The organism is Rhizobium sp. BK619, assembly GCF_014195245.1.
Lineage (GTDB): Bacteria > Pseudomonadota > Alphaproteobacteria > Rhizobiales > Rhizobiaceae > Rhizobium > Rhizobium acidisoli.
Genome location: NZ_JACIBH010000020.1, coordinates 1 through 57200 on the forward strand (window position 1 = coordinate 1; position 57200 = coordinate 57200).

The window sequence follows — 57200 nt, forward strand, 5'->3', positions numbered from 1 at the left end:
CGACGCCGGTAAACCGCCCAAGGTCGCCCTCGTCGCCGCCATGCGAAAACTCATCATCATGATCAACACTATCCTCAAAAGACACACACCCTGGAGCGAGCCGCAACAACACGGTTGCTGAGGTGCCTCGAAGGGGCCTCAAGGACGAGGCGGGCGCACCGACGCTCGAATGAAAATTCAAGGGGCAGCCCTGGAGCACACCATTCTAGGCTCCAGCCTTCGGCCGGGCGCGCCCCAAAATGATAGAAGATGCCGGACGGCGCTAGAAGCAAGCGAGGATCTGACATGCAAAGGGTGGTCGAGAACCGGAATTGATTACCGTTGTCCGCGGACAACAGGGACCACTCCAGAGCGGCGCGCAAGTTGTCCGCGGACAACCTCATGCAGAACCCGCGAGCACCCAACGGAAACCGCACCCATTTCGACGCTTGCCCGACGTCACCCGTCACGCCTCCCAACCGTCAAGCTTGAATTTGCCGCTTTGCAGCACTACCTCGTGACGGACCGAAGCGCTCACCCCTCCGAGCCGCTTCGGTTCGACGGACAGCATCTCTCCTCCCAGGCTGTCGGTCACTATCGAAGCCCGGCGCCCTCTCCCGCGCCGGGCTTTCGTTATCTCGGCAAACCGATGTCGTCGCCGGCGAGGACGTCTCCTCATTTGCCCACCACCGGAATGGATGCTTCAGGGATCGTCGTAGCAGAGCGCCCATTGATCGCCGATATACCAGCAGCGCCCGATCCGCGGGTCGGCCTTCCAGAGCAGGCTCTTGATGAACTCGATGCCGCCGCGCTTGAAGGCAGCCGTCAGTGCCTCGATCTCGTAATCGTCGATCGTCAATCCACCATCGGCACAGACGAAATAGGCTGTACTGATCCAGCGCGCTGCAAATCCACTCGCGCCGCGCTCGATGCGAAGTGCTGCGCCATGGGATGAATGACGGCCGCCACTCGACGGCCGGCCCTGGCGCGGTACACCAAGCGGCAACACCAGGCGCCCTCCGGGTCGCAACCTTTCGATCCAGGGCGCCGCCGGACGCCCGACGGCGAAGTTCACATAGATCGCATCCACCTCTTGCTGCGGCCATTGATTGCCGTCGGCGGCGATAACGGTGACATTGGCCCGATCGGCAAGCGCTGTTTGAGCGTGACCCGCTAGATCGGGATCCATCTCGACGGCATAGACATGACCCGCAGCACCCACCAACTCCGCGAGAATGGCGCTGTAATAGCCGGTGCCGGCCCCGATATGGGCGATGCGATCGCCGATTTGGACGTCCAGTTCATCCAGCAGCCGCGCATGCAGCGACGGGCTGCCATTGTTGACGCCCTTGTCGGGTTGCAAGGCGAACAACGCATCCTGATAGGCCAGAACCAAATCGGAGGAAAGCAGCGGGCGATATCCGCCACCCAGATTGGCGATCTGCCATGGCGGCGCACCGAGGAATTTTTCGCGCGGCACGACGGCAAAGGCGGCCTCGATCCGCGGGTTCGTCGTTCCGGCGGTTGCCGCCACCTGATGGGCGTAGGCCCGGCGGACCACCGCAAGGTCGTCGGTCGTGAACATCGCAATGGACATGATCAATCTCCGGACATGGCGCTGATCTGAAGTGTTGGCATTCGTGACGGAAGTTATGTGCTATTTTGCTTCCATTTCAAGAAGCTTCGTTGGTATTTCATATGCTTACTGGCGTCATGGCCCCGTCTCTTTGCCATACCCAGCCGGAATCACGATTGCCCTGTCTCAGGAATCTCCGGGCGAACCACCGACCGCCGATCAAGTACTTATGCGCACTTCTCTATGGCCCTAGACAACGGCCGCCAACCAATTATTCAACAGTCATGCTCGGGGCCAGAATGGTGTCAACTTCTTGAAATTCGCCTCCGGAGGCGAGGCGGGCAGCCGCAATGCGCGCAAGCGTCCCGGCGTGCCATTTGCAATTTCTTGTCCACGCCAGCCGAGGTTGGTTTCGAAATAGCGGGCTGCTGTTGCGATCCCTGGCCAGCAATGATCATCTAAAACAACGAGCCCACCAGGTCGTACGATCATCTGCAGATAATAGAGGTCGACGAATACATTGTGAAAAACGTGGCTGCCGTCGACGAAGGCCGCATCCGCCGAAAACTTCTCCGAAGCCATTCGCGGCAAGGCGATCTGGGATCGCTCCCTTACCAACGTCGCAATACTATCCAACCGGGCTGAGCAGATAATGTCCCAGCCTGCATCTTGAAATTCGCTTTCCTGGAAAGGATCGATAATCAAATGGTGACTTCCGCCGACTGAGACAAGCGCTTCGCCGATCGCCAGTGCCGAGCTCGCGTAAGCAAGGCCGATCTCGATGACCGTATTGGGACTTTCCGCTGCAATCACATCTCTAATTGCGTCGCAGTCGCGTTCCGGTAACGTGACCGTCCTGAAATCATCCGCCGCCCGCACCCACGCCGGTCCCTCATCAGCAAGTTTTCGACGTGTTTCTCGGATCAATTCGACATTTGTCATGGGCGCGGCTCTTCTTTCAATGTGGAGGTTCCGGTTGTCACTACGACCAAGGAATCTGCAGGCTTGTCTCCTAGCAATGTTGCAGAAGACGTCGTCCGCAGTCTTCTTTATCAAACCAGATCACTGCCCGAGTTCCAGGTTTCGAGTTGCGTCGCCGACGCCGCGTCGATGCCACCACCTTCCTGCAAGCTGCACCCTTTCAATTTTCAAAGGGCTACGAGATTTCGCTATCGCCAACAAATGTGCCCCTACGCCGCGCAGCGAATCTGATCTGCAAGCAGGCAGCATCGCCAGAGCCGGCCGAGCCTCGGGCATCAACAGCCTGCCAGAGCGCCAACGATGCAATCAGGCGCGAGGCGTCGCGCGACCCATGGCGTTTACGCTGAAACGCTTCTTGATCCTGTCGACGGGCGTCCCGTCCTGAAGCGGAACTTGGACCACCCTGTCATAGGTCTCAAAGCCCATCTTCGCGTAGTAGCCAAGTCCGCTGACATTGTCGGCGCGGATGGTCGCGTTGATGAAGTCGAGCCCGAATTCTTCCGCTGCCGCGCGGGTCGCCGGAAAAAGTGCGCTGCCGACGCCCGCGGTCTTTGGGTTCATGCGGGCAAAGGTCGCAATGTCGGCGACGCCTTTCGGCGGATCGCCGTATAAGCTCAATGATTGAAAGCCGACCAGCGCCTGATTGTGCTCGGCCACATGGCAGGCCAGCGGAAATTCGCCATCGATGAACCAGTCGGCGAATTCGGCAGCCGAAAGCGGGGTCTCGACCGCTGTCGTTCCGCCGGCCCGGATGATCTCGTTCAGGAGAGCGCTCAGTTCCTCGGCGTCGGAGGAGACGGCTTTTCTGATGTGCATGTCTTGGCTACCTCGTCATCCCGACAACCTATCGGCGAGATTTTGAGATGACAAGTCTGAGCTAACCAACACGATGCCGTGCGAATTTTGCCATGGAGGCGATGATGATGGCGGCCGATGCCGCACCGGGGTCGATATGGCCGATCACCCGATCTCCAAGCCGAGATGCCCGTCCCTTCGCCGCCAGCAAATCCCGGGTCGCTTCGCAGCCTTGGCGAGCTGCCCGCTCCGCAAGTTCGAAACATTCGGGCAGGGAGGTTCCCGAGGCCCAGGCATCGAGCACCGCGTTGGCCGCAGGCTTCCAGGCATCGACCATGGTCTTTTCGCCTGGCTCCGCCTTGCCGCGTTCCTGAATGCCCTGCGCCATCGCCGCGAAAACGCGCACGAACTCCTCGCCGCTCAGCTCCGGTCTGTCCTTGACGGCGGCTCCGGCGCGCATGAAAGCCGTCGCATAGAGCGGGCCCGATGACGCACCGACCGCATTCAGAAATGCCTTTGCCGCCGCGTTGAAGACGGCCGTCGGCGCAGTCTGCGCGGGGTCGAGTGCACCGGCGGCCTTGGCCGCGGCCTCACAGCCGGCGTCCATGGCAAGGCCATGATCTCCGTCGCCGATGGCGCCATCCAGCTCGCAGAGATGATCGCGCTGCGCCGCGATATCCCCAGCGATCAGGGCAAAGAGGCGCTGCAGGTCTTTCGTCGTAATTGCCATGGTCACCTCGCAAACATGGCGCAATCGCAGGGATGATCGATCAGGCGCTGCAGCTCGTCGTCGAGATGCATGACGGTGATCGACGCGCCTGCCATTTCCAGCGAAGTGCAGTAGTTGCCGACGAGCGAAGTGTGAATGACAAGCCCGGCTTCATCGAGCCGCGCCTTGACCCGCCGCATCATGATGTAGAGTTCCATCATCGGCGTCGATCCCAGCGAGTTGACGAGCAAGGCGACGCGATCGCCCCGCTCTGCCTTCATCTCCCGGAGGATGCTGTCCATCAGTTCGTCGGTCACCGCGTCGGCCGTCTTCAACGGCTGGCGGGCAACACCGGGTTCGCCGTGAATGCCCATGCCGATCTCCATCTCCTCCTCGCCGATCAGGAAGTTCGGCTTCAAAGTCTGCGGCAGCGAGCAGGGCGCGAGCGCCACGCCCATTGTATAGGTGCGCGCATTGGCGTGGCGCGCGGCGCGCTCGACCTCGTCGAAGGAATAGAGAAGATCGCAGGCAGCACCGGCGGCCTTGAAGATGAAGACGTTGCCGGCAACGCCGCGCCGCTTCTCTCTCTGATCGGCAGGGGCGGAGGCGACATCGTCGGTGGTCAGCACGGTGCGCACCTCGATCTCGTCGAGCGCCAGCATTTCCGCCGCCATGTCGAAATTCATCACGTCGCCGGCATAATTGCCGTACATGAAGAGCACGCCGGCGCCGCCGTCGACGGCCTTGGCGCAGGCGATGATCGGATCGGGCGGCGGCGAGGCGAAGACATTGCCGATCGCCGCGGCATCCGCCAGCCCCTTGCCGACATAGCCGAGAAATGTCGGTTCATGCCCGGATCCGCCGCCAATCACCAGCCCGACCTTGCCCTTGCGTCGCCCGTTTCTGGCAATGATCGCACGCGGCATATCCTCCACCGCATAGAGATGCCGGGGATGCGCCACGAGGACGCCTTGCAGCATTTCATCGACCGCATCTGCGCCTGCATTGATAAGCTTTTTCGTCTTCACGCCGATCCTCCCAGAACGAGCTCCGACTGCATAGATGCGGCTGGCGCGCGGGACGTCAATCCGCGAGCGGCAAGACCGCGGTGGCGAATGGTGCGAGCCGGACCTCTTTGGCCAATGCGTCGCCGCCAACCCGTCGCTCTTCGCCGGTCAGATTGACCACATAGATCCTCGCGCCGCCGGCATCCCGCGCCACGAAAGACAGCACCTGGGAGGGCGAAGACGAAACGCATTCCTGCCAGGACGCGCCGGCGAGTGCCGACAAAGTCTGCACCGTGTTGAAGAGCGGCCGCCGCCCGCCGCGTTCGGTCGGTTCATCAGGCCCGGCAATCAGGCCGAAAGGACCGGTCAGTGCCGAAAGCGTCAGGCATTCGAGACCGGCATCCAGCACCCGGATCGCGTAGCCGAGCGCAAAGGCCTCGGCGAAACACCCGTTGTGGCGCGGGTCGCGATTGGCCATCGGAATGCGCCCGCCGGACGGATTGTCCATGGTGCGGCTGCCGTAAGGGTTTTGTCGCATCGGGATCGTCGACGGGCCAATGCGATAGGGCTTGTCGCCGTAGATCGCGCGGACGGATCGCGTGATGAAGGGCAGCGCTTCCAATGTCTGCATGACGCTGAGATCGTCGGCCGCATGCACGATCGGGTTGGTGCAATGGCTGACGAAGTCGATCCCGCCTGCCGGTGCGCGTTTGCGGTTGAGTTCGGTGAAATAGCTCAGCATGCCGCCGCCGATGCGAATGCCCGGGAAGGCGGCGCGGGCCGCGGCATAGATCTCTTCGAGGGGAGGGCAGTCCGGCCATTTGCTGCCAGGCGGCGTCGACTGTCGATCGACGGAAGGCGAGATCAGGATCGAATCCGGCCGGAAGTCCGCGCGCTGCATCTGGCGGGCAATCTCGGCCGCTTCGCTCGATGGTGACGACTTGCAGGCAAGCGCGATCTCCAGCGTCGTGCGGCCGCTATGAGCGGCAGTGATCGCGGCAAATTTCTGCAGCGTTTCGGCGCCATGTCCGGCGTTCGGATCGAAATGGAAGAGAAGCTCGCGAGGCGCGATCTCCGACAGCAGCGACCGAGCCGAGAGCGTTGCATCGGCCTGCTCCGGCGTAACGACCACGCCGATACCGGGCATGCTGCCCGTTTGTGTTCCGAGTTCGAGTCTTATCACACTGCTCGACGTCGCGGCTGAAAGCGCTGCGGAACGGCTGGTGTCCCTGATCACGAGCGACGTCTTCTGCCGAACCGGTTGATTGGCGGGAATTTTGTAGGGCCAGGGCAGGGCAAGCGGCCTGACATAGGTCTTGTAGGAGGCGTCGGACCAGTTTCTCTGATCCTCCATTTCGAAGGTGTCGCCTTCCATCCGGCATTCCGCCGTCACATCAGGGACGACCTCATGGGAAATGGCGCGCATATCCTTGAACGGCTGCCAGGGCTCGATGACATCGGGAAAACGTGTCTCGACGATCCGGCCGTCGACATACTCGACCCTCGCCGCTGAACCGGCCACGCCGACGATCGGATGCAGGATGCAGAAGCCACAGCGATTGGTTTCGAAGCCGGTCTCGGAGACGGCTTCCGCCTCGAAATCGAGGCGGTCCGGATATCCCCGGATGCGGACGTCGATGACGAGCTTCGTTCCATCCGGTCCCTCGCAACGCGCCCGATAAGCGATGTCGAAACGGTCGTCGCCCTGCTCGATCCTGAGATCGGCGATCTCGGGGCTGTAGGTGCCCCAGTCCCGGTCGCGAACGAGGTAGGAAATCGCCCGCAGCACCTCGATCCCCTGGTAGCGGATCGTACGAAGGTTGCCATCGGCGAGATCGGCGGTCAGCTTTCCCGATGTCAGGCGAACCGGCGGCGTTTCCACAGCATGGGTGCCGTAAAGCTGGAAGGCATCGGCCGTCATCGCAGCATCGCCCCGACATCGATCGTCTGCCCCCTGGAAGCACTATCATAGGCGGCTTCGACGAGGGCGAAGGTCTTCAGATTGTCGGCCCCTGACGTCGAGTGCTCGGCGCCGCGCTTGAGCTGATCGACCCAATGCTGCTGGATCGCATAGACGCTCTCCTGGATATTGTGCCAGGGCCGCGAGGCCCAGGACAGCAGCTTCGGAGAGACATCCGTTCTGGTGGTGCCCTTGGCGTTGGTGATTTCGAGGCCATAACCCTGGCTCAGGCGGATCGTGCCCTCGGCGCCGTCGAGCTCGATCAGGGTCTCGGGGAACGGCTCTTTGGAAAGCTTGGTGGCGTAGCTCACGTCGACGACCGAGGTGGCGCCGTTCTCGTGATCGAGCAGAATGGTCGCGACATCCTCGCCCTTGATTTTTGGATTGACCCGCCTGGTGCGGGCGGTCAGCGAGCTGACGTCGCCGAGGATATAGCGGGCGATATCCAGCGTATGGATACCGAGATCTTCGATGATGAAGCGCTCGCCTTCGGCGAGATAGGGTTGACCGGAGAAGACGTCGTAGCCCGAGCGGAAGGAGAAGCGGCCCCAGAAGGGCGTGCCGATCGCGCCGGTGTCGAGCGCTGTGCGGACCGCCTGGATCGGCGTCTGCCAGCGAAAATTCTCGTGCACCATCAGGGCGACACCGGCCTCGCGACAGGCCGCGACCATCGCCTTCGCATCCGACAGCGTCTTGGCGAAGGGCTTCTGGCAGATGGCCGGCACCTTATTCCGGGCCGCCATTTCCACCAGCGCGCGGTGGCTCTGCACGGTGGTGGCGATATCGACGAAATCGAAGCCGCCATCGGCAAACAAGGCCTCGGCATCGCTGTAGCGGCGCTCGATGCCGAACTGGTCGCCGACGATGTCAAGCCGCTCCGGGTCGCGGTCGCAGATCGCGACGATCTCAGCACCTTCGACATCGTCCCAGGCATGCATCTGGTTGATCGCAAAGAAGCCGCAGCCGATCAACGCGCCTTTCAATTCGGTCATGTCAACCTGCCTTTGCCATCTGCATGAGGGTGACGCGCTGCTGCAGGCGGCGCTGCGCCTGGTCGACGACCACGGCGATGATGATGACGAGGCCCTTGATGACCATCTGCCAGAAGGAGGAGACTCCCATCATGACAAGCCCGTCGGAGAGGATGCCGATGACGAAGGCGCCGATGATCGTGCCGCCGATCGTGCCGCGGCCGCCCGACATCGAGGTGCCGCCGAGAACAGCTGCGGCGATCGCATTGAGCTCGAAGCTTTCGCCGGTGGCCGGATGGGCGGCCATCAGTTCCGAAGAGATGACGACCCCGACGATCGCCGCGCAAAGGCCGGAGAACATGTAGACGAATATCTTCACGACATCGACGCGGATACCGGACATGCGCGCTGCCCGCTCATTGCCGCCGACGGCAAAGATGTGGCGGCCGATCGGCGTCGAGCGGGCGACGTAGGCGGCCGCGAGCGCCAGCACGATCAGGATCCAGATCGAGACCGGCAGGCCGAGGATGCGGCCAGCGCCGAAGAAATCGAAGCCGGTCGTAGCATATTCCGGCCGGCCGACGAGGTTCGGAAAGGTCTGGCCATCAGACGACAGCAGCGCCAGGCCGCGGGCGACATAGAGCGTGCCGAGGGTGGCGATGAACGGCGCGACGTTGAGCTTGGTGATCAACAGGCCGTTGATCAGACCGATGATAAGGCCGATCGACAGCGTGATCAGCACGATCTCGAAGAGGTTGAAATAGATGGTGTAGCCGATCGGCAGTTCGATACCGTAGAGGATCAGGCCGCCGGCAACCATGCCGCACAGGCCGACGATCGAACCGACGGAGAGGTCGATACCGCCGGTGATGATGACGAAGGTCATGCCCATCGCCAGGAAGGCGTTCAGCGCCACATGTTTCGACATCAGGATCATGTTCGCCGTCGAGGTGAAGTTCGGCGCGAAGATCGCAAAGAAGATGATGACGGCGAAAAGCGCGATGAAGGTCCTGAGCTTCATCAGCGTCAGAAGCGCGGAGCCGTTGGCGCCCTTCGGCGCAAGAGTGGTAGAGGTAGCCGCCATCATGACGCGAGTTTCCCTTGATGTCCGTGTCCCTTGGCCGAAGCCGCGATGATCGCTTCCTCAGTCGCCTCGTCCCGGTCGAAGACAGCGACCAGCTGGCCGTTGCTCAACACCGCGATGCGATCGGATAGCGCCATGACCTCTTCGAGGTCGGAGGTCGAAAACAGAATGGCGAGCCCGTTTGCCGCCAGCCGCCGCATGGTGCGGAAGACGTCGGCCTTGGCGCCGACATCGATGCCGCGGCTCGGCTCGTCCATCAGCAGCACCTTCGGATTGGTCATCAGCGCCTTACCGATGACGACCTTCTGCTGGTTGCCGCCGGACATCGAGGTGACCTCGAAATCCGGATTGGGCGCCTTGATCGAGAGATCGCGGATCGCCTCCTGAATGGCGTTTTTCTCCGCGCCGCTGTCGATGTGGAAAAACCGGGTGAAACGCGAAAGGCTTGCGAGCGTCAAATTGGAAGCGATGGAAAGCACCTGCACCAGTCCTTCGCGCTGCCGGTCTTCCGGGATGAGCGCGAGGCCGCGGCGGATGCGCCGCGTCGTGTCGCGGGCCCGCACTTGCCTGCCGTCGATGAAAATCTTGCCGCTCGAATGCATATGACGCCCGATCACGCATTCGAAGAATTCGCTGCGCCCGGCGCCCATCAGGCCGTAAATGCCGAGGATTTCGCCTGCCTTGACCGACAGGGAGACATCGTTGACGGCAAGGCCGCCGGTCGGTCTGGGAAGGCTGATATTTTCGGCGCGGAACATCTCGCTGCCGATGGAATGGGTAACGGATTTCGCAAAATCCTTGGCATCCGAGCCGATCATCGAGCGCACGATCCAGCGCGTATCGATGTCGCGCACCATGGCATGGCCGGTGATCTGGCCATCGCGCAGCACTGTGATGTAGTCGCCGATCCGCATCAGCTCTTCCAGCCGGTGCGAGATATAGACGATCGCCACACCCTGCGCCTTCAGCTCGGCGATCACCTTGAACAGGATCTCGACTTCGGCCGCCGACAGCGCCGAGGTCGGCTCGTCCATGATCAGGATGCGGGCATTCAGAGACATCGCCTTGGCAATCTCGACGAGCTGCTGCTGGCCGATCGGCAGATCCTCGACCATCGTGTCGGCCTCGATGCCGGCATCGAGACGCCGCAGAAATTCATTGGCTTTCTCGACCTGCGCCTTGTGATCGATGCCGAGCAGGCCCCGGGTGATCTCGCGCCGGGCAAAAATGTTTTCGGCGACCGACATGTTGGCGAAGAGATTGAGCTCCTGGAAGATCATGCCGATGCCGTTGGCCTGCGCGTCGGCCGGACTGTCGAAGGAGACAGGCTTACCGTCGAGGATGATGCGGCCGAGCGTTGGGCGCTCGACGCCGGCGATGATCTTCATCAGCGTCGATTTGCCGGCGCCGTTTTCGCCGACCAGAACGTTCACCGCGCCGCGGCGCAGCTCCAGATTGGCGCGCTTGACGGCGACGATGCCCGAATAGACCTTCGACACATCGTCGAGGCGCAGGATGATATCGTCCTCTTGTGCCTCTGCCGCCGTCATGAGCCCACCTTCAGTTCAGAAGGGGTCACGAGCGGAAGCTCGCCGCTTTTCGGCAACGGAAAGGCGCCGATCACCGTCACCGTCTTGCCGGCGAGGCCGTCGCGCGGAACGGCGGCGAGAAAAGCGGTATTGGCCTTCTCGTTGAACGCCTTGCCGAACTGCGCCCATTCGATCTGGTTCTTGAATTCGTTGAAATTGACGAACTCCAGCGTGTCGCGCAGTGCGGTGCCGCGCAGCGCCGGTCCGATCTGCACCTTCGCATCGGCCTTGCCGTCGCCATCGGCGTCGACATCGAGCGTTGCCGCGCGCGAGGCCGTGTCGGCAGCAACGACCTTGCCGGTGATCTTCACCGCATAGGTCCAGGGCGAACTGCTCTGCTTGCGCGGATTGCCGTATTTCTCGCCGGCAGCATCCGGATTGGAGGCGGCAAGCTGCATGACGTCCTTCAGCTCGCCGGCGCGCTTTTCGAAATAGGGCACGACCTCAGGCTGCCAGATCGCCTCGACCTTGGCATTCGGGTCGAAAGCGGTCTTGGCCGCTGCCGCCGCCTTCTCCTCCGCGGTCGGCGTCTTGATGATCTTGCAACCGGGCAAGGCCGCCGCCACGACGGCGGCAAGCAGGGCGCCCTTCATTCTCAACATGCGGGTAAACCTCGACGTCTTGCAAAATGCATTGCGGAGGGCGCAACGCTGCACCCTCCGCAATTGGTGCTGATCAATTCGTCAGGGCGAAGGTCTCGAGCTTGCCCGAATTGTCGGCGTTGATGAGAACGCAATCCATCAACTGCTTCTCTTCCTTCGGCGTCGTCTTGTTCTTGATGTAGGCGTCGGCCTGTTCCACCGCCAACTGGGCCTGCGCATAGGCCGGCTGCAGCACGGTCGCTTTGATGCCGCCCGACTTGATCGAGTCGCGCACGTCATTGGAGCCGTCGAAGCCGACGACGATCACGTCCTTGCGGCCGGCGGCCTGAAGGGCTGCGATCGCGCCCATGGCCATGGTGTCGTTGCCGGAGATGACGCCCTTGATATCGGGGTTGGCCTGGAGGATGGTTTCCATCTTCGAATAGGCTTCCGTCTGGCTCCAGTTGGCCGACTGCTTGGCGACGGACTTCAGCTCCGGATAATCGTCGATGACGTCGTGATAACCCTGCGAGCGGATGCCGGCATTGGTGTCGGACTCCTTGCCCACCAGCTCGACGTAATTGCCCTTCTCGCCCATCAGCTTGACAAATTCCTGCGCTCCGAGCTGGGCGCCCTGATAGTTGTTCGAAACGATCTGGGCGACGGCAACGCCGGTCGCGTTGATTTCGCGGTCGATCAGGAAGGAGGGGATGCCGGCATCCTTCGCCTTCTTGACGGCGGCGACGGAAGCGTCCGCGCCGGCATTGTCGAGGATGATCGCTTTGGCGCCGCGCCCGATCGCCGTATCGATCATTTCCGACTGCTTGTTGGCGTCGTCGTCATGGGTCATGACGAGGGTCTCGTAGCCGAGTTCCTTCGCCTTGGCTTCGGCGCCGACGGCTTCGGCCTTGAAGAAGGGATTGTCATGCGCCGGCGTGATGATGGCGATGAGATCGGCCGCAAAGGCCGGCATGGCCGCTCCGAGCGCCAGCGCGCTGGCAAAGGCTGCAAGTGTTAGTCTGCGCGTCAGTTTCATTTTTTCCTCCCGTTGTGAATGAAGCCCCGTCTCCGGAGCGGTTACTCCGTCTCCCCGGAGCGGTTAAGGGGGAGGACTTGCCTCCCCGGGCCGGTTCAGGTGATGCGCCGGATGCTTTCGGCGATCTCCTGCGGTTCGAAGACTTTCTTCCAGTCGTCGCGCATCAGCGCCGGAATGCCGAACTCGATTGCCTTGTTGCAGGCATCCGAGAACACGCCGTCGACCTCCTTGAAGATGACCGCGCCGAGCACGTTCATATGGCCGAGCAGAAAGTCGCGGGCGGCCTCTGCCGGCACGCCGCGCGCCACGCATTCGTCCATGGCCTGGCGCATGACGACGAGCAGCGATGCGCAGACGGTTTCGGAAAGGCCGGGTTCGAGCATGGCGAGCTGATCGACCGTCACCCGGTGCGAGCGCATGACCGGCGCCCAGATGAGCTTGGCGATTTCCTCGCCGAGCTCATAGGCGCTGTCGGGCCCCTGCATCAGCGCCGAGACGATATGCTGTTTGGCGAACAGGCCACCGAAATGGTCTTTCTTGGCCTGCATATCCGTTTCGTCGTTGAAGATCGGCGGGTGGCAGGGATGGGTGACGAAATAGGTGAGGTCGTCACGCTTCGGCAGGTGGCCGGCGAATGGAGCGGCGGCATCGAGCGCCACCACCATCGTGCCTGATGTGAGCTTGTCGACGATGCCGGCCGCGACCTTGCCGATCGCCGTATCCGGCACGGCGAGGATGACCACGTCAGCGCCGTCGAGCGCGGCATCGACCGGGACGCAATCGAGGCCGAGATCATTCTTCAAACGCGCCTTGCCAGCGTCGCTCACCTCGACATGCCGCACTTCAAAGCGCGAGCCTTTGAGATTTTTGGCAAGCCGGTATCCCATTTTGCCGCCGGCGCCGAAGAGAGCAATCTTGGTCATGTTTTCCTCACCTTTTCAGTTCTGGATAGGATCATATACTGGTATGATGAGTCAATCACCATATCATTACTTTAGTCGTTTAAGACCCATGTTTTTCCGCGTCGAGCCGGTCGATCGCCTCGACGTTGCCGGCCGACGGGCCATCCGGGTCGAATTCGGAAGCGAGCCAGACGTCGACGATCGATTTCGCCAGTTCCGGCCCGATGACGCGCGCGCCCATCGTGATGATCTGGGCGTTGTTCGATTTCGCCGCGCGTTCCGCCGAATAGGTGTCATGGGTGAGTGCGGCGCGAATACCAGGCACCTTGTTTGCGGAAATGCACACACCGATGCCGGTGCCGCAAAACAGGATGCCGCGCTGATGTTCGCCGTCGACGATCGTCTGCGCCAGGCGCTGGGAGAGATCGGCGTAGAAGCCGGACTGGCTGAGATCGTGAACTTCGAGATCCGCCTTGCCGGCGAGATGGGCGGCAATGACATCGAGGAGCGGTTTGCCGGCGCTGTCGGCGCCAATTGCAATCTTCATAGCAGTTTCCTTTCATCGCCCGCAGGCATGGAAATCACCTTTCGATCGCCGCGCTGACGCGGCGAAGAATGTCGAGGTAACCGTCGACGCCCCAGGCGGAGCGGCCGATGAACAGGCCGTCGATATGCGCCTCGGTGATCAGTTCCTGACAATTTTCCGGATTGACGCTGCCGCCGTAGAGAACCGGCACCGCACGGCCAAGAATGGACGTCGCCACCTCGGCGATCTTGCCGTGCCGCTCCGACGCGTAGTCGGCGGTCGCCGGTATGCCCTTGGCGCCGATCGCCCAGACAGGCTCATAGGCAAGCAGGATCGCAGCCTTGTCGGCCTCGGTGTTGACGCCGCGCAGAGCCGCCTCGACCTGGCGCCGCAAAACCGCATCGGCCCGGCCCTCCTGGCGCTCCTGCAAGGTCTCGCCGATGCAGATCAGCGGCGTCAAGCCATGGCGGATGGCGGCGGAAACCTTGAGGCCGACGGTTTCGTCGTTCTCGCCGAAATGCTCGCGCCGCTCGGAATGGCCGAGCTCGACGATGTCGAGCTGGCAGTCCTTCAGCATCAGAGGAGAAATCTCGCCGGTCCAGGCGCCGGCATCCTCCCAGTGCATGTTCTGGGCGCCGACCTTCACCGAAGTCTCGGCCAGCAGACGCTTGACCTCGCGCACCGCGGTAAAGGCCGGAATGACGAAGCGCTGCACGCGGGTATCGCGTTCCGCATCCGTCGCTGCGAGGCGGTGCGCGAAAGCCAGCGCTTCCTCCACCGTCTTGTTCATCTTGAAGCTGGTGCCGACCCAGACGACCATCAGTTTTTCCTTCCGTCACGGATCTGCGCGAAATAGCCGTCCGTTCCGACCTGGCCGCCTTTCAGCGCGATCTGCAGGCCGTTGGTCGGCGGGTAATCGCCATGGGCGAGGCACAGCGGCGAACCCGGCGTCTGGGGCAGCGGCAGAAGCGTCGTCAGCGCGTCGATCTTCAATTGCCGGAGCGCATGGCTCGACGTGTCGCCGCCGGCAACGACGGCGCGCGACAGCCCTTCCGCTTCGATCAGCCGTCGCAGGATCGTGCCGAGGCAACTGCCGAGCCGGTGGCGGGCGCCCGGCAGCCGGTCGATATCGGCGCCGCGGTCCGCGGATGGGCCGAGCGCCGTATAGAGGATGACGCTCTTGCCTTCTTTCAGCTTGCCGACACCTGCCTGCACGGCCGCCTCCACGGCGGCTTCGCCACTGGAAACCAGTTCGAGCGGATCGAGCGCAATGCTCTCGAAACCGTTCTCGGCTGCCGTGCGGATCTGCCGCTCGGTCGTCGGCGAGACGCTGCCGGAGACGACGGCGAGACGATCGACCGGGCCGATATCGGGAAATTCGGCGCCGATCTCACCGATCAGGCCGGCCTGCCGCCAGGCGCTGAGCAGGGCATACTCGACACCTGAGGAGCCGGCGACGAAACCTCCCGAACGGCCGGTGACCAGCAGCAGCTGCCGGCCGGCCGCCGCCTGCGTTGCCTCGGAGTCGACATCGAGGAGCAAGATCCCCTCGCCATTCGATGTCAGTTGGTCGATCCGTTGGTCGGCGTCCGCCGCGGTGATCGCGACGAGATCGGCGAGCCGGACGGGCAGGGAGGTCTGCTTCGACAGGTGGAGTGCAAGATCCGCCTCGTCCATTGGCGTGACGGGATGGCGGCTCATGACGGGGTGGCGGTCGATGCGGAAGACGCGGCCCTGATAGGCGGCGAAGAGATTGCCGAAGGCCGTATAGCGCTTCAATTGCGGCGCGCCGACGATAACCGGCACGAAGGCTTGCCCGAAACGCCTGCGGCCGATTTCGATCGCCTTGCCGATATTGCCGATCCCCGGGCTGGAATCGAAGGTCGAGCAGACCTTGTAATGGCAGATCGAAGCACCGAGCGAGTTCAGCCAGTCGAAGGCCGGCGCAAGATGTTCCTCCATCCATGCCGGCGTTTCGCTGCGGCTCGTTCCCGCCAGGCCGATCGCGCGGCAGTGTTTGAAGCGGGCGAAGAATTCCGGCGAGGGAAGGTCGAGGAAGAGCACGGTCTCGACACCGTTCGAGGCAAGCGCCTCCATGACGTCGGTCGAGCCGGTAAAATCATCGCCGTAATAGCTGACGAGACGTCCGTCCATATCGGTCACGCACCCTTGCCGTCGCTGAATTTCGCAATCGAGGCGGCCAATTCAGGATGATCCTTGGCGTAGACCTCCAGCGGAATGTCGGCGACCGCCGCCTGCCAAGCCTGTTGCACAGCGCGAACGCCGGCGGCCGGACCACCGGGATGGCTGACGATGCCGCCGCCGCAGAGATAGAGGAGGTCGACGGTGCGGCCGGTGCGCTGATAGGTCTCCGGCGCCTGTCCGCCCCATTGGCCGGAGCCTGCGACCGGAAGCGGCCGATCGGCGGCGTCGAACAGCGGCGCGCTGACGGCCTTGAAGGACGAGACGAAGCTGTCGTCCGGCTCCCAATATTTCACTTTGATGCCGTTGATCTGGAACTGGTCGACGCCCAAGAGCCGCCAGAACTGCTGGTAGACCTTGAAGTCCAGGCCGGCGCCCGGATCGCGCGTCAGCACGTCCCAGCCGTTGCGATGGGCGTGCAGCACCAGGCTGGAGCGCTTGCGCAGAAAGCTCATGCCGCCGAAGCCGATCGAGTTGATATTGACGACGGCGCAGTTGCCGCCGGCCGCAGCGACGATGTCGTGGTTGCGCATCATCTCGTCCGGATCGGCATGCGAGATGCCGAAGGCATACATGACCTTCTTGCCGGTCTTCTGCTGGTGATCGAGAATGCGCGGCATGATCGCCGCGACGCGGTCCTTGAGCGGCGAATAGGCCGGGCTCATCAGTTTCTCGTCGTCCTTGATGAAGTCGACGCCCGATGCGATCAACTCGCCGACGAGCTCGGCCGTCTCATGCGGTCTCAGCCCGAGCGCCGGCTTGACGATCGTGCCGATGATCGGCCGTCCCTCCACGCCGGTGAGACGGCGGCTGCCAGGAATGCCGAACTGCGGTCCGGGATGGGCGCTTTTGAAGGCCTCCGGCAGCTTCATGTCGACGATGCGGATGCCGGTCATGCCCTTGATCGAATAGACGCCGCCGATCGCGATCGTCATCAGAGCGGAGAGATCGGTGCCGATCGCCTCGAGCGGAAAGCCGATGTCGACATCGGCGCGATGCAGCGGCGTGCCGTGAACCGCCTCCGGCCAGGTCGGATGACGCCCATCCTCGAGCGGGCGGATCGCCAGCACCCGGGCGGCGACGCGCGCCTTCAGCTCCTCGGTCTCGCCTGGAACCGGCACGAAGGTCCCGGTCGACTGGTCGCTGGCGATCTTCTCCGCCATCGCCTCGACGCTGCCGGGCGTTTCGATGCGGTAGGTCAGGGTAATCATCATGAACCGACGGCTGCTCCTCTTGGCCCACGCATATTGTCATGGCATCAACTTGTGATCTGGTATAATGAGTATTCCAATCGTTGAAAAGCGGAATCTTCGGGCGCACGCTTTGTCCTTGGTCCGGAAAACTGTTAGGAGGAGACATTTTGAGCCAGCGAGATCTCATGACCCAGCCCCTCGAACAGATCGTCCGCCGCAAACTCTCCGACGAAGTGTTTGACCGACTTGAGCGATTGATCACCTCCGGCGAGCTTCAGCCCGGCGACGAAATGCCCTCCGAGCGGGTGCTGATGGAGCGCTTCGGCGTCGGCCGCCCGGCCATCCGCGAGGCCATGCAATCGCTCGCCAACAAGGGCCTCGTCAGCATTTCGCACGGCGAACGGGCGAAGGTGCTGCGGCTGACGGCAAAGTCGATCTTCCGCCAGGTCGACCTCACCGCCAAGATCATGCTGTCGCAATCGGCGGATTCGCTCGAGCATCTGAAGAGCGCCCGCATCTTCTTCGAGCGCGGCATGGCCCGCGAGGCCGCACAGCGCGCCTCGGCAACCGACATCGCCGATCTCAGGGATATCATCGAGCGCCAGCGCATGTCGCTCGGCCGGGCCGAAGCGTTTATCGACGCCGATATGGAATTCCACACCCGCATCGCCCAGATCTCCGGCAACCCGATTTACGTCGCCGTCAGCGAAGCCATGCTCGCCTGGCTGAAGGAATATCATACCGAGATGCTGATCTGGACCGGCAAGGAAAAGTTCACGCTCGCCGAACATGACGAGATCGTCGACCGCCTCGAAGCCAACGATGTCGACGGGTCGGAAACCGCGCTGCTCAAACACCTCGAACGCTCGCGGGCGCTTTACGCGAAGTAGTGCGCTTTTGTTTAGTGACTGCTTGGGAACAATGATGTGCCGGCGAGGTTGTGGATAGGCCCGTCAGGCAAAAATCCCAAGGAGGATATGAGAATGCGTATGAAACTCGTAGCAGCTTCGCTTTTCGCAATCGGCATGGCCACATCGGCCCTCGCCCAGTCCAACCCGGCGCCGGCCGGCGCCACGATCGACAAGAACCAGGCCGATCAGGGTGGCGGCGCGGCCAGCGACATGAAGGCCAAAAAGCCGATGGCGACCGATTCCACCGTGACCAATTCCACGACCGGCGGCACGATGAAAATGGACAAGACCAAGTGCCCGAACCCGGTCAACAACTCCGCCAAACTCCAAACCCAGGGCGGCACCAGCAACGCCACACCAATGGACGAAGCCTGCGCGGCCCACAACAACTGATCGGCTTCCCCAGACAAAACCCCGCTTCGGCGGGGTTTTTGCCTCATTTCACGGCCCCTTACCGGTGCCTTTCCCGAGACAGCCTTGACTCATCGAAACGCGATTGGTATCAACTTGGGTAATCGATAACCCAAAGTGCTGCCTGTGACGACTTCACTCAACGACATAGCCGCCCGTGCAGGCGTTTCCGTCAAGACCGTGTCAGGCGCCTTGCATGGCGGCTCGGCGCGCATGTCTGAGGATACCCGGCAGCGGATCAAGGAGATCGCCGAGGAGTTGGGCTATGTCACCAACTTCGCCGCCCGCAGCATGCGGCAGGGCTGGATGCCGCTCGTTGGCCTGGTTGCCGATGATCTGATCACCTCGCCTTTCGCGACGGAGATCATCAGGGGGCTCGACGGCGCCGTGCGCACCGCCGACATGGCCGTCTTCGCGATGACGTTGGGCGGCCACCGCAGCGTCGCCGACGAAGAAGTCGACGCTGACCTGCTGCCGGCGGCCGATCCGGTCGCTGGCCTCGAGTTGAACGACGTAGACGCCCGCGTCCTTTGCTTCGAGCGCCAGGGTCTGGATATCACTGGTGCTGGTAATCTTGCGCTCCAGAACGGTCTCATCCATGACCTGCGTGACGTATTTCGCCGAACCCTGGCTGAAGTCGCTCGCCTGCAGCGTCGACGTCCAGTTGCGATGGATCAGCCGCGCCGTCATCTCCAGCCCGGCAACGGGATCGCCATTGCCGTCGACAGCGAGGATCTCAGGCTCGATGGCGCCGGGCGTCGGCACGTAGCGCGGCACCTTCAGGCCAAGCACGAAGGGCGGGACGGCATTCACGGTGGTGATGCTGCGCACCTGCAGATCGTCGTCGCCGGTAACGGTCGCCTCGACCATGTAGCGGCGGGGTTGCGCCGTCGGCTCGATCGTCGTGTCGAAGCTGATGCGCGAGGCGCCGCCGGCGTCGGTGCTGCCGTCTCGTTCCAGTGCGGGCGAGGATTTGAACTCGTTGCCGCCGGAGTAACGGGAGTCCGTTGAAAAAAGGAAGCCTTCGTGGCCAGGCGGCGTCCAATTGTAGGGATATTGCACGGCGCGCCAGCGGATGGGACGATCCGCCAGCAGGCCGCCGGCGAAATAGCGCGCGATCAGGTCAACGTTGAAGGAGGAATCGAGCGGTACGGTCTGCGGATTGTTGAGGACGACTTCGAAAGTCGGCAGGCGATAGGCCTCCTTCTTGAAGGAGATGCTGCCGCATTGGACCTTGTTGTCGGCCGGGCTGCTTTCGCTGCCGTCGCTCTCGGCGGTTTCGGCACTCTCGGCCTGGCTGTCGCCTGGCTGCGCCTCATCGGTATTGCCGTCGCTCGGTCCGTCGGCATTCTCGTCGTCACCGGAGGTCTGCGCCGGTTGAGTCTGGTCCGTAGCCTGCGCGGTGTCGCCCGGCTCGAAGTGGACTTCGTAATCGCCGGTCGCCGGCGTCTCGGCGTCGAATTTGTGGTAAAAGCCGCCGAACGCGTCCAGCCGCACCGGTACACGCCATTCCTGCTGGTCGGGGCCGGTGATGACGATCTGGCCGCCTTGCACAGGCAGCGTCAGGTGGCCGCCGAGATAGCTGCGGACATAGCCCTTGATATGCACTGGCTCCTCCGGGCGATAGATCGGCCGCTCGGTGAAGACGTGGCAGAGAGTGCGGCTCTGCTCGGTGCGGCTTTCCGCAGGATTGGTGGTCCAATCCAGCCAGGCGGCCGAGGGTTTGGTCCAGTTGTCTTCAGCATATTGGGCCGGGGCATGATCGGGGTCGACGACCAGAGTATCCAGCCCCTTGGTTACGATGACGCGCCGGATCTTCGCGTCGGCGCGCTTCTGCAGCTCCCAGGAAAAGAAGCCCTGCGCGTCTGTCGTGCCTGTCGCGAGCGTGACGAATTTGCCGTCGCGCAAACCGTCGAGGCGAATTTGGGCCCCATCCATCGGCTTGCCGCTGGCAAGCGAGGTGACGGCAAAGCGGACCCGGTCCGGCTCCTCCACCGCGCTCAAGGTCAGGTCGGTGACCTGCACACGAAGCCAGTGCCGGGTTTGATTGTCCACCGCGCGCAGGCCGACGAGATAGGTGCCGGGCTGGTCGGCACCGGCGATCCGGGCAAAAGGCGATTTCAGATCCAGGCCGAATTTGGTGTCGACGCCGCCCTTCTTGATCGGCAGGTCGACAAATTGGGATATGGCGGGCGAACCCAGGGCCTTGACGCGCCCCTGGATCGCATCGGCTGAAATCTCATCGCTGTCGGCCCATTTCTGCGGCTCCTTGCCGGGCAGAGGCGGTGCTTCGTCGTCGTCCGTATCGAGGCCGGATTGCGGGAAAGGCCAAAAATCGCGCGACAGCGGATCGATCGCGTGGATGCGCACATCGGCCCTGTCATAACCGCGCCCGCGCAGCGGCACGAGTTGCGGGCCAAAACGCTCGACCACACCCTGCGACGCATCCCAGATGAGCGAGGACTGTTCCGGCGCGAAGGCGAATTTCTGGCGGAAGCCGTCAGCCAGCGGTCTGCCGCGGTCATCCGTCAAGGCGCCGGCAGCGACATCGAGCGTGTAGACCTTGTCGGTGAGAAAGCGGCCATTGACATAAAGACGCCCATCGCGTGCTTCCGCCGTCAGATCGTCCACCGGCGGAGAAATGCGCAAGGCGTCCCGGACCGAGAGCTGTTCCCCGGCCACCGGATTGCTCGAAAACCGGAAGATCAGGCCGCGACCCTGGCGAACGGCCGGCGCTGCATCGGCATTGTCGACGGCGTTGCCATCATCGTCGACCGCGGCGCTGTCATCGCTGACGGTGGCGTTCGAGGTGCAGCGCATGATGCCATCGCTCGTGCTGGCGTCGAAGCCCCGCCCGCAATCGGAACTGGTCATGGTGAAGGGCACGGCGGTACGCACGCGCAATTCAAAGGTCTGATCGCTGAAATCCGGCGTGTCGGCAAGCTTCAGCCGCAAGATGGCGACGCGGCCGTCGGGTACGCTCTGATGCAGCTTCACCACGTAGGATTGCTGGTCGCCGCGGCTGTTGCGTTCAAGCGGCTGGATATCGAAATCCTGCGCCCCCAACATCAGACCGCCTTCGTCGCCAATGCCGGGCGCCGGGCGCAGCTCGATCGACAGCAGGCGGCTCAGCGCCGCGACATCGACGGGTTCGGCAAAGGTCAAGGTGATCTGGTCAAGCTCGTTGACGGGATCATCGGCTGCAGCCGGGACCGTCGATACCGGCACCGGCAGCAGCGGTATCAGTTCCGTCTCGCCGCCGGCACCCTTGTCATGATCCAGCATCTTGACCTTGACGCGGGCAAGCGGCTGCCACTTGTCGGCGGGCCTGAACTGCAAAGCGCGCGGGCCGAGCCATTGCCAGGCACCTGGAGCAGCCGGTTCCATCGTCACGAAACGCTGGGGCGAGTCCTCCGGGCCGCCGGTTGCGGGGCCGGTATCCGTGGCGAAGAAAATGGTGACGGGATCATAGGCGCGCAAAAACCTCTCCGGCACGATTTTGACGCCGTCGGCGCGCTGCAGGACATCCAGTGCCGGCGAGGAAGCGCCTTGCTGCGCGTGACCGCTTGAGATCAGCGTTGAAGACGCAAGGGCGAGGGCAATGAGAAATGCGATCTTTTTCATTGGTTTCACTTCGATCCCGTGGGCTTCAAACCGGCACGCTGCAGATAATCATTGATAATTTCGGGCGGCGGGCCCGCGGGCGGTGGTGACAATCCAACCACCGAAGGCCTGACGATGAGTGTCGGCGCGTCGGCCGGTGCGCGTGCTTCCAGGAGGTAAGAGCCTGCCGCCAGCTGCTTGAGCTGATTGACGCCTTCACCGAGCGCCTTTCCCTTGGCATCCAGCAGCCGGCCGATGGCAAGGTCCGGATCGGAACGCAGGCCGACACCGATATTGCCGCTATTTCTGACTTCGAAGCCGAACAGGGCCGTCGCGCCCGGTGCAAGCACGATCGGGGCTCCGATGCCGTCATTGACCGGCACGACCGGTGTCGCCGTCATGTCCAGGCTGCCCGACAAGGGGCCTTCATGTGTTGAATAGAGTGTCAGGACCGCCTCACCAGCCGCAAGATAGCGGTGGAACTCCGCTCCCGTCGGAAAGAGCTGCATGTCGCGGTGACCATCCTGCTCCAGGCCGACGATGACGGGTGCGTCGGTGCTGACGTCGAGCACGATCGGCTGGGCCGGGTTAAGACGGAAAGCCATCGCTTCACCCTCGAGCGTCACACTCTGCGGCAAGGTCATCGATTTTGGTTCGGGCTTCGGCCAGGGCGACTTGCCGCCACGTTCCAGCCACAGCGCCACGAGGCCGGCGCCGTGATCGACGATCAACTGACCGGGTCCGGAGACGGAAAGAGTCTCACCGCGCAAGACCCGACCCTCGACTCCGATAAAGGTCGCAGCGCCGCCGGAGACGTTCAGGACATCTCCTTTCATGGCATCAACCGCGATTTCCTCCGATCCGACCGTCCCGAAAAACCGGCGCTTGATCTGATCGTTGCCGAGCGTAATTGCTTGTCCCGGTGACAGGCTGACCCGCGCCGAGCCGGCATCACCGGTCAGATTGACGAGCCAGATCTCCTCAGTCGACGTCGCGGTGCTGCGCGACAGGGGAGCGGCGCCGGACCAGACGTTCAACAGTTGGGAGGCGGAGGGGGCGGAGACGACGGCGATGCCGGGCGCCAGGTCGAGGGTCAGCCGTTTCACCCCTGTCGCCAGCTTTACCGGCTGCGCGCTGAAGGCTGGAACCGTCGTCGTCAAGGTGCCGTTCAACTGCACCGGCTCGAGTTCGGCCGCATCGATCGGCCTCAGCCGCATCTGCAGGCTTTCATCGCTTGCGGCGTTCCAGATGTGCAGATCCTGGTTATCGGAGATGGCGACCGCGCTGTTGAGGCCGACGCCCATGCCGCGTCCGGCCGTGAGGCCCGGCTGGCCAAAGGCCGAATCCGCACGCCACAATCGAACCTTGCCCGGCAAGGCAGGGGCGGCTGGAATCACCGCCTGATCTCCCGGCGAAAGCGTCAGCGCGATCTCTGCATCCGGCTGTGCAGGGCTCACCCGCACATGGCCGGCGGCACGGGAGACCAGCCATAAACGATCCGATTGCGGAGCAAAAAGTCCTGATGCGGCGGCCGCGAGCGGGCGATCGGCGCTTGCGCCCGCAAGCAGATCGACACTAGGGCCGAGGTCCACGAGGCCGGCCGATGGCGCATGCGCGAGAGCAACGTTCAAGGAGAGATCAAGGCCATCGATGGCCACGGGTTCCAACGCGATGTCGCCGGGCTCGCGCATATCGCCGGCGATGCTGCGCGCGGCGGTCTTGATGGGTGCTGTTCCACCATCAAGGGTCCAGACCGATGCGCGCCATTGTGCATCCCCCTCGGAAGCGGGCCAGGCGATAAAGGGCGTGCGGCCACGGGCAAAGGCTTGCGGCTTCCAGCCGCCGCCGGCGTCTCGTTTTTCGACGGAGAGAACCAGATCGCTGGTGGACTGCGCCGCGACCAGCGCGAGCCGATCCTTTCCATTGGACGGCAAGGGGCCCGGCAGAGGGAAAGTGAAGACAGAGGCGCCGTTGACGGAGGCGGTGCCGTTCTCGGCGAGCGCCGGCTGCGGTTGCTCCTGCGGCAGGGCGAACTGGACCTCGATATCCCCGAGATCGGCCTGGTCGTCGCCTTCCCCCTGATCATCGCCGTCGGCCTCTTGATCGTCGGAATTATCGTCCGCTTGGCTGCCGGCCGTGCCGGATGCTGCCGCCTGATCAAGGGCCAGCGTATAGGATCCGGCCGGCAGACGGGTGGACAGCGCGATATTCCAATCATCGCTGCGCCCCGTCAGGCGTTCGAGGACGGCGCCATGTTCGTCCTTCAGCACCCCTTTGATCTCGCTGCGGCCGAACGTGCCGAGGCTGACGACACGGTCCGCCTCGACATTGAAGGAAAGCTCGGCCGGCAGGTTGACGAAGCGCGCCTCGCCGGGCTGCAAATCCTTGGTGTTCAGGGTAACCTGATAATCCAGCCGGTCATCATGAGCGAGGCTCGTGAGATCGATGCGATAATGCCCGGCTTTCAATTTGCCGGTGAATTGCGGAGCGGCGACAAATCGGGCGATCTGCTCCTTGTCGTCGCGAAACAGCGTGCCGATCATGCCTTCGGTCAGATCGATGCTGATGTCCGCATCGGCCAAGAGATCAAACGTCCAGCTGTCGGGAACGCGTGCGTCGCCCTTGCCCTGAGGCTCGCGCCACTGAAATGCCTGGCTCTGATTGAAGGCCAGCGGATGCGGTCCGTGGCCCTGCAGCTGCGGCGGGTCGATGAGGGGTCTCAGCCGTGCGACAAACCGCGTGTCGACGTCGCGCGGCAGGATCACGAGGCGGTAATGCCCCGGCGTGAAATCCTGACTAAGACTGGAAAGGGGGCCCGGCGCGGTGAGCGGCCATCCCTCGGCATCCTCGAGGCGAGCGGTCAGGTCTTCGCCAAGGGAGTAAAGATCAAGCTGATAAGATCCCGCATGTGTTATCTCGATCGGCACGATGGCGCCGCGCCCGCCGGAGAGAATGCCTCGGCTGGTGCCGTCGGCGACCAGGGTTGCCGCGGTCGGAAGCGAGGCCGGCGTGACGGCGACACCAAGATGGCCGGAGGAACTCTGTACGGAAAGGTCGATCTGATAGGTTCCCGCGCGCAGATAGGTTTGCAGCAGCGCATTGTGGCCATCGCCATTGTCCGCCGCTTCTCCCAGTCCCGGCAGGAATGACGTGCCAAGGCGCAGCGATGTCTGCAAACGGCCAAGGGTTTCGATGCGATAAAGCCCTCCTTCCGCAACCTCGAGCCGATAGGATTTCTGCGCGTCCTCGGCGAGATCGAAAAACTGGGGTTGGCCGGCAATCAACGGGGATGCGGGGGTCGGCGATGCGATCTTTTGCGCCGCGGCAGCATCCGGCTGCCAGCTGACGACGATCGAGCGGGCAGCGGCGGGGGCCGGGAAACGCAGGGTCAAGGTCCGGCCCTTTGCGTCGACGCGCTCGTTGCTGGTCGCAAAAGCGACCGATGTATTGTGCATGTCGACGGCGGCGATGGTCCCGCCTGGAGGCACATGGACGTCGATCTGCAGATCCGCGGGTGATGCCGGCCGCGACAGGGCGTTCGCATCGTCATTCGCAGCACCTTTGGCCTGCGGCACGGGCGCCGGCATATTGGATATCGGCTGATCCGGCAGGGGTTGCGGCTGTGCCGAGGCATCGGCGGGCTGCCAGAGCGCCAGTGGGCGCAGCTGCAGATCGGCGGGCAAGGCCACGGCACGAGGGCCCGTCAGCAAACCGGGCGCGGCATTGGTAATGATCTGGTAGCGCGTGGCCTTTTCCGCTTCCCGGATGCCGAAGGAAATGGTGGTGCGGGCGGGAGCGGCGGGTTGGACCGGTGGGACGAGGCCCGGCGTGCCGAAGGTGAGGTCGACGATGCCGACGGCATTGTTGTCGGGCAGCAGGCGCAGCAGATAATAGCCGGCGTCCAGATCGAAACGATCGGGATTGCGGCCATCGGCGCGCGGAGCATTGCCGACCAGAACCGGGCTGATGTCGGCATGCAGGGCAACGCCCGCGGTGCGGACCGCAATCTGGCCCGCTTGCGTCATCTCGAACAGCAGCGACGTCGGCCCGCGCAAATTGAACCGCCGCCGCCAAGCCTGGCCTGGGCCGAGATGAGGCAGATCGGACGCGACGATCGTGGCTTTGCCGCTGCTATCCTGGCGCACCAAAAGAGCCGTGGCCGGAATTTCATCGCCGCCTTCGCCGGCAACGTCGAGACTGATGAGATTGGCCACCGAGCCTTTAAATTGGGTCTCGGTGCCGAACCGAAGCCCCCGAAGCTGGAAAGGCTGGCCTTCATAGCCCGAGACTTCGACAATGCTCGGCTGGCTATCTGTCGAAAGCGAAAGCGTGGCTGTCGGTTCGCGGCTGGCCTTATCGATCACGGCACTCTGAAAAGCCGTTGCCGTGTCGGAGGTCCGGCCAGCCCGGAGCACCGCCGACGCGGATTGCGGCAGCTCCAGGCGGAAGGTATCGAGATCTGCCGGCGTCTCGAAACGGATCGAGCCGAAAGGCCCGATGACATTTTCGGCAATCCCTCCGGCCAGCGATAGCTGCGTGCCGGTGCGAATATGGAACGGCTCTGCGGCGTCCGAATTGGTCCAGACAAGCTTCTGGCCGCCATAGGCCGTCACGAGATAGCGGCCGGCCTCGACCGTTCCCGTCAGCGTCGCCCGGGTCATGGGGAGGCCAGGTTTCAGTTCGAAGATCGACATTTTCGGAGAGAGATCGGCAATATCGGTGCCGTTTCGCCACAAGCGCAGATCCTGCAGCGAGCGTCCGACCGCCTCGATATCGACGCGCCCGGAATCGGGGATGTCGATCCAATAGGATCTTTGCTGCAGATCGCTGAGATCGGCATGGATCGGGGTGAGCGAGGTCAAAGTGGCGTCGGGCTGTTCAAGCTCCTGATAGGCCTGCGCAGTGAGCTTGACGTCGCCGGCGGCTCCCTTGGCGCCGAACACACGGACCTTGTAGGTGCCTTTGTCGAGCAGCGCATCGATCCGGCCGTCGCTGACCCCGGCGGCGCCCATGCGGTCCCCAGGGCCTGCGATCATGTCGACAAGCTGCAGCGCCACACCGGAGGTGCTCTGCGTGCGGATGGTGATATGGCCGGGCGTGTCGACGGTCAGCAAGGTGCTGCCATCCTGATCGGCAGGCAGTTGATCCGAGGCCAAATGCGGCTGCGACACGAGCCGGGGCGGCGCTTTTGCGGGCGCGGGTTGAGGTGCTGCGACGGCCGCCGGCGGCGATCTCTCTTGTGCCGCCGCAGGCTGTGTCGTCGGTGCTGTTGATGGCGCAAGCTCGACGGCGGATTCTGCCGGCTTCCGGCTGGGAGAAGCGCCCGCTGCCACAAGCGCCTCAAGGCGTGTCTGATAGCCTATAGCCAGGCATGCCGACAGCCGGACCGGATCTGTGTCGACACAGGATTTATTGCGCTCCGCCAACCAGCGGCGCTGTTGCTGGCGTAGATCGTTCAGCCTTGTCGGGTCGCCGTTCAGTTCCGCCAATGCCTGCCGATAGGAGGCTGCCAAGGCGGTGTCCTGAGCAATCAAGGCAGGGGAGGCACAAATCGCCTTCTCAATGGCGGACTGCGCCTTGCCGCAATCAAAGGATTGCGCATGGGAGGCCGCTGCAAAAAGACAACCACTGAGGGCAACAGGCAAACGCAGGCGAGAGACGAAAGCCATGGATAACTCGTTTTTTGAGTGGCCGGCACACTAGTCAATATGAACTATCCTCGATCAAGACAAGAGCCGGTTGCAGCAAGCCGAGAACCGCAACGCGCGCAATGTTTGACGTGGTTTATAAGTCGGCACTCGGATGTGGAGTGACCCGTAAAAGCCGTCGCCACTAATCAGACAGCCATTGGTGGTGAACTCGCTCTTGCCGCAGGAGCGCAGGTCTAATTTCCGGCACGGACATGTCACATTTTCCCACTCCCTTCGTCCTTGTGAGCGAAGGAGATTTTCATGCGACCGCTACTTCTTGCCCTTTCCGTCCTCCAGCTTTTCAACGGGGTGCTGATGCTGGCTGCACCGCGGCTCTGGTATGGCGTCATACCCGGTGTCACGGAGACAGGCCCGTTCAATTCCCATTTCATTCGCGATATCGGCCTTGGCTTTCTGAGCACCGGCTGCGCGCTGGGCATAGCGAGCTTGTATGCGGCGATTGCACGGCCTCTGGTGGCTGTTGCCAGCGTCTTTCTGCTCGGCCATGCGCTGCTGCATCTCGCCGAAATGGGGCTGCATGGAACGGGTCCGGCCCATGCGGTGCGGGATATCGCCCTGATCGTCGTGCCGGCCGTGATGCCGCTTGCCGTGTTTATGCGGAGGACCTCCCATGCTTAGGCGGCTCTTTCGGAATGCCGCGCGCAAATTCGGCGCGCGTTATGATTATGATGTCGGCTATATGGAAGATCTGACCGAGTTGAGCCCGGGCGGATTTGCCAAGCTCGCCTTGCTCGCACCCTTCACCCAGGAGCGTTTCGGCCTGCCGGCTGCACCTTATTATGCTGCGAAATTCATCGCAGCGCGCACGGCCGGATGTGGGCCCTGCGCCATGCTGGTGGTTCGCATGGCGGAGGAAGCCGGCGTCAGCGCACGCCAGCTCGCCTCGATCGCCCGGCCGGGTTCGGCGGATGCCGACATGCGGCTTGCCGCGAACTATGCGGCAGCCGTTCTCGCCAACTCGTGCGAGCTTGCTGACATGATTGAGGCGGCGCGGTTTCGCTTCGGGGAAAAAGGCCTCTGGGGCCTTGCTTCCGCCGTCGCCGCTGGCCAATTCTACCCCAGCTTGAAGCGGGGCATCGGCGCGGCACTGAGCTGCGACTTGCTACCGGCTGAGTTTCGGGAGGTCGTATGATCGTGCCTAAGGAGAGGGATGTCGGGCCGATGCCGGAGGCGCTGCGCCGCCGGCTGGTGCGGCTCGCCTATCGCTATCTCGGTTCGGTGACCGACGCTGAGGACGTCGTACAGGAAGCCTCCATCAAGCTCCTCGCCAGCGAAGGTGTCCGCGACCGCGAGGCGTGGCTTGCCCGCGTCGTCACCAATGCCGCGCTCGATCGGCTGAGGCAGCTCAAGGCGCGGCGGGAAACCTATATCGGACCCTGGCTGCCCGAGCCGGTGATCGAGGCGGAGAGCCCGAGCGACCGCGAGCTCGACATTTCCTTCGCCGTCATGCGCACGCTCGAGACATTGTCGCCACTCGAACGCGCCGCCTTCTTCCTGCATGACCTGTTCGGCATGGATTTCGAAACGGTGGGCGAGACGCTCGACCGCTCGCCCGCCGCCGTCCGCAAGCTCGCCTCGCGGGCCCGGCAGGCGGTGAAGGAGGGGCGGCCACGCTTTGCAGCGCGACCTGCCGACGTTGAGCGGCTGCTGATGGCGATCGGCGCTGCTGTGCAGAGCGATTCCGTCGACGCTCTTGCCGCCACACTGGCCGAGGATATCGAGTTGATCTCAGACGGCGGCGGCAAGGTGATCGCGGCGCTCAGGGTTCTTCATGGCCCGATGGAAGTCGCAAATTTCCTCATGCACATCGCCCGCAAGCAGCCGGATGGCGGATGGCGTTTCGGACCAGCCCAAGTGAATGGCGGCGCCGGCATGCTGATCAGTTCCGAGGTCGGCCTTGACACTGTGATGGCCATCGACCTCGATACCGAAGGGCGGGTCGCTGCGGTCTATCTCGTGCGCAATCCGGAAAAGCTCGCCCATGTGGTGGGAAGCTGAGCCGGCGTTGCCACAGTGGAGGCTGCGCTTATGTCTTTGGCGAAACTGCGCTGGTCGCGGGCCATGTTTCAACGCGTCCAGCCGGCTACAGCCCGAACAGATCCTCATTGTGATAATCTTGCGCCAGCCAAGGTCGATTCGCAGGTGTCGGGATTTTCGCCCCGGAAGCCAGGCACGCAAGGTCGTGAGACAGGCAAGGAGGCAGCGATGCTGAAAACCGATACCCGCCAAGCGAATTGGCGCCGTGCCAATCCAGGCAAATATGATGCTCACCTCGCCGTGCAGCGAGCGGTCAAGGCAGGCGAATTGGAAAAGCAAACCTGTGAGGTCTGCGGGATCGAAGCAGTCGATGCCCATCATGATCAATACGACGAGCCTTTAAGAGTGCGGTGGTTATGCCGACGGCACCACACGAGGCTTCATCATTACGGCGAAGACATGTTTCCGATCAAGGATGCACTTTAGAGTGCCTGATCACTGTGGTTTGTATTTGCAATTGGGATGTGACGACGCAATCTTCCTTCGACAATAACATCAGGAAGCCGGCGAAGCTCTATCTATGAGAAGGTGCCGGACGGGTTCCCGCCGCACGAATTCGGTCTCCACATGTTTCAGCACATGTCGCTGGCCTGCAAACGGCACCATCTTCAAGGCAGCTGCGAAAGAAACCCATCGAAATTCGCTATGTTCGTGATTGATGACGACCGTCGCATGGGAATCCACGAAGCCAACGAAGACCGGCAACATGGCGATGGCGTCCCGATCGGCCTCATAAAACTGCTCGCATATGTCGGCGGAGTAGAGCCGGTTGCAAATCAGCCCGGTTTCTTCGCGGACCTCGCGTAACGCAGCCTCCCAGGCTTTCTCCCCGTCCTCGATGCCGCCGGCGATCTGGCACCATTCACCGATCAGGGTGTGGTTGCGGCGCAGAAGCAATACCTCATGTCCAATGTCGGCTTTGCGGAGCAGGACCACAGAAACCGCAGAACAACGGATCGGAATCTCAGTCATCAATGCAACTTTCTGTCGGTGGGGCCGGGTCAACCAAAGGGATGTTCGCGAGCGACGAATGGCCTGGTCAGGAGGCTGACAGAATAGATATTCCTTCGCTCGAGGAACGCCTCACCATCTGGGCCTCAGAGCACGCCTTTCCTCAAAATGAAGTTCCCATAGGGGCGCGATTCAGCCGTCTGAATGACAGCAAACGATCGTATCGCGATCGGATAGTAAGCAAACCGCTCCACCGGTTGGCTGGTGATCGAGCGCCCTTCTGCGTCACTGCAAACGGCGATGACCTCTCTGTGCACTTCCAGCAATTCGCCCGGCGCGTCGACGGCCTCCATGTGCATCAGCGGCGTGTCGCCGAATGTGTCCAGGGGCATCATTTCAAGGATCCCGCCAACTGCAGCCGGTGCATCGAGCCCCTCCAAGAGGAGCAGCTTTCCGCTCGTGGTTTGGCTCGCCACCCGAAAGCCCGAGAAGTTTCGATCGACGATGGCCAGTTCGTCGCCATGCCCCATGGAGGCCAGAACCCACAACAAGTCGGCCGTGACGAACGGCGGGACGCCTTTCAGCATGTCATTTCCCTCCCAAGAGATGATCACAACTTGGATGGTAACCGCAAAAAAACGATTGCGCAAACGTTTCGATGGCGCTAGCGTGATCATATTCGCGGATCCTTGGAGAGCCTGTTTAAGGTTGGAATTCCGCCTGGGAGGAAAATTTGAGACGCTTTGTTGTTGTGCTGCCGGCAAACGCCGGAGCGCGCTCATGACGACGATTTCCGAAGTTGCAAAGGCGGCCGGAGTTTCGGTCTCCACGGTTTCCCATGTTCTCAACAAGACGCGCTACGTGTCGCCCGAGAAGGCGAAGCTCGTCATGGAGGCGGTGGACGAGATCGGATACATCCCGAACGCGGTTGCGCGCTCTCTCAAATTATCGTCGACGGGCACGGTCGGCCTGGTCATTTCCGCGATTTCGAACCCTTACTTCAGCGATATCATCTGCGCGATTGAAGCCGAGTGTTCCAAGCGCGGCTTGGTCGTCTTTCTATGTGACACGCAGGACGATCCAGATCGGGAACTGGAGCTCATCCGGCATCTGCATCAGCGTCGTGTCGACGGGATTATCCTTGCCGCTTCAGGCGCTCCCAAAAAGTCGCTGGACTATCTATTTGAATGCGATGTTCCCTGTGTGCTCGTCGACAGGCTCTCCGATGATCGTTTCGATCAGGTCGGAACCGACAACACGGCGGCAATCCGCATGCTGGTCGATCATCTCGTCACGCTCCATCACCAACGGGTCGGGATCATCCTCGGCCAGCCCGGATTTGCGACGACCGTGGAGCGCACTGAGGCTTTCCGCACAGCTATGGCGGAGAAGGGAATAGAGGTCCCGCATGCGTTGATCAGCAATGGCAACCGCAGCACGGCTGACGCCACCGCGTCGACGCACCACTTGCTGGAGCTGAAGGAGCCACCGACAGCAATCCTTGCCTCAAACAATCTTGCGATGATCGGCGCGATGAGAGCCATTCGGGAGCGGGGGCTGCGCGTTCCCGCGGATATTTCGGTGCTCGGAATCGATGATTTCGAATGGGCCGATTATTTCGAGCCGCGTCTGACACTGATGGCCCAGCCTTGCGATGAGATCGGCAGGAGGGCGGCGGACTTGCTGATTGCGCGGATCGGCAACAAGCACCGCCCGCGCGAGACCGTTCGACTGTCGCCGGTTTTGCGGGTGCGTGAATCGTGTGGAGAAGCAGCATGAACCAGGTTGTTCTTTCGGCGAAAGGGGTCACCAAGCATTTCGGCGGCGTTCAAGCGCTGCGTGGCGTGGACTTCGATCTTGAAGTCGGTGAAATCCATGCCCTGCTTGGAGAGAATGGTGCGGGCAAATCGACGTTGATGAACCTGATGTCCGGCGTGCACACGCCGGACCAGGGCGAGATCTTCATCGATGGCAAACCCGCCCGATTTCACAGCCCCCGGGATGCACAAGCGGCAGGAATTGCAACGATTTTTCAGGAGTTGGATCTCGTTTCGAGTTTGAGCGTCGCAGCCAATCTCTTTCTTGGGCGTGAGCTTGTCCATCCCCATGGCATGCTCGACGGAAAGGCGATGCTGCGCGAAGCGCGCAAAAGACTGGAGGCAATCGACCGATCGATCGATCCCGCCCAGCTTGTCGGCGAGCTTTCGATCGGCCAGCGCCAGGTCGTCGCCATTGTCAAGGCGCTGTCCTATGCATCCCGCGCTCTGATCATGGATGAACCGACAGCGGCATTGACTGTCGGCGAAGTCGATCGATTGTTCGACATCATGCGTGGGCTCGCATCGTCAGGCGTCGGTATCGTCTTTATTTCGCATCGCCTTGAGGAAGTGCCGCAGATTGCCCATCGCGTGACAGTGATGCGCGACGGCAAGGTCGCCGGCGTTACCGAGCCGAACGCGCCACAAGCGCAGCTGGTACAGCTTCTCGTCGGCCGTCCGTTGAACGAACTTTACCCGCCTCGATCGGATCGCGTCGGCGACGTTCTCCTGAGGATGCGGCAGGCCTCCTTCCGGCCGCACCGTGCGTCACCCGGGTGGCAGACGCCATCAAGGATCGACCTCGATGTTCACCGCGGTGAAATTGTCGGCTTGGCCGGCGTGATGGGTGCAGGCCGCACCGAGCTTCTGAGCGCTCTTTACGGGACAGGTGTGCCGGGCAGATGGCAGGGGGAGGTGACCATTGGCGGCAAACCGGCAAGGCTTCGATCCATCGCCGCCGCGCGCAGGGCTGGTCTCGCATTCGTCACCGACGACCGGCGCGGCGCCGGACTGATGCTGCGTATGTCCGTTGGCCTCAATCTGGTCATGTCGATCATTCGCCGAATTTCCCCAAACGGCTTGTTATCTGCACGTCGACAGGACGATGCGATCAAGAACTCGTTCGGAAATTTCGACATCCGTCCCAAGAACGCGGAGATCGCTGTGGGTGCCCTGTCCGGCGGCAACCAGCAGAAGGTCGTGCTTGCCAAGGAAGTGCTGGGCAATCCGAGCCTGTTGCTTCTCGACGAGCCGACCCGCGGTGTGGACGTCGGAGCCAAGGGTGAGATCTACGCTCGCTTGCGCAAATTTGCCTCGGATGGATTGGGCATCCTTGTCGCTTCAAGTGAAATGCCTGAGCTGATCGGCCTATGCGATCGAATAGTGGTCCTGCGCAACGGCTGCAGCGTTGCCGAATTTTCCGGCGGGGTGAGCGAACACGACGTTCTGGCCGCCGCCAACGGGAGGGAGGGATGATGTCCGAACAGCAAATTACGTCGAGTTCTCCGATTCAACCCGCAAAGCGCATTGATCCGCTTGCGGTCATCGTCCGCTTCCAAAGCCTGATCGGCCTGGTGCTGGTCTTTGCCGGCGGCATCATCTTCTCGCCGCGCCGGCATGGGGTCATCCTGTTCATTCAACCCGACAATATCGCCAACATCGTCCGCGCAGTGTCCGAGACCGGCATCATCGCGATCGGGATGACCTTCGTGATCATCACCGCCGGGATCGATCTCTCGGTTGGGGCGACCCTTGGTCTTGCGAGCGTCGTCACCGCAACATTGATGGTCTCGGGCGGCTTTGGGCTGATTACAACGGTGCTGGCAGTGCTGCTGATGGGCACCTGTTTCGGCCTGGTCCAGGGAGCGATCTCAAGCAAGTTTCGGCTTGAAGCATTTATCGTCACGCTTGCCGGTTTACAGGCAGCGCGCGGGCTGGCGCTCGTCGTGTCGGGCAATCAGTATATCAATATCTCCTATGGCGATGGCCCCGGGCTGGCTCCCCCCATCTTTGCGGTTCTCGGCGGTCGATTGTTCGGCAACGTCGTTCCCGTGGCCACCATCGTCTTCCTGATCTTTGCCTGCATCGCAACGCTGGTGCTGAACACGACAAGGTTCGGCCGTTACGTCTATGCCGTCGGCGGCAACGAGCGCGCCGCTCGCATCTCCGGTGTTCCGGTCTCGGCAATCAAGATCGCCGTTTACGCCATCACCGGCTTTGCATCCGCGCTGGCCGGCATCGTCCATGCCGGGCAATTCAATTTCGGAAGTGCCAATGATGGGACCGGATATGAATTGACGGCCATCGCGGCTGTCGTCATTGGCGGGACCAGCCTGTTTGGCGGGTCGGGTTCCATGGTCGGAACCATCGCCGGCACGATCATGCTTGGCGCCCTCGCCAATATTCTTCAGCTCAACAACATCACCCCAGCCATGCAGTTGCTTGCCACAGCGGCAATCATCGTTCTGGCGGCAGTCCTTCAATCCCTCGTTCGTCGCCGCGAAGGATTGGGCAGGTAGTGTGGCGGCATCTTCCGGAAGGTGGATCCGGAACCAATGTGGAGGAGAAAGTAATGACACAGAATGCACTTCGATTTTCGAATGCCGGGCGCATGGCACTTCTCGCCGGTTCATGCCTTTGTATTGCCGGCGTGGCCCAGGCTGCCGACCCGCTTGTGAAGGCTTGCGCCAAAGATGGCGAATTCGTTGTCGGCTTCTCGCAGGCAAACAACGCGGAGCCCTACCGCCAGCACGTCAACGATGAACTGGAAGCAGCCGCCAAGGCAGTCCCGCAATTCACACTGCAGATTGCCGACGGGGCCGGCAACGTCAACACTCAGACGTCACAGGTCGACAATTTCATTACCCAAAACGTCGACCTTCTGTTGATCTCGCCTTTCGAGGCGGCTCCGCTTACACCCGCCGTCAAGCGAGCAATGGACGCGGGTATCCCGGTCATCGAACTCGATCGCAAGACGAACGGTGAAGCAGGCAAGGATTACACAGCTTTCATCGGAGGCGATAACTACAAGATTGCGTTGGCAGCCGGCGAATATACCAGCAAGACGCTGCTTCCGGATGGCGGCGAGGCCGCCGTGCTGGAGGGCTTGCCGAGTTCGACACCCGCAGTCGAGCGGCTTAATGGCTTCAAAGATGGCGTGAAGGCCAACTCGAAAATCCAGATCGTCGCAGAACAGGCGGCCGACTGGCTGCCGGATAAAGCACAAACGGCGTTCGCCGCCATGCTGCAGGCTCATCCGGACATCAAGATGGTCTATGCCAGCAATGACATGATGGCGGCGGGTGCTCTGCTCGCTGCCAAAGGCGCTGGTAAAAGCGTGAAGATCATCGGAACCGATGGCTTGCCTGGGCCTGCCGGGGGAATTGAAGCGGTCGCAAAGGGCGATTGGTCCGCGACCTTCACCTATCCTACCGGAGCGAAAGAGGCGATCGACATGGCAAAGTCGATATTGCTGGACTGCGCATCGTCTGTTGAGCCAACGGTAACAGTCGATACCACAGCCATCACGCCCGAAAACGCCAAGCAGATGATGGGCAAGTAAAGTTCAAGGCTCCATCCGGCTGGGCGCGTCTGCCCAGCCGGGTGGGACCAGATTGCTTCGTTGCGCGCTTCAAAAGCTACGCATCGCCGCGGCGTTTGCCAGCACCCAGATCGAAAGCCGCACTTCGCCGGTCCAGCGCATGAAACGCGCGCCCATCGGTGGGCGCGCGCATCATAGAGACTAGAGGCGATAACGGCTGCGTTCTTTTGCGACCTGTTCTGGACTATAGGGGTCGAGCGCGTCATCGAACCTGGTCCATCCCTCTTGGGTGTAGGCGGCTCGGCGCTCGACCGGGTCGACCCAGTTGGATTGCTTGAGGATCGCTTCCGCTTCCGGGACAAGTGCGTCTTGAACCCTGGCAGTGACCAATGAGCCACCCCGGCGAACGCCTTCGGCATATACATTTGCGTCCTCGTCAGAGACGCCGGAACTCGTCATCGCACCGATAATGCCTCCTGTCGCACCGCCAGCGACTGCGCCAGCGGCGGCGCCGGCGGCGGTTGCGGCCAGCCAGCCGGCTGCGACGACGGGGCCGACGCCCGGGATGGCCATCAGACCGAGGCCTGTGAGAAGGCCGCCGGCGCCGCCGACGACTGCACCGATGCCGGCACCTGTACCGGCGCCTTCACCTGCATTCGAATGTTCATCGTGGCGGCTGTCGGCATTGTTGGAAACGATGCTGATGTCGCTGGAAGGGATACCGGCGGATTCAAGCGCGCTGACCGCAGAGCTCGCGTCGGTATAATCGTCGAAAAGTCCAGTTACGGTTCTCATAGTCATTCTCCTGAAGGATTTGTTGGGGTCACTTGGCGACGATATTGCCCTGGTAGTCGAGTGCGATCATGACGGCCTTGCCGTCCTTCATGCCCGATGCCATCCAGATGCCCTTGTCATCCTTCTTGAGGTCTTTGACGTCGGTATAGCCGGCCTTTTCGATGCGGTCCTTGGCCTGCCCTTCGGTGAAGCTGTTGGCACCTTCGACCGGGGCGGTCGCATTGTTCGACCCAGGCGTTGCAATGGCCGGCGTCTTGCCGTCACTTGTCGTCGCGGGTGCCGTCTGGGCCATGGCTGACAATGCCGAAGCGCCCAGAAGCGCTGCGGCTAGAATGAACTTGTTCATGGGAATTTCCTCTCGTGCCGAACCTCTCAGATCCGTGATCACGAAACCCCATCCGACCCTAATCGTTCCACGTTCCAGAACTTAAAGCGCGAATGCCAGTCCTTGCCTGATTTGCTGTTGAACTCGCAAAAGATTTTCTGCGATCGCTTGCTGTGTCGCGGACAAAATGGACCCGATAGCAGCGGCCATTGTTGACGCGCAGTTCACTCACGCCATCGCCCACCGGCGTTGCGTCCCCTGGGTTAGGCACGGAAGTCCTTCAGCGTCTTGGACCGGTTCGGACCCAAAGATCGCGGACAACGTCGCGTCTGCAATGAACGGTCTTCTGGAAACCTGGAGATCGCGTTATGCCGCGTTCAAAAGTTCAGCGCTCACCGGCATTCCCATATGATAGCCCTGGACGCGGTCGATGCGAAGATCCTTGAGCAGGGACAATTGTGCTGCCGTTTCGACGCCTTCCACCAGGATCGTATTCCCACGATTGCGGATAAGAGCGACCATGTCCTGAAGCATCATCAACCCGCGCGGGTTGGAGCAGTCGTGCAGGAAGGTTCGATCGACCTTGACCGTCTGAAACTCGATCGCCCTCAGCCAAGAGAGGCCCGCGAAGCCGGAGCCGAAGTCGTCAAGCCAGATTTCGACGCCGAGAGTCCGCAGATCTGCAATGCACTTAAGCACCTCCGACTGCATATCCATGTCCAGGCCCTCGGTGACTTCCAAGGCCAGTCGCGATCCGCTGACCCCGCAGCGAATAAGAATGTCAGCGACATTCGCAGCAAAGCCGGGGGAACGCAGCTGTATGGGCGACACGTTGACGCTGACGGTCGCCATGCGATCGGTCATCAGTATGTCACGGCATGCCGTCTCGATCGCCCATTTGCCCAATTCGAGGATAGCGCCCGTTCGCTCTGCAACCGGAATGAATGTTTTCGGCGAAACCGCGGTGCCGTCCGGCATCCGAAGCCGCATCAAAGCCTCGACAGCTCTTGCTTTCTCGTTCGTCAACTCGAAGATCGGTTGGTAAACGAGCGAGACCAGTTTGCGATCAATGGCTGCCGTCAGCAGCGGGACGAGTTTACCGGCATTGTCGTCCGGGCGAGGCAACAGCGGATCAAACCTGCGAATGCAATTTCGGCCGCTTGCTTTGGCATGGTAGAGAGCAAGATCGGCCTCTCGCACCAATCGTTCAACCTTCTCTCCAACTTTGTCGCGGGTGAAGGCGACGCCGATGCTGACGGTTACGATCGGGCTGTCATCCGGTCGCCCGTCATGCTCGATCGCAAGAAACTCGACTTCCATTCTGATCTTTTCGGCCAGGCTCATCGCGATCTTAGGAGTTTCGACCGGCAAGACCACGATAAACTCTTCGCCACCATACCTGCCGATCATGCCACCGGACGACTCGACGACGGCCTTCAGCACTTTGGCGATGACAGTCAGGCATCGGTCTCCTTCTTGATGCCCGTAGCGATCATTGAAGCGTTTGAAAAAATCGACGTCGATGAGCAACACGACGAAGTCGCGGCGTTCGTCTTTCCAGGCGGCCCAGCATTCATCGAGCCGCCGATCCAGGGCGCGCCGGTTGCTTATGCCTGTCAGGTAATCGGTATTTGAAAGCTCGAGCAGTGATCGTCCACGCTCGGACGCTTCCCAGTGCTGATATCGGGCCTCCGCCGCATTCAGCAACACGTTTCGACGCTCCACGTTCAATCGCCAATTCACGAAAGACGTGAAGACGAAGCACGAAATGTAGAACATCCCGAAGGCAAGCTTGTAGGTTTGGCTTGAAGGGAAAAACGCCTCGATCGTCACGAAAAATGCGCCGAGCACGAAGCTGGAGGTGATCACCGAAAGCCGAAACGGGAAACTGAAAAACAGGTTGGCGCCCATCATGAAGATGGCGCCAAATATCATGTAGTACGACATGGCGGTGACGTCGCTGGTGCCAATCGCCGGGTAAAGCCAGCCCAAATAACCGGCAAGCAGTGCCGAGGCGCAGGTGATGTCCAGCCAGACGGTTTTTGCTTTGGCCAGTCGCAAGGCCTCGAAAGCCAGCAGCGCGATCGTTGCAACGACGAATCGCGCGGCGATCGTCGCAGGCGCAACATCGGGGATAAGCCATCGGTCGGGAAGTGCGAAGGCCACATAGACGGCGACCGCGATCCAAAGACCGTGCCGTGAGCTTCGCCTGCGGACAGCATCATTTTCCGTTTCCAGAGACTTGCAGGCCTCGGCGAATGAAAAGCAGTCGGTTGATTCATCGCGCTGCACAGGAGCGTCAGCCGCGCTCATGCAACGATACCAGCCTGACTACAATCTAAAGAAGTTAAAAAGTAAGCCATGCTTCGGGCGCCCTCCAAAATTACGTTCGGCAACCTGCAACCGGTTTGTCTTATTACTTAACATTCGTAGAGGCGCAGGTTCCGACCCGCAATAGTAGAATTACCCTTATCCCGTGCAGATTCTAGTCGCATCCCATTTCGAGGTTGATTATGCTTAACGCTATGTCAAGGGAGTCTCGAAATGGCACGAAGTCTTGTCTTGGACGGTGAAAGTCTTGTTGCGCCGGGTGAAATTCGGCGGGCAGCAAGGAGGTTTGCTGCGACAAATCCCAGCGACCTTATCGTCGCGAAAGCCGAGCTTGCGGTCAGCCTCGATCTGTCGATCCGTCAGTTCAGATCCGGCGTCGAGCCGCGTGCGATCATCGAGCGCCTTAGCGAAGCCTTGCATCAGTTGCGGCGCCGCTTTCATCCGGAGGTGTGGGACGTCATCGTTCCGATCGCGCAATCTCATCCAGTTGCTCACTATCTGCACCAGGATCCATTGACCCGCTGGTCGTTCGAAAAGCCGCGCGGCTATTCCGGCGACGCACGTCTTCTCGACTTTATCTACGGCAGGCCTGAGATCGAGGACGCCGTTGCATCATCGAGCACCTTGGGACGTTCGATCTATGCCTACACTCGAAATGCTTCGTCATCCGTCGCGGTACGAGAGCGTCGAGACATTCTGGCGCGGCGCGTCGACGAAATCGCTTCGGCTCGGCCCGGTTCCACCGAAGTCCTGGCCATCGCGTCGGGCCATCTTCGTGAGGGGCCTTTGTCGCGCGCGCTCGGCGCCGGCGCGATCAAACGCTGGGTCGCTTTGGATCAGGACCCGATGAGTGTTGGAACAGTCGCCCGCGATTTCGCCGGCACGTCGGTCGAGGCGCTGAACGGGTCGGTCAAATCGCTGCTCGGTGGAAGGCATGCGCTGGGAATGTTCGATTTTGTGTATGCGGCCGGTCTTTATGACTATCTGCCGGACGCTGTCGCCGTAAAGCTGACCAAGAAGTGCGTCAGCATGCTTAAGCCTGGCGGCACATTCCTGTTCGCCAACTTCTCCCCGGCGACGGACGTCGACGGCTATATGGAGACATTCATGAATTGGGCGCTGCTGTTGCGCTCGGAACATGAGATGGGCTTGATCGCCAGTGAAAGCGCGGCTGGGGCGGATCTGAAAGTGTCTGTCTGGCCGGGCTCGAATCGTAGCGTTGTCTACTGCGAAATTGAAAAACAGCCCTAAGCCGCAGGTTGGCCAAAAGGCAATGGCGTTGCAGGAACAACGCCGGCGTACGGAAAAGGAGCGGCCGAGACGCTGGGCTCGACCCGGCCGCAACGATGAGCCATACCGGCGGCTAGGTCAGATCAGGCCGTATTGTTCCGCCTTGTTGCGCAGGAACCGCAGACCCCTTCCCATGACCTCTTCCATATCGCGTGCCACGGGGCGCCAGACGGCCAGGCCATAGGCCACTTCCGCCGGCATGTTGATGAAGCTTTCCATGGCAAGTCCGCCCTTGAAGCCGATTGCGGCGAGCGCGGCATAGATCGCATCCCAGGGAATGTTGCCGTAACCCGGCGTGCCGCGGTCGCTTTCGGAAAGATGGATGTATTTCAGGTGATCGCGGGCAATCAGGATGCCGTTTGCCGCGCCCTTCTCCTCGATGTTCATGTGGTAGGTGTCGAGATGAACGAAGATGTTGTCGGCGCCGACACGCTCCACCATGTCGACGGCCTGCTGGGCCGAATTGATCAGGTGGTTCTCATAACGGTTCACGGCCTCGACGCCGAGTTGGATGCCGTGCTTCTTCGCGTGCTTTGCCGCAGCGTCGAGCACCTTGGCAATATTGTCGTATTCGCCTTGCGTCGGTGGTACGCCGGTCCGCTCGCCAATGCCGCCGAAGATGACGCCGGACAGCGCCTCGGCGCTCATCTCAGCGGTCTTTTCGATCGCAATCTTCAGGTGCTCAATCGCCGCATCCGGGCGGACGGATGCCCAGGCATGCTCCGGCAGGCCGAGCGAGCAGACCGCGCGCAGCTTGTTCTTCTCAAGCAGTTCTCGGGTGTGCTTGGCATCGACGGCCGGCGCGTTGAGCAGCGCAATCTCGATGAAGTCCATTTCGTAGTGCACCGCTCCGGCAATTGCCTTCTCGGCGCCTGCGCGATCCCAGTTCATGGTCCACATGCTGGTGTGGACGCCGAAACCTTGCATGGTCGTATCTCCTATTTCGCGATTGTGATGAACTTGGCCGAGAACCATCGCAGCACCATCACGACGATGAGCAGGATGCCCCAGACGGCGGTGGTGAGATGCTGGTTGGCGCCGAGCAGATTGAGCCCCGAAGAGAGAAGCTGCAGCACGACGAGCGCCACGAAGACAGGCAGGACGCGGCCGAAGCCGCCGAACGGATTGATGCCGCCGAGGAAGCAGGCGAGCACGGTGATCAGCAGATAGGACTCTCCATGGCCGACGCGTACCGAATTGAAGCGCGCAAGCATGATGATGCCGGCCACGGCAGCCATCGCACCGGAGAGCATGTAGACAAGCACCAGGACCTTGCGGGTATTGATGCCGGAATAGCGGGCGGACTCGATATTGGAGCCGATCATATAGGTGGAAAAACCGAGCTTTGATCGCGCGAGCAGGATGTGGCTGGCGATCACACAGGCGATCAGGATCAACAACGGTATAGGAATGCCGAGAATGCTGCCGTGGCCGATGGGAGCGATAAAGGTGGGGAAACCCGAAATATCGCCGCCGCGCGTCAGGAACTCGCCGAGGCCACGCAGGAAGATCATCATCGATAGCGAAACGAGGATCGGATGGGCGCGGGTAAAGGCGATGACGAGGCCCATGACCAGGCCGCTTGCGGCGCCGACGGCAAGCGCCAGCAGCGAGCCGAGCAGGAAGGCGGCCGGGCCGGCATCGATCCCGCCATTGGCTTGCAGCGCCCAGGCAAGCGTCAGGCCCGCAATGTTGGCGGTGAAGGTGATCGCCAGATTCAGGCCGCCGGTGAGGATCGGCATCAGCATGGCAAGCGTCAGGATGCCGAGCTCGGGAAGCTGAAAGGCGACGGATCCGAAGGTCGCGCCCGTCAGAAAATGTGGCGAGGCGAAACCGAAGACGATCAGCACGATCGCCAGCGCGGCCAGCGGACCGGCCATATCAGCCCCGAAGATGGCGTTGAAGCGGGCTGCGAGGATGTTCATCGCTTTTCTCCGCTTGCCGCAGGTTGGCCATCGGCCGATATGCGGCTCCCAAAGACAGGCGCCAGCGCGCCGATGCGGGCGCTCGACAACGTGATCGCAACGAGAATGATCGCCCCGACGATCATCTTGAAGGCGAAGGGCGAGACGCCCATCAGGTTGAGGCCGTTCTGGGTGATCGAGACGAGCAGCACGCCCAGCACGCAACCGAGCACGGAGCCCTTGCCGCCGCCCAGCCGCGCGCCGCCGAGCACCACGGCAGCGAGCACATCGAGTTCGCGGCCATAGAGTGCGTTCGGCACCACCTCCTGCGCGTAATGCGCCTGCATGAGCCCAGCGATGCCCGCCATCAGTCCAAGCCAGCCGAAGGCGATGAACTGCATGGCGCCGATATTGATGCCGAAGCGGCGCGCGCCGTCGGGATTGTCGCCGAAGGCATAGAGCTGCCGGCCGGTCGTCGTGCGGGTAATGAAGAGCCAGGTGGCAAGCGTGCAGACGGCCATGACGACAACAGGCAGCGTGATTTCCGCCCAGCTGCCGTCGGCCATTTCCCGCTCGTAAATGACCACGCGACTGGTCAGCCAGTCGGGCAGATTGTAGAGCGATACACCCTTGGTGAAAAACATCAGCAGGCCGAAATAGACGTTGAAGGTCGCGATTGTCGCAACGATCGAGATGATGCGGAAGCGGTGGATCAGGAAGGCGTTGATCAGGCCGAGCACGATGCCGATGGCTGCCGCGATCAGGAAGCCGGATGTCCAGCCACCCCCGCCGATCCGCTCGAGCGCAAGTGCGGTGAGATACTGCACGATCGAGGCGGCGACGGCGAAGGAGATGTCGATCCCGCCGGCAATCAGCACCACGAGCAGGCCGACGGCGAAGATGATATTGACGGCGCTGATATTCAGCAGGTCGAAGGCATTGCCGAGTGTGAAGAAACGATCGGTCGCAAACGCCAGGAAGATGCTCATCGCGATGATGACGGCGATGAGCACGCATTCGGTCGTATGGGACAGGAACAGCTTACGCATAGACGGCCGCCTCCAGGTCCTTCAAAGTGGTCGTGCGCGGATCGTGCCAGCCGGCGACGCGGCCCTTTTCCATGTGAATGATCCGGTCGGCATTGAAATAGACCTCCGGCACCTCGTCCGAGATGAGGATGATCGCCAGCCCGGCTTCGGCGAGACGGGCAACGATTTCGAAGATGCCGGCGCGCGCACCGACATCAACGCCGACGGTGGGAGCGTCAAGGATGAGCACCTTGGGATCGGTGGCGAGCCATTTGGCGATCGCGACGCGCTGCTGGTTGCCGCCCGAAAGCGTCGAGATCGCATCGTCCTGCTTGCCGATCCTGACGCCGAGATCGGCAATCCAGCGGGCAACGAGCGCGTGCTTCTTATCGGGCGAAATCAGCCGGCCGCTGAGGATGCGGTTGAGAGAGGCCATAACCAAGTTGTCGGCGATGGATTGCGGCTGGTTGAGACCGAGTGAAAGACGATCCTCCGACAGATAGGCGACGCCGGCCGCAATCGCCTCGCGGTTGGAGGCAAAATGCACCGCTCTTCCCTCCAGTTTGATCGTGCCGGCGGCCGGCCGGCGCATGCCGAATAGCGTAAGCGCAAGTTCGGTGCGGCCCGAGCCGAGCAGTCCTGTGATCCCGAGCGTCTCGCCACGGCGCAGATCGAAGGAAATCTCCTCGAACTCGCCAGGCCGGGAAAGCTTGCTGACGGAGAGCATGATCGGGTTCTGCGATCGGTCGCGGGCGCGAACGTTCTGATCGAAGGTGCGCCCGGTCATCAGCTCGGTGATCTTCGACTGCGTCATGCCCTCCACCGGAAAGACCCCGACGAGCGCGCCATCGCGAAGCACCGTAATGCGTGAGGAGATCTCCAGCACTTCCGCAAGACGATGGCTGACGAAGACCACGGCAACGCCCGAAGCCGATAGGGTGCGCACGATCGCCAGCAGATGATCGGTCTCCGATTGGGTGAGCGAGGCGGTCGGCTCGTCCATGAAGACGATCCGGGCCTGCCCGACCAGCGCGCGGGCAATTGCCACGATCTGGCGCTGCGCGATGGCGAAGTCCTTCAGCGGTCTGTCGACCTCGAGGCTGACGCCGAGCCGGGCGAGCGCGCCCTCGGCGATCGTCCGGATCGCGCCATAGTTGACGAAGCGCGGGCGCGAACCGGAAAGGGTCTGGAAGGCGATGTTTTCCGCGACGCTCATTTCGGGAAAGAGTGCAAGATCCTGCCAGATGATCTGGATGCCGCGGGCCTGGGCCATGCCTGGCGTCATGTGGGAAATCGCCTCGCCGTCGAAGACGATCTCGGCGCCCTCGGCAGGCCGGTATACGCCGGAGATAACCTTGATGAGCGTGCTCTTGCCGGAACCATTCTCCCCGGCCAGACAATGCACTTCGCCGGGCAAAACCTCGAAGGAAACGTTTTTCAGCGCCTTCACGCCGCCGAATGTCATGTTGATGCCGCGGAGCGAAAGAAGAGGCTGGTCCTTCACGCCCTCATCCGTTGCCGTGCTCATGCCGGTTGCCTGTCCGATCGAATGCCATAAAGGGTCGATGGCCCCGGCCTTGGCCGGATACCGCTTTCTTGCCGAATGTCGGGCCGGTCGGCAAGGACCGGCCCGACACCGGGGGAGGGGATCTCTTTCAGAGACCCATTGCGGCCAGGTCGTCGACCGTGTCCTTGTTGATCGGCAGCAGCTGGTCGACGATGATGTCATTGCCGGCGGGCTTGATCACTCCGAGACCTGGAATGTCGTCGCCTTCCTTGATGCTCTCGCCCTTGATCAGCCGATCGGCGAGCGTGACGAACACTTCGCCGGCCTGTTTCGGGTTCCACATGAAGCCGCCCGATATCGCGTCCGCCTTGATCAGCTTCTGGCCCTGACCGGGTGAAAACGGACCGAGGACGAAGATTTTGCCTGTCTTGCGGCGTTCTTCGACGGCACGCCCCGCGCCGATCGGACCCTGGCTGCCGAAAGCGAGGAAGCCTTTCAGATCCGGATGAGCGGCAATCAGGTCGAGTGCCGTCGAGCGGCTTTTGTCAACGTCTTCGGCAACGCCATAGCGATCGCCGACGAGCTTCATGTCCGGATAATTCGCCTTGATATAGGCGATTGCGGCATCGGCCCAGGCATTGTGCAAGGGGACGGTCAACGAACCGACAAAGACGGCATATTCGCCCTTGCCGCCCATCTTTTCGGCGAGCAGCTTGCCATGCGCTTCGCCGAATCCGGTGGACGATGCGAGCTCGAAATTCCAGTCGGCGCCCTTCTGCGAAGGTGACTCATGGGTAATGACCTTGATGCCGGCCGCCTGCGCCTTGGTCAGCACCGGCTCGAGCACCTTGGCATCGTTCGGAACCACACCGATCACCTTGACGCCCTGAGCAATCAGGTCCTCGATGGCACGCACCTGCAGGGCCGGGTCGGCGCTGGTCGGTCCGATCATGAAGGCATCGACACCTAGTTTCTGACCCTGTTCCTTGATGCCGGCTTCCATTGCGTTGAACCACGGAATGCCGCCGATCTTGACGACAATGCCGACCTTCGGCGCGTCCTGCGCAAAGGCAGCCACTGCCCCGGCAAGCGACAGCGATGCAGCCAATGCCGCTATGATAAGTTTCCTCATCCTCACTCCTCCTCAAAGGTCGCTCATGCGAACGACGACCACCTGCCGCTTTTGCGGCAGGTTGCTCCTGGTTGCTTCTTGGCGAGGGATACCCTTGCCTCCCGTCTCGCCTCCTCCGGCGAACCATCCACGCACAATCGATCTTTCTTTTTTGCACAATCGATGGTGCAATGACTATCGAACAAGGTGGGGCTTTCGTCAAGAGGGGTTTGTTTCTAAGGGAACGGCAGAGGAAGGGCAGGGCATGACAGGCATCAGCAAGAAGAAGGCGACCATCTACGATCTCTCGGTGCTATCGGGTGCGTCGGCGTCCACCGTGAGCGCCGTGCTGAATGGAAGCTGGCGGAAGCGGCGTATCAAGGAGACAACGGCCGAGCTTATTCAGAAGCTGGCGAACGAGCACGGCTATACGGCGAACCTGCAAGCCCGTGGCCTGCGTTCGTCGCGCTCCGGCCTCGTCGGCCTTCTGCTGCCTGTGCACGACAATCGCTATTTTTCCTCCATGGCGCAGTCCTTCGAGGCCCAGGCCAGGAACCGCGGCCAGTGCCCGCTCGTCGTCAGCGCCTGTCGCGATCCGGAGGAGGAGCGTCAGGTCGTCGAGACGCTGATTTCCTATTCTATCGACGAACTCTTCATCGCCGGCGCAACCGATCCGGATGGTGTGCACGCGGTATGCGAAAAGGCCGGGCTGAAGCACGTCAACATCGATCTGCCGGGCACTCTGGCGCCGTCGATCATCAGCGACAATTACGAAGGCGCGCGGATGCTGACGCAAGCGATCATCGAGCGCGCGCGAGAGGATGGGCCGCTTTCACCTGACGATGTGTATCTGTTCGGCGGCCGCAACGACCATGCCAGCCATGAACGCATTCGCGGCTTTCGTGACGTAAAGCGCGCACTGCTGGGCGCAGATCCGGACATCTGCATCCAGCCGACCGGTTATTCCCCCGCCATGACCGCCCGCGCCTTCGAAGTCTTCTACGAAGGTCATGGAAAGCTGCCGCGCACATTTTTCGTCAATTCCTCGATCAACCTCGAAGGGCTGATGCGCTTCCTGGCGCTGCATCCGCACGAAACCTTCGCCGATATCATCGTCGGCTGCTACGACTATGATCCCTTCGGCTCCTTCCTACCGTTCCCGGTCTTCATGATCCGGCAGGATGGAGAGGCCATGATCACCAAGGGGTTTGCGATCCTCGATGCCAACCGACCTCCGGTAATGACGCATCTTGTGCAACCATCGCTCGTCCCACCACGCACGGCCCTGACCGGCCCCCTCGATGCGCTGAAGGATATCGAGTAATGCTGTCTCCTTCGGTGGAAAAGCTGATGCCATATCGGTCTTCATCGCAACTGACAGAGAGCTTGATCCGGTCCAAAGTCCTCCTGCAGTTGGGAGCGGCGGCAGACGACCGAATGGAAAACCTGGCGATGGAATCGGTACCATCCTAATGGATATGGCGCCGCGCCCGACACGCCGCCGATCTTGAGCAAGCCTTGTCACGGGTATCCAAAGTACCGAAGCACGTTATATTGCGCGTACACCAGACGGACGTTCGACAGCGTTCAGTTCATCATCGGAGCGCAGGGAGTCCACGCAGTGGCCATGTTGGAAAAGAAGACCATTGCGGCTTATGGCTCCGATTTTCACGAGATCGACTCCGGCTATGCCTGGTGGCGGCTGGTATTGACGCTCATTCTCGGCACGGTTGCCTGCGTCGGCAATTGGTCCGTCGTGGTGCTTCTGCCGACATTGCAGGTCGAGTTCGACACGGTGCGCGGCGGTGCCTCGCTGCCCTATACCTGCACCATGCTGGGCTTTGCCTTCGGCGGGGTATTGATGGGGCGCCTGGCCGATCGGGTGGGCATCGTCGTGCCGGTGCTGGTGGGCGCGCTCCTGCTTTGCATCGGCTACATCACGGCGGCCCTGACCGGCAATATCTGGCAGTTCGCTGCCTGCTCGCTGATCATCGGCTTTGGATCGGCTGCAGGCTTCTCGCCGCTGATATCCGACCTCTCTCATTGGTTTAATAAGCACCGGGGGCTTGCGGTCGCGTTTGCGGCTTCGGGCAGTTATCTCTCAGGCGCGGTTTGGCCCCTGGTCATCGAGCATTTCTTGACGAGCCAGGGTTGGCGGGCCACCCATGTCGGGATCGGCATATTTGTGCCTCTGGTGATGGTGCCCATCGGGCTGCTGTTGAGGCGGCGTCTACAGACCGTAACCTATGCCAAAGCCGAAGCCCTGACCGAAGCCGCACGCAACCAACTGGGTCTGAGCGCGAATGCTCTGCAGGCCGTTCTTGTCGTCGCCGGCTTTGCATGCTGCATGGCAATGTCGATGCCGCAGGTCCATATCGTCGCCTATTGCGGCGATCTCGGCTATGGCGTGGCCATCGGCACGCAGATCATCGCCTTGATGCTCGGACTAGGCGTGGTCAGCCGATTGGCTTCCGGCGCGGTCGCGGACCGGATTGGCGCCGGGCCCATGTTGATCCTCGGTTCGTCGATGCAGGCTGCAGCGCTGCTGCTCTATCTGTTTTTCAACAGCCAGTCGTCGCTCTACGTGATCTCCGGCCTATTCGGGCTGTTCCAGGGCGGCATCGTTCCGATGTATGCGGTGATCATCCGCAAATACTTGCCGCCTCGTGAGGCGGGTATCCGGATCAGCCTCGTGTTGATGGCGACAGTCCTTGGCATGGCTTGCGGAGGACTGGCTGCTGGTTACATTTTCGACGCCACCGGTTCTTACCGCCTTGCCTTCCTGCATGGCTTTCTTTGGAACTGCGTCAACCTTGCTCTGGTGACCTGGCTGATCCTATGGCCCTGGCTGCGTCGGCGGCAGCAAGCGGTGGCAGTCTGAATGCGGGGATTTTCTCAAACGCGATCAGAGGGTCGGCGGGTCACATCCCATCAAGGTGCAAGCGCCTGCCAATAGCTGGTTCACTCAAATTCCGGAGAGACGGCCTTTATCCTGACGCTCATTAAGCGGAAAGCCGGTCTCTGATAGGACGGGCAGCATCCGCAATATCGCCCTGCATCGCAGCTTCGGCGGCTTGGGGATCCAGATTGCGGAATCCTTCGACTATTTCCTGATGGCGTTGGCGCCCCGATTTCGAAAGCACCCCACCTCTGGCAATGTGCAGCATCGGCGCATAGCGCATCCAGAGAAGTTCGATCAGATCAACGAGTTCAGAATTGCCGCAACTCCTGTAGATCAGGAAGTGGAACCGCTGGTTCAATCGCAGATAGGGCTTGAGATCGCCATCGGACGCGGTCGCGACCATTTCAGCGTTGATTTTATCCAGCTCGTCGACCAGCTGATCGCCGGTGGCGAGGACAGCGAGACGCGTCGCTTCACCTTCCAGCAAAAGACGCAGCGGCAGGAGAGAGTCCATCAGCTCTGTCGTCGCTTCGGGGATGCAGAGGGAACGACGAGGGGGCGCCTGAAGGGCGCGCACGGAAATCAACCGATTTGTGGCTTCCCGAATGGGCATCTGACTTGTGCCAAAGGCTTCGGCAAGCTGGACAAGCGTGAGCTTCTGGCCCGGCACAAACTCGCCGATCATCAGCATCTGCTTGAGTTCATTGAAGATATATTCGTTGTCCAGAACCGGGCGCCGCGCCGTTACACTCGGAAACTCATTCATCCGCATTTTCATTATCCGCTTGTCCATCGCACGGCATGGTGCCCGATCATCCAAACTTTCGCCTCTCGCGATGCTGCCGTCAACCGGCGCTGCGAGCAGGGCCGAATACAGCAATTTTCCGGAAGTCCCGATTCTCAATCCGTCCGCCCGGCAAAAACCACCGTGTTTCCGAAGGCTTATCCGAAAAACATGATATCTGATCAAAAAATGCTCGTCAATTCTTGATCAAATATCAAATTCATGATCTGATCAGATATCAAGAAGAGCAGGGGATACATGACGTGCCAAGCCGGCCATCTTTTGAAAATTCGGACATCAATACGGTCGCCATCATCGGCGCCGGCCTCATCGGCTGCAGCTGGGCCGCACTTTTTGCGGCCTCGGGACGACGCATTCATCTGTTCGACAGCCATACCGATGCCGGCCAGAAATTCCCGGCATTCTGGGCTTCGGTGCGCACGACGCTTGTCGATATGGGTCTGCTTGATCCGGCGCTGGAACCCGACTGGCATGTGTTCGCATCTGCCGCCGAAGCCGTGAAAGAGGCAGACTTCGTGCAGGAATGCATTCCTGAGCGGCTTGACGCCAAGCAAATGCTTTATGGGGAGATCGAGCCTGCCCTCAAGGCCGGAACCATAGTCGCCACCAGCTCGTCGGGTCTCAAGCTCTCCGATTTGCAGCGGGGCATGCAGGATCCCGCGCATCTCATTATCGCCCACCCGTTCAATCCGCCGCACATCATTCCGCTGGTCGAGCTTTACGGCAACGAATATACGGCCCCCGGCGTGCTGGATGCCGCGCGCGAGCTGTATGAGGCATGCGGCAAGAAGACCATCACGCTGAACAAGGAAGTGATGGGTCATGTCGCCAACCGGCTCCAGGCCGCACTGTGGCGCGAGGCGATTGCGCTGGTGGCCGATGACGTCATCAGCGTCAAGGATGCCAATACGGCCGTTACCGCGGGTCCCGGCATGCGCTGGGCCGTCATGGGGCCGCACATGCTGCTCAACCTGGGCGGCGGGGAGGGAGGTCTCAGAGCCTACTGCCAGCAATTCCGCGACAGCTATGACCTGTGGTGGGCGGATCTCGGCAAGCCGAGGCTGGATGACGCAACCATCGAAAAGCTGATGGGCGGTTTGCAGGAAGAAATCGAAGGCCGCGATTACGCCGCGCTGCGCGAAGAACGCGACCGCAAACTCGTCGGCGTGTTGAGAGCCGTCGGCTGACCTTCATCGAACAGGTTTCAGGCCGCGCATTGCGCAGCGCCGGTCAAACACATGGAGAACACATGAAGCGGAAAGTCGTCCTCACCTGCGCCGTCACCGGCGATGGCCCGATCCATCCACGTTATCCGGACTATCCGGTCACGCCGGCACAGATCGCTGCAGCCTGCGTCGAGGCAGCGGATGCCGGTGCCTCCGTCGTGCACATTCATGGGCGCGATCCGGAAACCGGGCTCGGGGACCGTTCCCCGGAAGTCTTTGCCGACATCGTCGATCAGGTTCGCAAGGCCAATCCGAACGTGCTGATCAACCTGACAACGGGGATGGGGGCCACCTTCGTTCCCGACCCGGCGAACGAGGCGCTGGCGCATCCGACAACCGATGTCGGCACGGCGGCAGAACGGGTTGGTCACGTGGTCAATCTCCGGCCCCAGATCTGCACGCTCGATACGACGACCATGAACCTCGAAGGCGGTATTGCCGGTGCACCCGACTGCATCTTTATGAACACGCCCGGCAAGCTGCGCGACATGGCTGAACTGATCCGAGCCGCGGGTGTGAAGCCCGAGATCGAAGCTTTCAATCCCGGTGACATTCTGCTCGCACGCCGATTGATTGAACTTGGTCACATCGATAGCCCGCCACTCTTCCAGCTCTGCCTTGGCGTCAAGTGGTCAGCCCCGGCCGATGTCAGAACGCTGATCTACATGAAGGACCTGCTGCCGCCGGACGCGATCTGGAGTGCATTCGGAATTTCCCGCTGGCAGATGGAAATCGTCGCGATGTCGACCATCCTGGGCGGTCATTGCCGCGTCGGGCTGGAAGACAACATCTATCTCGAACGTGGTGTCTTCGCCACCAACGGGCAGCTCGTCGAAAAGGCGGCCCGCATCATCGGCGATCTTGGCTGCGACGTCGCGACGCCGGATGAGGCCCGCGAAATCCTCGGCGTTCGGTGACCGCAATGGCTGGGGAGAACGCTACCTCGGAGGATGGGCGCCTGGTGACGGCAGCGGTGGTGCATCAGTGGCAATGCGACCACTTCGGGCACCTGAACGTGCGCAACTATGCCGCCATCTTCGATGATGCACTGTTCATCTTCTGGAGCCGCAACGGCTTTGTGCACGGCGGGGGATTTGCCCCCGTCACAGCTGACCTGCATTTCATTTTCCTGCACGAAATTCTGGCCGGCTCCATCGTGAACGTCTTCGCAAGCATTCGGCGCATCGGCACCAAATCGGTGACGATCGGTCTCCTGGCCCGGGACAGCGCCAGCGGTCAGGCGATGGCCACCTGCGAGGCTGTCGAGGTGTTCTTTAATGTGAACGACAAGCAATCAGTTGCCATTCCGCAAGCGATCCGCGCGCAGCTGGATGGCTGGCAAGCCGCACCGGGGGAACAACCGCCCTCGGCGTAAATCATCATCACTCAACCGGGAATCTCATGGGAGATGAGATCCCAAACAAGGGGAACTAAAATGAAGACAACAACAGTTATCTCCGCCGCGCTGATGCTTGGAGCCAGCCTGCTGGCCCATGGTCAGGCACAGGCCCGCGATCTCACCGTGGTTTCATGGGGCGGTACCTATCAGGATGCGCAACGCGAAATCTATTTCAAGCCGTTCGCCGCCAGTGCGGCAAAGCCGTTGCTCGATGAATCCTGGGATGGCGGCATCGGCGTGCTTCAGGCCAAGGTGAAGGCTGGCAATCCGAATTGGGATGTCGTCAACGTCGAATCCGCCGACCTTGCTGTCGGATGTGCCGACGGCGTCTTCGAAAAGCTCGATTGGGACAAGCTGGGTGGCAAGGACAAATACCTTCCGGCAGCCGTGAGCGATTGCGGCATCGGTGCCAATGTATGGTCGACCGCTATCGCCTATGACGGCGCCAAATTGGCCGATGGCCCGAAATCCTGGGCGGACTTCTGGGATATCAAGAAAATTCCGGGTAAGCGGGGCCTGCGCAAGGGCGCCCAGTACAATCTCGAATTTGCGCTCATGGCCGATGGCGTAAAGAATGAGGAGATCTACGATGTGCTCTCCACTCCGGAAGGCGTCGACCGCGCCTTCAAGAAGCTTGACGAGTTGAAGTCCAGCATCGTCTGGTGGGAGTCTGGTGCTCAGCCCCTGCAACTGCTGGCCTCCGGCGAAGTCGCGATGAGCACGGCGTATAATGGTCGCATCACGGGCATCAACCGCACCGAAAAACGCAACTTCAAGGTCGTCTGGCCAGGCAGCATCTACGGCATCGACAGCTGGGCTATTCTGAAGGGCGCTGGAAACAAGGACGCCGGCATGGATTTCATCGCCTTTGCCAGCAAGGCCGAAAACCAGGTGAAGTTGCCGCAATTTGTCGCCTACGGCCTGCCGAACAAGGAAGCCGCTAATATGGTGCCTGCCGACCTGAAGTCGGACCTCCCGACGGACGCGGCCAACATGAAGGAGGCCATGCCCATCAATACCGATTTCTGGATCGACAATGGTGAAGCCCTGACCCAGCGCTTCAATGCCTGGCTCGCCCAGTAAGGCCATCCTTTCGAACGAGACGATGCGGGGTATATCCAGCCCCGCATCGGTCTATCCATTCGTGGCTGCTTGCCGCAGGGACGCGGAGGATCTCCATTGAGTCAGTCGAACATTCAATTTACGGAAATCAGCAAATCCTACGGTGCGCTGCAGGTCGTGGACAAGCTTGATCTTGCGATCGATCAAGGCGAATTCATCAGCCTGCTCGGTCCGTCAGGCTCCGGCAAGACCACCATCCTGATGATGCTGGCCGGCTTCGAGACGCCGACCCACGGCACGATTTCCATCGGCAGCCGGCGCATAGACCAGCTGCCGCCGCATCGGCGCAACATGGGCGTGGTTTTCCAGAACTATGCGCTCTTTCCCCACATGACTGTTGCGCGCAACGTCGCCTTTCCGCTGGAAATGCGCGGTGTCCCGCGGGCAGAGATCGAGACCCGCGTTTCACGGGCGCTGGACATGGTGCAGCTCTCCCAGATGCGCGACCGGCGTCCGTCCCAGCTTTCCGGTGGCCAGCAGCAGCGCGTGGCGCTGGCGCGCGCCCTCGTGTTCGAACCTTCCGTCGTGCTGATGGACGAGCCGCTCGGCGCCCTCGACAAACAGTTGCGCGAGCAGATGCAGCTCGATATCCGCGCGCTCCACAAGCGCCTCGGCCTTACCATCGTCTTCGTCACGCATGATCAGTCCGAGGCATTGACCATGTCCGACAGGATTGCTGTTTTCAACAGGGGCAAGATCGAGCAGATCGGGACGCCGCGGGAAATCTATGATCATCCCCGCACGCGCTTCGTCGCCGAATTCATTGGCGAGACCAACCTTCTCGAGGGTACCCTGCGGCACGAAGCGGACGGCAGCGCGTCTATAGATCTGGGCCAAAACCAGGTGATCCGGCTTGAGACGCCAGCGGCAGTTTCTGCGGCCGGAAAGGTGCTGGTCTCGGTCCGCCCCGAACGCCTTTCGATCGCCGATACGGCTATGCACGACAATTGCCACGAGGCACTCGTCAGCGACGTCGTCTACCAAGGCGATCACCTGCGCATACAGCTCGAACGCCAACACATGAAGCTGATCATGAAATCAGATCGCGTCCGGGCGGAATGCCGGCCGGGAGATCGCGTCCAGGTCTCGTTTGCCGCTGCCGACTGCTGGGTGATCCCGGCATGAGCGCCTCCAGCCGAAAAGCCCGTTTCGGCGCCGTGGCTCTCGTTGCGCCGCTTATCCTGTTCCTGGCCGTGTTTTTCGGCTGGCCGCTGATCGCCATGCTCAAGGAATCCGTATCCGATCCGGCAGGCTCGCTGGCCTTTCCGCATGTTGCCGCCGCCGCCCATCTCTGGGACGGAAAGTCCACCCCGCCGCAGGAGCTTCAGCAGGCGCTCATCGCCGACCTGAAAAGCATGGATGGGCAGCAGCGGCTCGGCGATGCGGTTCGCCGGCTGAACAGTGCCCAGAACGGGTTCCGCACGCTGATGACCCGCACGGTCGCCGGTGTCGAGGGCGCGGCGGGTCCGGTCGATCTCGTCGCCGTCGATAAACGCTGGTCGGATATCCGCTTCTGGAAGGCCCTCGTGGATTCGACAAGCCCCTATACCGACCGTTATCTTCTGGCAGCGGTGGATTATCAGCGCGATGCAGGCGGCAAGCTCGAAGCACTTCCCGCCGATTCCTCGGCGAACAGGGCGATACTGGTGCGCACCCTTGGCGTGGCCCTGCTGGTCACGGCCTGCTGTGCCCTGATCGGCCTTCCCTATGCGATGATTGCAGCATCGGTCAGCGGCTGGAAACGCAGTCTTCTTCTCGGAGCCGTCCTTTTGCCGCTTTGGACTTCGCTTCTGGTACGCACCGCTGCCTGGTTCATTCTCCTGCAGGAGAAGGGCCTGATCAACGACATGTTGATCGGCCTCGGACTGATCGCAAGCCCCTTGCCGCTCATATTCAACCGGATCGGGGTCGTCATCGCCATGACCCATGTGCTGCTGCCCTTCATGGTGCTGCCGATCTACTCGGTGCTCTTGTCCATTCCACACAACCTCATGCCGGCTGCTGCCTCGCTCGGCGCTCATCCCTTGCGGGCCTTTGTCCGCGTGCTCCTTCCGCTCAGCCTGCGTGGCATCGTCTCAGGGTCTCTGCTCGTCTTCATGACGGCGATCGGCTACTACATCACGCCGGCGCTTCTCGGTGGCGCGCGCGACCAGATGATCTCTTCCGTGATTGCCTTCTATGCGATCAATTCCGCCAACTGGGGCATGGCCGGCGCGCTCGGCTTGATCCTGCTTGCGGCGACCCTTGTTCTTTATGCCGCCTACAGCAGGCTCTCGTCCGACCGTTCAGGAGCGCTGCAATGAACCCGGCAAACTTGTTCCGCGTCGTCTTTGGCGGCCTCGTCGTGATCTTTCTCCTGGCACCTCTCATCGCCATTCTCCCGCTTGCTTTCACGTCCAGCGTCTTCCTCACCTATCCGATACCCGACGTTTCCCTTCGCTGGTTCGCAGAACTCTTCACTGCGGAAGCCTGGCGCATGGCGATCGTCAACACGCTCATAATCGGTGCCGGAACGACACTGATCGCCGGCGCGCTCGGCAGCATGGCGGCTCTCGGTCTCAGAAACGAAAGCCTGCCGCTTCCAGGCTTATGCCGCACGGCCTTCCTTCTCCCCATGGTCGTGCCGGCAGTCGTGCTGGGCGTCGGCATGCAACTGATCTTCGTACGGCTTGGATTTGCGAATTCCTATCTTGGCGTCATCTGCGCCCACTCGGTGGTCGCGGTGCCCTTCGTGGTCGTCTCCGTGTCCGCATCTCTGGCCGGCATCGACCGGCGCGTCGAAAGAGCCGCCGCGAGCCTCGGCGCATCGCCGCTGACCGTCCTGCGGCGCGTGACGCTTCCGCTCGCATTACCCGGAATTATCTCCGGCGGGGTCCTCGCCTTCGCGACCTCGCTCGATGAAGTGGTGTTGACCCTGTTTGTCGCCGGCCCCAACCAGCGGACACTGGCGCGGCAGATGTTCTCCACCATCCGTGAAAACATCAGCCCTGCCATCGCCGCGGCAGCCTTCCTTTTTATCTTCGGTACGGTGCTGATAGCGGCGGCAGTTGCCTTTGTCCGAAACCGCAGCGAAAAGCTGAAGCAAGCCATCGCGTGACTTCTCCCGGCGAACCATTTTTTTCCAGACACGCCGGCCTTTTGTTCGCGAGGCGACGAAACTGGGCGCCCCGACCAGATGGAATCATGATGAGGAGCCGGGCGACGAAGTGCTCTGGTACCGAGCGCCGGGAAGCTACAACGAGGGGCGTTCAAGTATCTTCTATGGAGGCGTGAGCGGAGCTTGGCGGCAAATCCAGCGCCGGAAGATTTGTCGAATCGCAGAATGATTCTGAATTCGGGCAAACTATTCCCGTCTCGGTGAATGGCATTATCGTCCACTCAT

The 57200-nt window shown here is 61.6% G+C and carries 48 protein-coding genes and 3 pseudogenes; 22 read left to right on the forward strand and 29 right to left on the reverse strand.

Annotated elements, in window-relative coordinates:
• Positions 1-121, forward strand: a pseudogene (locus FHX14_RS33500) (IS110 family transposase); the annotation flags it as partial.
• Positions 122-682: 561 nt separating this feature from the next.
• Here the strand turns inward: FHX14_RS33500 and FHX14_RS30815 are convergent.
• The 16 genes from FHX14_RS30815 to oiaX all read right to left on the reverse strand — a co-directional run bounded on the left by FHX14_RS30815 (position 683) and on the right by oiaX (position 17112).
• Positions 683-1576, reverse strand: coding sequence for an rRNA adenine N-6-methyltransferase family protein (locus tag FHX14_RS30815; RefSeq protein WP_184380840.1), 894 nt, complete (start codon positions 1574-1576; stop codon positions 683-685).
• Between the two features lie 261 nt (positions 1577-1837).
• Positions 1838-2497 carry a class I SAM-dependent methyltransferase gene (locus tag FHX14_RS30820; protein ID WP_184380842.1) on the reverse strand — a complete coding sequence of 220 codons (660 nt, stop codon included), beginning with the start codon at positions 2495-2497 and terminating at the stop codon, positions 1838-1840.
• Between the two features lie 345 nt (positions 2498-2842).
• Positions 2843-3352, reverse strand: a complete 510-nt coding sequence (locus FHX14_RS30825; protein ID WP_184380845.1) for a GNAT family N-acetyltransferase — start codon at positions 3350-3352, stop codon at positions 2843-2845.
• A gap of 61 nt (positions 3353-3413) precedes the next feature.
• Positions 3414-4061 carry a dihydroxyacetone kinase subunit DhaL gene (gene dhaL, locus FHX14_RS30830; RefSeq protein WP_184380846.1) on the reverse strand — a complete coding sequence of 216 codons (648 nt, stop codon included), beginning with the start codon at positions 4059-4061 and terminating at the stop codon, positions 3414-3416.
• A 2-nt stretch (positions 4062-4063) separates the two neighbouring features.
• The gene (locus tag FHX14_RS30835) at positions 4064-5068 is read right to left on the reverse strand and encodes a dihydroxyacetone kinase subunit DhaK (RefSeq protein WP_184380848.1); all 1005 of its coding nucleotides are present in this window, start codon (positions 5066-5068) and stop codon (positions 4064-4066) included.
• Positions 5069-5123: 55 nt separating this feature from the next.
• The gene (locus tag FHX14_RS30840; RefSeq protein WP_184380850.1) at positions 5124-6968 is read right to left on the reverse strand and encodes a hypothetical protein; all 1845 of its coding nucleotides are present in this window, start codon (positions 6966-6968) and stop codon (positions 5124-5126) included.
• Positions 6965-7999: a Gfo/Idh/MocA family oxidoreductase gene (locus FHX14_RS30845; RefSeq protein ID WP_184380852.1), complete on the reverse strand. Its 1035-nt coding sequence runs from the start codon at positions 7997-7999 to the stop codon at positions 6965-6967. The genes FHX14_RS30840 and FHX14_RS30845 overlap by 4 nt, the downstream gene beginning before the upstream one ends.
• A 1-nt stretch (position 8000) precedes the next feature.
• Positions 8001-9065: an ABC transporter permease gene (locus FHX14_RS30850; protein WP_054185406.1), complete on the reverse strand. Its 1065-nt coding sequence runs from the start codon at positions 9063-9065 to the stop codon at positions 8001-8003.
• Positions 9062-10612 carry a sugar ABC transporter ATP-binding protein gene (locus tag FHX14_RS30855; RefSeq protein WP_184380854.1) on the reverse strand — a complete coding sequence of 517 codons (1551 nt, stop codon included), beginning with the start codon at positions 10610-10612 and terminating at the stop codon, positions 9062-9064. Before FHX14_RS30855 ends, FHX14_RS30850 begins: the two co-directional genes overlap by 4 nt.
• Positions 10609-11253, reverse strand: a complete 645-nt coding sequence (locus tag FHX14_RS30860) for a DUF2291 domain-containing protein (protein ID WP_184380856.1) — start codon at positions 11251-11253, stop codon at positions 10609-10611. The genes FHX14_RS30855 and FHX14_RS30860 overlap by 4 nt, the downstream gene beginning before the upstream one ends.
• Before the next feature lie 73 nt (positions 11254-11326).
• Complete coding sequence (locus tag FHX14_RS30865) at positions 11327-12268, reverse strand: D-ribose ABC transporter substrate-binding protein (protein ID WP_184380858.1); 942 nt, start codon at positions 12266-12268, stop codon at positions 11327-11329.
• Between the two features lie 95 nt (positions 12269-12363).
• On the reverse strand, positions 12364-13191 hold the full coding sequence (locus FHX14_RS30870; protein ID WP_179610948.1) for a phosphogluconate dehydrogenase C-terminal domain-containing protein: 828 nt from the start codon (positions 13189-13191) through the stop codon (positions 12364-12366).
• A 79-nt stretch (positions 13192-13270) separates the two neighbouring features.
• Positions 13271-13717: an RpiB/LacA/LacB family sugar-phosphate isomerase gene (locus FHX14_RS30875; RefSeq protein ID WP_003592019.1), complete on the reverse strand. Its 447-nt coding sequence runs from the start codon at positions 13715-13717 to the stop codon at positions 13271-13273.
• A gap of 34 nt (positions 13718-13751) precedes the next feature.
• The gene (locus tag FHX14_RS30880; RefSeq protein WP_184380860.1) at positions 13752-14516 is read right to left on the reverse strand and encodes a triose-phosphate isomerase; all 765 of its coding nucleotides are present in this window, start codon (positions 14514-14516) and stop codon (positions 13752-13754) included.
• Positions 14516-15850, reverse strand: a complete 1335-nt coding sequence (locus FHX14_RS30885; RefSeq protein WP_184380920.1) for a four-carbon acid sugar kinase family protein — start codon at positions 15848-15850, stop codon at positions 14516-14518. The genes FHX14_RS30880 and FHX14_RS30885 overlap by 1 nt, the downstream gene beginning before the upstream one ends.
• A gap of 5 nt (positions 15851-15855) precedes the next feature.
• On the reverse strand, positions 15856-17112 hold the full coding sequence (gene oiaX / locus FHX14_RS30890) for a 3-oxo-isoapionate-4-phosphate decarboxylase OiaX (RefSeq protein WP_184380862.1): 1257 nt from the start codon (positions 17110-17112) through the stop codon (positions 15856-15858).
• Positions 17113-17276: 164 nt separating this feature from the next.
• Between oiaX and FHX14_RS30895 the strand changes: the two genes are divergently transcribed.
• The 3 genes and pseudogenes from FHX14_RS30895 to FHX14_RS30905 all read left to right on the forward strand — a co-directional run.
• On the forward strand, positions 17277-17981 hold the full coding sequence (locus FHX14_RS30895; protein WP_003592012.1) for a transcriptional regulator NanR: 705 nt from the start codon (positions 17277-17279) through the stop codon (positions 17979-17981).
• Between the two features lie 93 nt (positions 17982-18074).
• Entirely contained in the window at positions 18075-18395 is a 321-nt protein-coding gene (locus FHX14_RS30900; RefSeq protein WP_184380865.1) for a hypothetical protein, read from the forward strand.
• 144 nt (positions 18396-18539) lie between these two features.
• Positions 18540-18833, forward strand: a pseudogene (locus tag FHX14_RS30905) (LacI family DNA-binding transcriptional regulator); the annotation flags it as partial.
• A gap of 984 nt (positions 18834-19817) precedes the next feature.
• Here FHX14_RS30905 and FHX14_RS33265 read toward each other — a convergent pair.
• Both FHX14_RS33265 and FHX14_RS30915 read right to left on the reverse strand, forming a co-directional pair.
• Positions 19818-22037, reverse strand: a pseudogene (locus FHX14_RS33265) (MG2 domain-containing protein); the annotation flags it as partial.
• A 5-nt stretch (positions 22038-22042) separates the two neighbouring features.
• Positions 22043-27685, reverse strand: a complete 5643-nt coding sequence (locus FHX14_RS30915) for a lysozyme inhibitor LprI family protein (protein ID WP_184380867.1) — start codon at positions 27683-27685, stop codon at positions 22043-22045.
• A gap of 282 nt (positions 27686-27967) precedes the next feature.
• Between FHX14_RS30915 and FHX14_RS30920 the strand changes: the two genes are divergently transcribed.
• From FHX14_RS30920 to FHX14_RS30935, 4 genes are all read left to right on the forward strand, one after another.
• Positions 27968-28345, forward strand: a complete 378-nt coding sequence (locus FHX14_RS30920; RefSeq protein ID WP_184380869.1) for a hypothetical protein — start codon at positions 27968-27970, stop codon at positions 28343-28345.
• Positions 28338-28859 carry a hypothetical protein gene (locus tag FHX14_RS30925; RefSeq protein WP_184380871.1) on the forward strand — a complete coding sequence of 174 codons (522 nt, stop codon included), beginning with the start codon at positions 28338-28340 and terminating at the stop codon, positions 28857-28859. Before FHX14_RS30920 ends, FHX14_RS30925 begins: the two co-directional genes overlap by 8 nt.
• Positions 28856-29725, forward strand: coding sequence for an RNA polymerase sigma factor SigJ (gene sigJ, locus FHX14_RS30930; protein ID WP_210301183.1), 870 nt, complete (start codon positions 28856-28858; stop codon positions 29723-29725). The genes FHX14_RS30925 and sigJ overlap by 4 nt, the downstream gene beginning before the upstream one ends.
• Before the next feature lie 207 nt (positions 29726-29932).
• Entirely contained in the window at positions 29933-30190 is a 258-nt protein-coding gene (locus FHX14_RS30935; protein ID WP_184380872.1) for a hypothetical protein, read from the forward strand.
• Between the two features lie 69 nt (positions 30191-30259).
• On the opposite strand, the gene FHX14_RS30940 is transcribed toward FHX14_RS30935, so the two are convergent.
• Both FHX14_RS30940 and FHX14_RS30945 read right to left on the reverse strand, forming a co-directional pair.
• Positions 30260-30736 carry an NUDIX domain-containing protein gene (locus tag FHX14_RS30940; protein WP_184380874.1) on the reverse strand — a complete coding sequence of 159 codons (477 nt, stop codon included), beginning with the start codon at positions 30734-30736 and terminating at the stop codon, positions 30260-30262.
• Between the two features lie 125 nt (positions 30737-30861).
• Positions 30862-31302 (reverse strand): RbsD/FucU domain-containing protein, encoded by a 441-nt coding sequence (locus FHX14_RS30945; RefSeq protein WP_184380924.1) that lies wholly within the window; start codon positions 31300-31302, stop codon positions 30862-30864.
• A 193-nt stretch (positions 31303-31495) separates the two neighbouring features.
• Here FHX14_RS30945 and FHX14_RS30950 point away from each other — a divergent pair, with 193 nt between their 5' ends.
• The 4 genes from FHX14_RS30950 to FHX14_RS30965 are packed head-to-tail and all read left to right on the forward strand — an operon-like array spanning position 31496 to position 36094.
• The gene (locus FHX14_RS30950) at positions 31496-32494 is read left to right on the forward strand and encodes a LacI family DNA-binding transcriptional regulator (protein WP_184380876.1); all 999 of its coding nucleotides are present in this window, start codon (positions 31496-31498) and stop codon (positions 32492-32494) included.
• Positions 32491-34008, forward strand: coding sequence for a sugar ABC transporter ATP-binding protein (locus FHX14_RS30955; protein ID WP_184380878.1), 1518 nt, complete (start codon positions 32491-32493; stop codon positions 34006-34008). The genes FHX14_RS30950 and FHX14_RS30955 overlap by 4 nt, the downstream gene beginning before the upstream one ends.
• Positions 34008-35051, forward strand: a complete 1044-nt coding sequence (locus FHX14_RS30960) for an ABC transporter permease (RefSeq protein ID WP_049778332.1) — start codon at positions 34008-34010, stop codon at positions 35049-35051. Before FHX14_RS30955 ends, FHX14_RS30960 begins: the two co-directional genes overlap by 1 nt.
• A 53-nt stretch (positions 35052-35104) precedes the next feature.
• Positions 35105-36094: a substrate-binding domain-containing protein gene (locus FHX14_RS30965; protein WP_184380880.1), complete on the forward strand. Its 990-nt coding sequence runs from the start codon at positions 35105-35107 to the stop codon at positions 36092-36094.
• 180 nt (positions 36095-36274) lie between these two features.
• On the opposite strand, the gene FHX14_RS30970 is transcribed toward FHX14_RS30965, so the two are convergent.
• From FHX14_RS30970 to FHX14_RS30980, 3 genes are all read right to left on the reverse strand, one after another.
• Complete coding sequence (locus tag FHX14_RS30970; RefSeq protein ID WP_003591969.1) at positions 36275-36868, reverse strand: general stress protein; 594 nt, start codon at positions 36866-36868, stop codon at positions 36275-36277.
• 28 nt (positions 36869-36896) lie between these two features.
• Complete coding sequence (locus FHX14_RS30975) at positions 36897-37214, reverse strand: hypothetical protein (RefSeq protein WP_003591967.1); 318 nt, start codon at positions 37212-37214, stop codon at positions 36897-36899.
• 345 nt (positions 37215-37559) lie between these two features.
• Positions 37560-39506: an EAL domain-containing protein gene (locus FHX14_RS30980; RefSeq protein ID WP_184380882.1), complete on the reverse strand. Its 1947-nt coding sequence runs from the start codon at positions 39504-39506 to the stop codon at positions 37560-37562.
• Positions 39507-39737: 231 nt separating this feature from the next.
• On the opposite strand from FHX14_RS30980, the gene FHX14_RS30985 reads away from it, so the two are divergent.
• Positions 39738-40775 carry a class I SAM-dependent methyltransferase gene (locus FHX14_RS30985; RefSeq protein WP_012555652.1) on the forward strand — a complete coding sequence of 346 codons (1038 nt, stop codon included), beginning with the start codon at positions 39738-39740 and terminating at the stop codon, positions 40773-40775.
• A gap of 117 nt (positions 40776-40892) precedes the next feature.
• On the opposite strand, the gene FHX14_RS30990 is transcribed toward FHX14_RS30985, so the two are convergent.
• From FHX14_RS30990 to FHX14_RS31010, 5 genes are all read right to left on the reverse strand, one after another.
• Complete coding sequence (locus FHX14_RS30990; protein WP_184380884.1) at positions 40893-41741, reverse strand: sugar phosphate isomerase/epimerase; 849 nt, start codon at positions 41739-41741, stop codon at positions 40893-40895.
• A gap of 11 nt (positions 41742-41752) precedes the next feature.
• The gene (locus FHX14_RS30995) at positions 41753-42739 is read right to left on the reverse strand and encodes an ABC transporter permease (protein WP_184380886.1); all 987 of its coding nucleotides are present in this window, start codon (positions 42737-42739) and stop codon (positions 41753-41755) included.
• Positions 42736-43767: an ABC transporter permease gene (locus FHX14_RS31000; protein WP_184380888.1), complete on the reverse strand. Its 1032-nt coding sequence runs from the start codon at positions 43765-43767 to the stop codon at positions 42736-42738. The genes FHX14_RS30995 and FHX14_RS31000 overlap by 4 nt, the downstream gene beginning before the upstream one ends.
• On the reverse strand, positions 43760-45274 hold the full coding sequence (locus FHX14_RS31005; protein WP_184380890.1) for a sugar ABC transporter ATP-binding protein: 1515 nt from the start codon (positions 45272-45274) through the stop codon (positions 43760-43762). Before FHX14_RS31005 ends, FHX14_RS31000 begins: the two co-directional genes overlap by 8 nt.
• 127 nt (positions 45275-45401) lie before the next feature.
• Positions 45402-46385, reverse strand: coding sequence for an autoinducer 2 ABC transporter substrate-binding protein (locus tag FHX14_RS31010; RefSeq protein WP_184380892.1), 984 nt, complete (start codon positions 46383-46385; stop codon positions 45402-45404).
• A gap of 244 nt (positions 46386-46629) precedes the next feature.
• Here FHX14_RS31010 and FHX14_RS31015 point away from each other — a divergent pair, with 244 nt between their 5' ends.
• Positions 46630-47688, forward strand: coding sequence for a LacI family DNA-binding transcriptional regulator (locus tag FHX14_RS31015; RefSeq protein ID WP_184380894.1), 1059 nt, complete (start codon positions 46630-46632; stop codon positions 47686-47688).
• A gap of 303 nt (positions 47689-47991) precedes the next feature.
• Positions 47992-49245: an MFS transporter gene (locus FHX14_RS31020; protein ID WP_184380926.1), complete on the forward strand. Its 1254-nt coding sequence runs from the start codon at positions 47992-47994 to the stop codon at positions 49243-49245.
• Positions 49246-49366: 121 nt separating this feature from the next.
• Here FHX14_RS31020 and FHX14_RS31025 read toward each other — a convergent pair whose 3' ends face one another.
• A complete protein-coding gene (locus FHX14_RS31025) occupies positions 49367-50032 on the reverse strand; it encodes a GntR family transcriptional regulator (RefSeq protein ID WP_184380897.1) in 666 nt (221 codons plus the stop codon).
• A 281-nt stretch (positions 50033-50313) separates the two neighbouring features.
• On the opposite strand from FHX14_RS31025, the gene FHX14_RS31030 reads away from it, so the two are divergent.
• The 7 genes from FHX14_RS31030 (at position 50314) to FHX14_RS31060 (ending at position 56915) form a co-directional block, all read left to right on the forward strand.
• The gene (locus FHX14_RS31030) at positions 50314-51258 is read left to right on the forward strand and encodes a 3-hydroxyacyl-CoA dehydrogenase NAD-binding domain-containing protein (protein WP_184380898.1); all 945 of its coding nucleotides are present in this window, start codon (positions 50314-50316) and stop codon (positions 51256-51258) included.
• A 62-nt stretch (positions 51259-51320) separates the two neighbouring features.
• A complete protein-coding gene (locus FHX14_RS31035; protein WP_184380900.1) occupies positions 51321-52214 on the forward strand; it encodes a 3-keto-5-aminohexanoate cleavage protein in 894 nt (297 codons plus the stop codon).
• A gap of 5 nt (positions 52215-52219) precedes the next feature.
• On the forward strand, positions 52220-52672 hold the full coding sequence (locus FHX14_RS31040) for a thioesterase family protein (protein ID WP_184380902.1): 453 nt from the start codon (positions 52220-52222) through the stop codon (positions 52670-52672).
• A gap of 60 nt (positions 52673-52732) precedes the next feature.
• Positions 52733-53779, forward strand: a complete 1047-nt coding sequence (locus FHX14_RS31045; RefSeq protein WP_184380904.1) for an ABC transporter substrate-binding protein — start codon at positions 52733-52735, stop codon at positions 53777-53779.
• A gap of 96 nt (positions 53780-53875) precedes the next feature.
• The gene (locus FHX14_RS31050; protein ID WP_184380906.1) at positions 53876-54943 is read left to right on the forward strand and encodes an ABC transporter ATP-binding protein; all 1068 of its coding nucleotides are present in this window, start codon (positions 53876-53878) and stop codon (positions 54941-54943) included.
• Complete coding sequence (locus FHX14_RS31055) at positions 54940-56121, forward strand: ABC transporter permease (RefSeq protein ID WP_184380908.1); 1182 nt, start codon at positions 54940-54942, stop codon at positions 56119-56121. Before FHX14_RS31050 ends, FHX14_RS31055 begins: the two co-directional genes overlap by 4 nt.
• Complete coding sequence (locus FHX14_RS31060; protein ID WP_184380910.1) at positions 56118-56915, forward strand: ABC transporter permease; 798 nt, start codon at positions 56118-56120, stop codon at positions 56913-56915. Before FHX14_RS31055 ends, FHX14_RS31060 begins: the two co-directional genes overlap by 4 nt.
• The last annotated feature ends 285 nt before the right edge of the window (positions 56916-57200 follow it).

Bases quoted from the DNA above. Each gene is read 5' to 3' on its own strand.
- FHX14_RS30815 (WP_184380840.1), bottom strand. From the start codon at position 1,576: ATGTCCATTGCGATGTTCACGACCGACGACCTTGCGGTGGTCCGCCGG.
- FHX14_RS30820 (WP_184380842.1), bottom strand. From the start codon at position 2,497: ATGACAAATGTCGAATTGATCCGAGAAACACGTCGAAAACTTGCTGAT.
- FHX14_RS30825 (WP_184380845.1), bottom strand. From the start codon at position 3,352: ATGCACATCAGAAAAGCCGTCTCCTCCGACGCCGAGGAACTGAGCGCT.
- dhaL (WP_184380846.1), bottom strand. From the start codon at position 4,061: ATGGCAATTACGACGAAAGACCTGCAGCGCCTCTTTGCCCTGATCGCT.
- FHX14_RS30840 (WP_184380850.1), bottom strand. From the start codon at position 6,968: ATGACGGCCGATGCCTTCCAGCTTTACGGCACCCATGCTGTGGAAACG.
- FHX14_RS30845 (WP_184380852.1), bottom strand. From the start codon at position 7,999: ATGACCGAATTGAAAGGCGCGTTGATCGGCTGCGGCTTCTTTGCGATC.
- FHX14_RS30850 (WP_054185406.1), bottom strand. From the start codon at position 9,065: ATGATGGCGGCTACCTCTACCACTCTTGCGCCGAAGGGCGCCAACGGC.
- FHX14_RS30855 (WP_184380854.1), bottom strand. From the start codon at position 10,612: ATGACGGCGGCAGAGGCACAAGAGGACGATATCATCCTGCGCCTCGAC.
- FHX14_RS30860 (WP_184380856.1), bottom strand. From the start codon at position 11,253: ATGTTGAGAATGAAGGGCGCCCTGCTTGCCGCCGTCGTGGCGGCGGCC.
- FHX14_RS30865 (WP_184380858.1), bottom strand. From the start codon at position 12,268: ATGAAACTGACGCGCAGACTAACACTTGCAGCCTTTGCCAGCGCGCTG.
- FHX14_RS30870 (WP_179610948.1), bottom strand. From the start codon at position 13,191: ATGACCAAGATTGCTCTCTTCGGCGCCGGCGGCAAAATGGGATACCGG.
- FHX14_RS30875 (WP_003592019.1), bottom strand. From the start codon at position 13,717: ATGAAGATTGCAATTGGCGCCGACAGCGCCGGCAAACCGCTCCTCGAT.
- FHX14_RS30880 (WP_184380860.1), bottom strand. From the start codon at position 14,516: ATGGTCGTCTGGGTCGGCACCAGCTTCAAGATGAACAAGACGGTGGAG.
- FHX14_RS30885 (WP_184380920.1), bottom strand. From the start codon at position 15,850: ATGGACGGACGTCTCGTCAGCTATTACGGCGATGATTTTACCGGCTCG.
- oiaX (WP_184380862.1), bottom strand. From the start codon at position 17,112: ATGATGATTACCCTGACCTACCGCATCGAAACGCCCGGCAGCGTCGAG.
- FHX14_RS30895 (WP_003592012.1), top strand. From the start codon at position 17,277: ATGACCCAGCCCCTCGAACAGATCGTCCGCCGCAAACTCTCCGACGAA.
- FHX14_RS30900 (WP_184380865.1), top strand. From the start codon at position 18,075: ATGCGTATGAAACTCGTAGCAGCTTCGCTTTTCGCAATCGGCATGGCC.
- FHX14_RS30915 (WP_184380867.1), bottom strand. From the start codon at position 27,685: ATGGCTTTCGTCTCTCGCCTGCGTTTGCCTGTTGCCCTCAGTGGTTGT.
- FHX14_RS30920 (WP_184380869.1), top strand. From the start codon at position 27,968: ATGCGACCGCTACTTCTTGCCCTTTCCGTCCTCCAGCTTTTCAACGGG.
- FHX14_RS30925 (WP_184380871.1), top strand. From the start codon at position 28,338: ATGCTTAGGCGGCTCTTTCGGAATGCCGCGCGCAAATTCGGCGCGCGT.
- sigJ (WP_210301183.1), top strand. From the start codon at position 28,856: ATGATCGTGCCTAAGGAGAGGGATGTCGGGCCGATGCCGGAGGCGCTG.
- FHX14_RS30935 (WP_184380872.1), top strand. From the start codon at position 29,933: ATGCTGAAAACCGATACCCGCCAAGCGAATTGGCGCCGTGCCAATCCA.
- FHX14_RS30940 (WP_184380874.1), bottom strand. From the start codon at position 30,736: ATGACTGAGATTCCGATCCGTTGTTCTGCGGTTTCTGTGGTCCTGCTC.
- FHX14_RS30945 (WP_184380924.1), bottom strand. From the start codon at position 31,302: ATGCTGAAAGGCGTCCCGCCGTTCGTCACGGCCGACTTGTTGTGGGTT.
- FHX14_RS30950 (WP_184380876.1), top strand. From the start codon at position 31,496: ATGACGACGATTTCCGAAGTTGCAAAGGCGGCCGGAGTTTCGGTCTCC.
- FHX14_RS30955 (WP_184380878.1), top strand. From the start codon at position 32,491: ATGAACCAGGTTGTTCTTTCGGCGAAAGGGGTCACCAAGCATTTCGGC.
- FHX14_RS30960 (WP_049778332.1), top strand. From the start codon at position 34,008: ATGTCCGAACAGCAAATTACGTCGAGTTCTCCGATTCAACCCGCAAAG.
- FHX14_RS30965 (WP_184380880.1), top strand. From the start codon at position 35,105: ATGACACAGAATGCACTTCGATTTTCGAATGCCGGGCGCATGGCACTT.
- FHX14_RS30970 (WP_003591969.1), bottom strand. From the start codon at position 36,868: ATGAGAACCGTAACTGGACTTTTCGACGATTATACCGACGCGAGCTCT.
- FHX14_RS30975 (WP_003591967.1), bottom strand. From the start codon at position 37,214: ATGAACAAGTTCATTCTAGCCGCAGCGCTTCTGGGCGCTTCGGCATTG.
- FHX14_RS30980 (WP_184380882.1), bottom strand. From the start codon at position 39,506: ATGAGCGCGGCTGACGCTCCTGTGCAGCGCGATGAATCAACCGACTGC.
- FHX14_RS30985 (WP_012555652.1), top strand. From the start codon at position 39,738: ATGGCACGAAGTCTTGTCTTGGACGGTGAAAGTCTTGTTGCGCCGGGT.
- FHX14_RS30990 (WP_184380884.1), bottom strand. From the start codon at position 41,741: ATGCAAGGTTTCGGCGTCCACACCAGCATGTGGACCATGAACTGGGAT.
- FHX14_RS30995 (WP_184380886.1), bottom strand. From the start codon at position 42,739: ATGAACATCCTCGCAGCCCGCTTCAACGCCATCTTCGGGGCTGATATG.
- FHX14_RS31000 (WP_184380888.1), bottom strand. From the start codon at position 43,767: ATGCGTAAGCTGTTCCTGTCCCATACGACCGAATGCGTGCTCATCGCC.
- FHX14_RS31005 (WP_184380890.1), bottom strand. From the start codon at position 45,274: ATGAGCACGGCAACGGATGAGGGCGTGAAGGACCAGCCTCTTCTTTCG.
- FHX14_RS31010 (WP_184380892.1), bottom strand. From the start codon at position 46,385: ATGAGGAAACTTATCATAGCGGCATTGGCTGCATCGCTGTCGCTTGCC.
- FHX14_RS31015 (WP_184380894.1), top strand. From the start codon at position 46,630: ATGACAGGCATCAGCAAGAAGAAGGCGACCATCTACGATCTCTCGGTG.
- FHX14_RS31020 (WP_184380926.1), top strand. From the start codon at position 47,992: ATGTTGGAAAAGAAGACCATTGCGGCTTATGGCTCCGATTTTCACGAG.
- FHX14_RS31025 (WP_184380897.1), bottom strand. From the start codon at position 50,032: ATGAATGAGTTTCCGAGTGTAACGGCGCGGCGCCCGGTTCTGGACAAC.
- FHX14_RS31035 (WP_184380900.1), top strand. From the start codon at position 51,321: ATGAAGCGGAAAGTCGTCCTCACCTGCGCCGTCACCGGCGATGGCCCG.
- FHX14_RS31040 (WP_184380902.1), top strand. From the start codon at position 52,220: ATGGCTGGGGAGAACGCTACCTCGGAGGATGGGCGCCTGGTGACGGCA.
- FHX14_RS31045 (WP_184380904.1), top strand. From the start codon at position 52,733: ATGAAGACAACAACAGTTATCTCCGCCGCGCTGATGCTTGGAGCCAGC.
- FHX14_RS31055 (WP_184380908.1), top strand. From the start codon at position 54,940: ATGAGCGCCTCCAGCCGAAAAGCCCGTTTCGGCGCCGTGGCTCTCGTT.
- FHX14_RS31060 (WP_184380910.1), top strand. From the start codon at position 56,118: ATGAACCCGGCAAACTTGTTCCGCGTCGTCTTTGGCGGCCTCGTCGTG.